Source organism: Leptospira yanagawae serovar Saopaulo str. Sao Paulo = ATCC 700523, from assembly GCF_000332475.2.
GTDB lineage: Bacteria > Spirochaetota > Leptospiria > Leptospirales > Leptospiraceae > Leptospira_A > Leptospira_A yanagawae.
Map to the genome: position 1 here is coordinate 860332 of NZ_AOGX02000015.1, position 57671 is coordinate 918002.

The 57671-nt window shown below is 37.8% G+C and carries 55 protein-coding genes, 3 tRNA genes and 1 pseudogene (2 of these 59 only partly in view); 35 read left to right on the forward strand and 24 right to left on the reverse strand.

The features are described from left to right. Nucleotides 1–1366 carry the 3' portion of a potassium/proton antiporter gene (locus LEP1GSC202_RS07775; RefSeq protein ID WP_015677311.1) on the forward strand. It extends 107 nt beyond the left edge of the window, so 1366 of the gene's 1473 nt are visible here — the last part of the coding sequence; the start codon falls outside the window, past its left edge; its stop codon occupies nucleotides 1364–1366. Here the strand turns inward: LEP1GSC202_RS07775 and LEP1GSC202_RS07780 are convergent. Both LEP1GSC202_RS07780 and LEP1GSC202_RS07785 read right to left on the reverse strand, forming a co-directional pair. Further along, entirely contained in the window at nucleotides 1350–2723 is a 1374-nt protein-coding gene (locus LEP1GSC202_RS07780; protein ID WP_015676605.1) for an APC family permease, read from the reverse strand. The genes LEP1GSC202_RS07775 and LEP1GSC202_RS07780 overlap by 17 nt on opposite strands. Next, nucleotides 2724–3239, reverse strand: coding sequence for an LIC10415 family protein (locus LEP1GSC202_RS07785; protein ID WP_015677620.1), 516 nt, complete (start codon nucleotides 3237–3239; stop codon nucleotides 2724–2726). Between the two features lie 174 nt (nucleotides 3240–3413). On the opposite strand from LEP1GSC202_RS07785, the gene sppA reads away from it, so the two are divergent. From sppA to LEP1GSC202_RS20375, 14 genes and pseudogenes are all read left to right on the forward strand, one after another. Then, nucleotides 3414–4379 (forward strand): signal peptide peptidase SppA, encoded by a 966-nt coding sequence (gene sppA, locus LEP1GSC202_RS07790; protein WP_015676880.1) that lies wholly within the window; start codon nucleotides 3414–3416, stop codon nucleotides 4377–4379. Then, nucleotides 4376–4984 carry a hypothetical protein gene (locus LEP1GSC202_RS07795; RefSeq protein WP_015676606.1) on the forward strand — a complete coding sequence of 203 codons (609 nt, stop codon included), beginning with the start codon at nucleotides 4376–4378 and terminating at the stop codon, nucleotides 4982–4984. Before sppA ends, LEP1GSC202_RS07795 begins: the two co-directional genes overlap by 4 nt. Beyond that, a complete protein-coding gene (surE, locus tag LEP1GSC202_RS07800; protein ID WP_015677453.1) occupies nucleotides 4985–5725 on the forward strand; it encodes a 5'/3'-nucleotidase SurE in 741 nt (246 codons plus the stop codon). A gap of 4 nt (nucleotides 5726–5729) precedes the next feature. Continuing rightward, nucleotides 5730–6401 (forward strand): tetratricopeptide repeat protein, encoded by a 672-nt coding sequence (locus tag LEP1GSC202_RS07805; RefSeq protein WP_015676494.1) that lies wholly within the window; start codon nucleotides 5730–5732, stop codon nucleotides 6399–6401. A gap of 59 nt (nucleotides 6402–6460) precedes the next feature. Beyond that, nucleotides 6461–6532: transfer RNA gene (locus tag LEP1GSC202_RS07810), tRNA-Pro, on the forward strand. 17 nt (nucleotides 6533–6549) lie between these two features. Next, a tRNA-Arg gene (locus LEP1GSC202_RS07815) sits at nucleotides 6550–6623 on the forward strand. Between the two features lie 18 nt (nucleotides 6624–6641). After that, nucleotides 6642–6713: transfer RNA gene (locus LEP1GSC202_RS07820), tRNA-His, on the forward strand. Between the two features lie 964 nt (nucleotides 6714–7677). Continuing rightward, nucleotides 7678–8346, forward strand: coding sequence for a DUF5018 domain-containing protein (locus LEP1GSC202_RS19450; protein ID WP_015676741.1), 669 nt, complete (start codon nucleotides 7678–7680; stop codon nucleotides 8344–8346). Between the two features lie 71 nt (nucleotides 8347–8417). Next, nucleotides 8418–8837, forward strand: coding sequence for a hypothetical protein (locus LEP1GSC202_RS19455; protein ID WP_051125299.1), 420 nt, complete (start codon nucleotides 8418–8420; stop codon nucleotides 8835–8837). A gap of 550 nt (nucleotides 8838–9387) precedes the next feature. Continuing rightward, nucleotides 9388–10731, forward strand: a complete 1344-nt coding sequence (locus LEP1GSC202_RS07835) for a HAMP domain-containing protein (RefSeq protein ID WP_015677478.1) — start codon at nucleotides 9388–9390, stop codon at nucleotides 10729–10731. A 56-nt stretch (nucleotides 10732–10787) separates the two neighbouring features. Beyond that, entirely contained in the window at nucleotides 10788–11429 is a 642-nt protein-coding gene (locus LEP1GSC202_RS20430; protein ID WP_015676948.1) for a methyl-accepting chemotaxis protein, read from the forward strand. 121 nt (nucleotides 11430–11550) lie between these two features. After that, nucleotides 11551–12180: a DUF2306 domain-containing protein gene (locus LEP1GSC202_RS07840; protein WP_039928366.1), complete on the forward strand. Its 630-nt coding sequence runs from the start codon at nucleotides 11551–11553 to the stop codon at nucleotides 12178–12180. Between the two features lie 120 nt (nucleotides 12181–12300). Further along, nucleotides 12301–13035: pseudogene (locus LEP1GSC202_RS20015) on the forward strand (ABC transporter substrate-binding protein); the annotation flags it as partial. 729 nt (nucleotides 13036–13764) lie between these two features. Further along, the gene (locus LEP1GSC202_RS20375; protein WP_279615303.1) at nucleotides 13765–14490 is read left to right on the forward strand and encodes a sensor histidine kinase; all 726 of its coding nucleotides are present in this window, start codon (nucleotides 13765–13767) and stop codon (nucleotides 14488–14490) included. A gap of 53 nt (nucleotides 14491–14543) precedes the next feature. Here LEP1GSC202_RS20375 and LEP1GSC202_RS07850 read toward each other — a convergent pair whose 3' ends face one another. Further along, on the reverse strand, nucleotides 14544–14981 hold the full coding sequence (locus tag LEP1GSC202_RS07850) for a DUF1801 domain-containing protein (protein WP_015677238.1): 438 nt from the start codon (nucleotides 14979–14981) through the stop codon (nucleotides 14544–14546). A gap of 234 nt (nucleotides 14982–15215) precedes the next feature. After that, nucleotides 15216–16322, reverse strand: a complete 1107-nt coding sequence (locus tag LEP1GSC202_RS07855) for a tyrosine-type recombinase/integrase (protein ID WP_015676784.1) — start codon at nucleotides 16320–16322, stop codon at nucleotides 15216–15218. A gap of 147 nt (nucleotides 16323–16469) precedes the next feature. On the opposite strand from LEP1GSC202_RS07855, the gene LEP1GSC202_RS07860 reads away from it, so the two are divergent. Continuing rightward, nucleotides 16470–16685, forward strand: a complete 216-nt coding sequence (locus LEP1GSC202_RS07860) for a hypothetical protein (protein WP_015677383.1) — start codon at nucleotides 16470–16472, stop codon at nucleotides 16683–16685. Nucleotides 16686–16829: 144 nt separating this feature from the next. On the opposite strand, the gene nadB is transcribed toward LEP1GSC202_RS07860, so the two are convergent. After that, nucleotides 16830–18431 (reverse strand): L-aspartate oxidase, encoded by a 1602-nt coding sequence (nadB, locus tag LEP1GSC202_RS07865; protein ID WP_015677000.1) that lies wholly within the window; start codon nucleotides 18429–18431, stop codon nucleotides 16830–16832. Between the two features lie 49 nt (nucleotides 18432–18480). Beyond that, nucleotides 18481–20322: a S41 family peptidase gene (locus LEP1GSC202_RS07870; protein WP_015676863.1), complete on the reverse strand. Its 1842-nt coding sequence runs from the start codon at nucleotides 20320–20322 to the stop codon at nucleotides 18481–18483. Nucleotides 20323–20524: 202 nt separating this feature from the next. Between LEP1GSC202_RS07870 and LEP1GSC202_RS07875 the strand changes: the two genes are divergently transcribed. Continuing rightward, complete coding sequence (locus LEP1GSC202_RS07875) at nucleotides 20525–21442, forward strand: hypothetical protein (RefSeq protein WP_244147665.1); 918 nt, start codon at nucleotides 20525–20527, stop codon at nucleotides 21440–21442. Here the strand turns inward: LEP1GSC202_RS07875 and LEP1GSC202_RS07880 are convergent. After that, nucleotides 21411–22190, reverse strand: a complete 780-nt coding sequence (locus LEP1GSC202_RS07880; protein WP_039928673.1) for a pyridoxine 5'-phosphate synthase — start codon at nucleotides 22188–22190, stop codon at nucleotides 21411–21413. The genes LEP1GSC202_RS07875 and LEP1GSC202_RS07880 overlap by 32 nt on opposite strands. A gap of 104 nt (nucleotides 22191–22294) precedes the next feature. Here LEP1GSC202_RS07880 and LEP1GSC202_RS07885 point away from each other — a divergent pair, with 104 nt between their 5' ends. The 8 genes from LEP1GSC202_RS07885 (at nucleotide 22295) to LEP1GSC202_RS07920 (ending at nucleotide 27698) form a co-directional block, all read left to right on the forward strand. Further along, nucleotides 22295–22798, forward strand: coding sequence for an FYDLN acid domain-containing protein (locus LEP1GSC202_RS07885; protein WP_015676691.1), 504 nt, complete (start codon nucleotides 22295–22297; stop codon nucleotides 22796–22798). Continuing rightward, the gene (miaA, locus tag LEP1GSC202_RS07890) at nucleotides 22795–23685 is read left to right on the forward strand and encodes a tRNA (adenosine(37)-N6)-dimethylallyltransferase MiaA (RefSeq protein WP_015677309.1); all 891 of its coding nucleotides are present in this window, start codon (nucleotides 22795–22797) and stop codon (nucleotides 23683–23685) included. The genes LEP1GSC202_RS07885 and miaA overlap by 4 nt, the downstream gene beginning before the upstream one ends. Before the next feature lie 21 nt (nucleotides 23686–23706). Further along, nucleotides 23707–23958, forward strand: coding sequence for an RNA chaperone Hfq (hfq, locus tag LEP1GSC202_RS07895; RefSeq protein ID WP_015676555.1), 252 nt, complete (start codon nucleotides 23707–23709; stop codon nucleotides 23956–23958). A gap of 52 nt (nucleotides 23959–24010) precedes the next feature. Then, nucleotides 24011–25081 carry a mannose-1-phosphate guanylyltransferase gene (locus LEP1GSC202_RS07900; RefSeq protein ID WP_015677144.1) on the forward strand — a complete coding sequence of 357 codons (1071 nt, stop codon included), beginning with the start codon at nucleotides 24011–24013 and terminating at the stop codon, nucleotides 25079–25081. A gap of 171 nt (nucleotides 25082–25252) precedes the next feature. Then, nucleotides 25253–25990, forward strand: a complete 738-nt coding sequence (locus LEP1GSC202_RS07905) for a hypothetical protein (protein WP_015677045.1) — start codon at nucleotides 25253–25255, stop codon at nucleotides 25988–25990. 21 nt (nucleotides 25991–26011) lie between these two features. Beyond that, complete coding sequence (locus tag LEP1GSC202_RS07910) at nucleotides 26012–26488, forward strand: chemotaxis protein CheW (RefSeq protein ID WP_015676414.1); 477 nt, start codon at nucleotides 26012–26014, stop codon at nucleotides 26486–26488. A gap of 116 nt (nucleotides 26489–26604) precedes the next feature. Further along, complete coding sequence (locus LEP1GSC202_RS07915; protein ID WP_039928676.1) at nucleotides 26605–27318, forward strand: phosphate signaling complex PhoU family protein; 714 nt, start codon at nucleotides 26605–26607, stop codon at nucleotides 27316–27318. 50 nt (nucleotides 27319–27368) lie between these two features. Beyond that, nucleotides 27369–27698: a hypothetical protein gene (locus LEP1GSC202_RS07920; RefSeq protein WP_015677584.1), complete on the forward strand. Its 330-nt coding sequence runs from the start codon at nucleotides 27369–27371 to the stop codon at nucleotides 27696–27698. A gap of 20 nt (nucleotides 27699–27718) precedes the next feature. On the opposite strand, the gene LEP1GSC202_RS20215 is transcribed toward LEP1GSC202_RS07920, so the two are convergent. From LEP1GSC202_RS20215 to LEP1GSC202_RS07930, 3 genes are all read right to left on the reverse strand, one after another. Next, the gene (locus tag LEP1GSC202_RS20215; RefSeq protein ID WP_244147666.1) at nucleotides 27719–28636 is read right to left on the reverse strand and encodes an ATP-binding protein; all 918 of its coding nucleotides are present in this window, start codon (nucleotides 28634–28636) and stop codon (nucleotides 27719–27721) included. Nucleotides 28637–28756: 120 nt separating this feature from the next. Further along, on the reverse strand, nucleotides 28757–29779 hold the full coding sequence (locus LEP1GSC202_RS20220; protein ID WP_015677435.1) for a histidine kinase dimerization/phospho-acceptor domain-containing protein: 1023 nt from the start codon (nucleotides 29777–29779) through the stop codon (nucleotides 28757–28759). Between the two features lie 225 nt (nucleotides 29780–30004). Continuing rightward, the gene (locus LEP1GSC202_RS07930; RefSeq protein ID WP_015677048.1) at nucleotides 30005–30673 is read right to left on the reverse strand and encodes a hypothetical protein; all 669 of its coding nucleotides are present in this window, start codon (nucleotides 30671–30673) and stop codon (nucleotides 30005–30007) included. 181 nt (nucleotides 30674–30854) lie between these two features. Here LEP1GSC202_RS07930 and LEP1GSC202_RS07935 point away from each other — a divergent pair, with 181 nt between their 5' ends. Next, a complete protein-coding gene (locus LEP1GSC202_RS07935) occupies nucleotides 30855–32831 on the forward strand; it encodes a tetratricopeptide repeat protein (protein WP_244147667.1) in 1977 nt (658 codons plus the stop codon). Here the strand turns inward: LEP1GSC202_RS07935 and LEP1GSC202_RS07940 are convergent. From LEP1GSC202_RS07940 to pgsB, 5 genes are read right to left on the reverse strand one after another with little or no spacing between them, the layout of a single operon-like run. After that, nucleotides 32815–33369, reverse strand: a complete 555-nt coding sequence (locus LEP1GSC202_RS07940; RefSeq protein ID WP_039928373.1) for an LIC_12238 family plasminogen-binding lipoprotein — start codon at nucleotides 33367–33369, stop codon at nucleotides 32815–32817. The genes LEP1GSC202_RS07935 and LEP1GSC202_RS07940 overlap by 17 nt on opposite strands. A 52-nt stretch (nucleotides 33370–33421) precedes the next feature. Further along, nucleotides 33422–33610, reverse strand: a complete 189-nt coding sequence (locus tag LEP1GSC202_RS07945; protein WP_015676368.1) for a hypothetical protein — start codon at nucleotides 33608–33610, stop codon at nucleotides 33422–33424. A gap of 6 nt (nucleotides 33611–33616) precedes the next feature. After that, on the reverse strand, nucleotides 33617–34747 hold the full coding sequence (pgsW, locus tag LEP1GSC202_RS07950; protein WP_015677627.1) for a poly-gamma-glutamate system protein: 1131 nt from the start codon (nucleotides 34745–34747) through the stop codon (nucleotides 33617–33619). Continuing rightward, on the reverse strand, nucleotides 34747–35211 hold the full coding sequence (gene pgsC, locus LEP1GSC202_RS07955; RefSeq protein ID WP_015676890.1) for a poly-gamma-glutamate biosynthesis protein PgsC: 465 nt from the start codon (nucleotides 35209–35211) through the stop codon (nucleotides 34747–34749). Before pgsC ends, pgsW begins: the two co-directional genes overlap by 1 nt. Next, on the reverse strand, nucleotides 35204–36400 hold the full coding sequence (gene pgsB / locus LEP1GSC202_RS07960; RefSeq protein ID WP_015677487.1) for a poly-gamma-glutamate synthase PgsB: 1197 nt from the start codon (nucleotides 36398–36400) through the stop codon (nucleotides 35204–35206). Before pgsB ends, pgsC begins: the two co-directional genes overlap by 8 nt. Before the next feature lie 84 nt (nucleotides 36401–36484). On the opposite strand from pgsB, the gene LEP1GSC202_RS07965 reads away from it, so the two are divergent. After that, nucleotides 36485–38881: a SpoIIE family protein phosphatase gene (locus LEP1GSC202_RS07965; RefSeq protein ID WP_039928374.1), complete on the forward strand. Its 2397-nt coding sequence runs from the start codon at nucleotides 36485–36487 to the stop codon at nucleotides 38879–38881. Between the two features lie 38 nt (nucleotides 38882–38919). On the opposite strand, the gene LEP1GSC202_RS07970 is transcribed toward LEP1GSC202_RS07965, so the two are convergent. Genes LEP1GSC202_RS07970 through LEP1GSC202_RS07990 form a run of 5 tightly spaced genes read right to left on the reverse strand, consistent with a single transcriptional unit; the run spans nucleotide 38920 to nucleotide 46367 of the window. Then, on the reverse strand, nucleotides 38920–39258 hold the full coding sequence (locus LEP1GSC202_RS07970; RefSeq protein WP_039928376.1) for an STAS domain-containing protein: 339 nt from the start codon (nucleotides 39256–39258) through the stop codon (nucleotides 38920–38922). A 44-nt stretch (nucleotides 39259–39302) separates the two neighbouring features. Continuing rightward, nucleotides 39303–41351 (reverse strand): serine hydrolase domain-containing protein, encoded by a 2049-nt coding sequence (locus LEP1GSC202_RS07975; protein WP_015676695.1) that lies wholly within the window; start codon nucleotides 41349–41351, stop codon nucleotides 39303–39305. Nucleotides 41352–41368: 17 nt separating this feature from the next. Beyond that, the gene (gpmI, locus tag LEP1GSC202_RS07980) at nucleotides 41369–43018 is read right to left on the reverse strand and encodes a 2,3-bisphosphoglycerate-independent phosphoglycerate mutase (RefSeq protein ID WP_015676453.1); all 1650 of its coding nucleotides are present in this window, start codon (nucleotides 43016–43018) and stop codon (nucleotides 41369–41371) included. Nucleotides 43019–43053: 35 nt separating this feature from the next. Continuing rightward, on the reverse strand, nucleotides 43054–44289 hold the full coding sequence (locus tag LEP1GSC202_RS07985; protein WP_015677210.1) for a hypothetical protein: 1236 nt from the start codon (nucleotides 44287–44289) through the stop codon (nucleotides 43054–43056). After that, nucleotides 44289–46367: a TonB-dependent receptor gene (locus tag LEP1GSC202_RS07990; protein ID WP_015676846.1), complete on the reverse strand. Its 2079-nt coding sequence runs from the start codon at nucleotides 46365–46367 to the stop codon at nucleotides 44289–44291. Before LEP1GSC202_RS07990 ends, LEP1GSC202_RS07985 begins: the two co-directional genes overlap by 1 nt. 84 nt (nucleotides 46368–46451) lie before the next feature. Between LEP1GSC202_RS07990 and LEP1GSC202_RS07995 the strand changes: the two genes are divergently transcribed. Next, nucleotides 46452–47453, forward strand: coding sequence for an adenosine kinase (locus LEP1GSC202_RS07995; protein WP_015677599.1), 1002 nt, complete (start codon nucleotides 46452–46454; stop codon nucleotides 47451–47453). 12 nt (nucleotides 47454–47465) lie between these two features. Here LEP1GSC202_RS07995 and LEP1GSC202_RS08000 read toward each other — a convergent pair whose 3' ends face one another. Both LEP1GSC202_RS08000 and LEP1GSC202_RS08005 read right to left on the reverse strand, forming a co-directional pair. Beyond that, entirely contained in the window at nucleotides 47466–47861 is a 396-nt protein-coding gene (locus LEP1GSC202_RS08000; RefSeq protein ID WP_015676680.1) for a response regulator, read from the reverse strand. Continuing rightward, nucleotides 47858–49372 (reverse strand): PAS domain-containing sensor histidine kinase, encoded by a 1515-nt coding sequence (locus LEP1GSC202_RS08005; RefSeq protein ID WP_015677479.1) that lies wholly within the window; start codon nucleotides 49370–49372, stop codon nucleotides 47858–47860. The genes LEP1GSC202_RS08000 and LEP1GSC202_RS08005 overlap by 4 nt, the downstream gene beginning before the upstream one ends. A gap of 32 nt (nucleotides 49373–49404) precedes the next feature. Here LEP1GSC202_RS08005 and LEP1GSC202_RS08010 point away from each other — a divergent pair, with 32 nt between their 5' ends. Genes LEP1GSC202_RS08010 through pheS form a run of 7 tightly spaced genes read left to right on the forward strand, consistent with a single transcriptional unit; the run spans nucleotide 49405 to nucleotide 57036 of the window. Beyond that, a complete protein-coding gene (locus LEP1GSC202_RS08010; RefSeq protein WP_015676709.1) occupies nucleotides 49405–50334 on the forward strand; it encodes an ABC transporter ATP-binding protein in 930 nt (309 codons plus the stop codon). Further along, complete coding sequence (locus LEP1GSC202_RS08015) at nucleotides 50331–51062, forward strand: ABC transporter permease (protein ID WP_015677212.1); 732 nt, start codon at nucleotides 50331–50333, stop codon at nucleotides 51060–51062. Before LEP1GSC202_RS08010 ends, LEP1GSC202_RS08015 begins: the two co-directional genes overlap by 4 nt. 3 nt (nucleotides 51063–51065) lie before the next feature. Then, complete coding sequence (locus tag LEP1GSC202_RS08020) at nucleotides 51066–52937, forward strand: motility-associated ABC transporter substrate-binding family protein (protein ID WP_015676811.1); 1872 nt, start codon at nucleotides 51066–51068, stop codon at nucleotides 52935–52937. Continuing rightward, a complete protein-coding gene (locus tag LEP1GSC202_RS08025; protein ID WP_015677592.1) occupies nucleotides 52934–54007 on the forward strand; it encodes a hypothetical protein in 1074 nt (357 codons plus the stop codon). The genes LEP1GSC202_RS08020 and LEP1GSC202_RS08025 overlap by 4 nt, the downstream gene beginning before the upstream one ends. A 1-nt stretch (nucleotide 54008) precedes the next feature. Continuing rightward, entirely contained in the window at nucleotides 54009–54623 is a 615-nt protein-coding gene (locus tag LEP1GSC202_RS08030) for a hypothetical protein (protein WP_015676903.1), read from the forward strand. Next, nucleotides 54620–56014: a UDP-N-acetylmuramate--L-alanine ligase gene (locus LEP1GSC202_RS08035; protein WP_015676496.1), complete on the forward strand. Its 1395-nt coding sequence runs from the start codon at nucleotides 54620–54622 to the stop codon at nucleotides 56012–56014. The genes LEP1GSC202_RS08030 and LEP1GSC202_RS08035 overlap by 4 nt, the downstream gene beginning before the upstream one ends. Next, complete coding sequence (gene pheS / locus LEP1GSC202_RS08040) at nucleotides 56011–57036, forward strand: phenylalanine--tRNA ligase subunit alpha (protein WP_015677073.1); 1026 nt, start codon at nucleotides 56011–56013, stop codon at nucleotides 57034–57036. Before LEP1GSC202_RS08035 ends, pheS begins: the two co-directional genes overlap by 4 nt. Before the next feature lie 98 nt (nucleotides 57037–57134). On the opposite strand, the gene LEP1GSC202_RS08045 is transcribed toward pheS, so the two are convergent. After that, nucleotides 57135–57551: a type II toxin-antitoxin system VapC family toxin gene (locus LEP1GSC202_RS08045; protein WP_015676630.1), complete on the reverse strand. Its 417-nt coding sequence runs from the start codon at nucleotides 57549–57551 to the stop codon at nucleotides 57135–57137. Beyond that, nucleotides 57548–57671, reverse strand: the 3' portion of a protein-coding gene (locus LEP1GSC202_RS08050) for a ribbon-helix-helix protein, CopG family (protein WP_015677462.1). The gene runs 122 nt beyond the window's last position; only the last 124 of its 246 coding nucleotides appear in the window; its start codon lies beyond the right edge, outside the window — the gene reads right to left on this strand; it ends in the stop codon at nucleotides 57548–57550. The genes LEP1GSC202_RS08045 and LEP1GSC202_RS08050 overlap by 4 nt, the downstream gene beginning before the upstream one ends.

The following is a 57671-nucleotide window of genomic DNA, read 5'->3' on the forward strand; positions in this document are numbered from 1 at the left end:
TTTTTTAACCTTTGGAATGTTAGCTGGTTCTGATGGACCTGGAGGGATTGATTTTAGCGACTACAGTTTAGCTCAGTCGATCGGTATTTTTGCCTTAATTTATATTTTGTTTCTCGGTGGACTCGAAAGTGAATGGGATAGTTTAAAAAACTTTTTATCTGTAGGGATTCGCCTTTCGATTGTCGGTACCGTACTCACCGCACTCATTTTAGGAGTCCTCATCCATCTTTTATTCCCTGTGCTTGGGTTTATGGAATCGTTTTTACTTGGATCCATCGTAAGTGCCACAGATGCCGCATCAGTCTTTAACATTTTTAAAACTGGTTCCTCTGACCTGCCTGTACACTTAAAAAAAATCATTGAGTTTGAATCTGGATCCAATGATGCAGTGGGAGTTCTTCTCACGACTATCTTTATGAATCTTCTCACTGCTGATGCTAGTTTTAGTGGGTTCCAATTCTTTCGGTTTTTTGTCATGCAAGTCCTTGTGGGGATGATGATGGGATACAGTATGGGAATTCTCATTTTGTATTTAATGAACTCCGTCAAACTTGGATATGACGGTCTTTATTTAGTATTCATTACGGCTTCTGTGCCTTTCATTTATGCAGTGACAACTGTTTTCCAAGGGAATGGATTTTTGGCAGTGTATATTGCAGGGATTATTGTTGGTCGAAACAAATTCATTCATAAAAAATCAATCTTCCGTTTTTTAAATGGATATGTTTGGATCTTACAAATCAGTATGTTCTTATGTTTTGGACTCCTTGTGTATCCAACTAGGATGGCAGATATTTGGGTACCTGGCCTTCTTATCGGGGTGTTACTCATATTGTTTGCAAGGCCACTTGCTGTTTTCATTTCTCTATTCAAAGTCAATTTACCAATCAAAGAAAAATTGTTTATTTCTTGGGTGGGATTAAGAGGTGCATCTCCCATCATCCTTGCCACTTTTCCCATTGCCCAGGGACTCGTTTGGGGTGATTTACTCTTTCATATTGTATTTTTTGTGGTGTTGGTATCCCTTCTCATCCAAGGTTCCCTCATTCCGAGAGTCGCAGAATGGTTAGGAATCTTAAAAAAAGACACAGACAGAAAGATTTACCGCCCAACAGACTTTGATAATATCGAATTTCCAGGAATGACCTTACAAGAGTTAATTGTTCCTTACAACTCAAGTGTTGTAGATAAAGCTTTGTTTGAAATCAAACTTCCAGAACAATCTCATATATTACTGATTGCTCGTGGAGAACAATTTTTAATTCCTTCTGGCAACACACAAGTAAAAGGAGGTGATGTGGTTTGGGTACTTGCGAAAGATGATGTGATGCCAATCATAGGCAAAACATTTATGTCGATTGCTTAGAAACCATCTTTTTATCCAATCGAAAGAGATAATAGACTGGCAATGCAATGAATGTGATCATGAGTCCCCAAGATGCAGTGATTGGTTTTTCCACAAATAAAATCACCATAACAGCAATGTTGGCAAAGATGTATAAAAATATTGGTAATGGATAGAGTGGGATTTTATAATCCGATTTCATTCCCATCTTTTCAAATCGAAACGGAGTTGCTGCCGTTAAGCATGACAATATGAGAATGGAACATGTGATCATGTAAAGTAAGGCTTCGATTTCTTTCACAAACAAAAAGAGAATCGCAACAAATGCCTGAAAAAAAATAGAAACATAGGGGCTATGCCATTTGGGATGGACTTTGGAAAAACTTGGTAAAAACACTCTATCTCTTGCCATCGCAAAATACACACGACTTCCACCGATCAGGATGGCAGACATTGATCCCAATATCACCCATGCAATAAAACTTGTGGTTAGTATGGAATAGTTGGTTCCGAATAACTTTTGAAAGGCGATCGCACCAATTCCATCTTGGCCAGCCAATTCGCCGATGGGAGCTGAGATCACAAAGAGCAAATTGATCGCAAAATAAAGCCCCGCGACAAGAAAACAAGCAGTGATCGCCGACCGAACAATTGTTTTTTCTGGTTGTTTTACTTCTTCTGCAATGTAGGTGATCATGTTCCAACCTAGGTAAGAAAAAGAAACCGGTACAATGCCAATGAGGACTTTCGAATAAAACGACAATTCTAATACATTCGGAAAAGGAGAATCGAATAAATAACCCCAGTGGGTGGAACCAATCGAAAAACCAAGGACCAAAAATAAAAGTAATCCAGTGATTTTTAAGACAGCAAAAACATTTTGGACACGCACAGCTGACTTGATTCCAAAATAATTCAAAACACTAAAAAATAGGATGGGTAAAATTCCAATGAGAGTTGTCGAGCTCACTTGTAAATCGAGACCAAGGAATGTGTATGTAGGTGATTCAAAGTAAGGAAGTTCAGGAAATAAAATTTGGACATACTTTCCAAAGGCTAAGGCAAGTACCGAAACACAGGCTGAAAAATTGGTGAGTAGTGAGGACCAACCACTCATAAACGCAATCGCTGGCGAATAAGCAACTTTGAGGTACACATAATCTCCTCCAGCAAACGGTAGGAGACGAGCTGCATACGCATAGGTGATGGAACCAGACAAAGCAAGAAAACCGCCGATGATCCAACAAAAGAGGACAATCCAGAGGTTACCGGTTTCTTTGATTAAATAACCAGAAGTGAAAAAAATCCCTGACCCCACCATGGAGGAAAAGAGAACGGAAATGGAATCAAAAGTATTGAGGCTACGTTTTAATTCCAATTAACTGCCGAGGAGACGTTTGACCATTGTTTCAGAAATAGGTTTCATCGAAGCAGTTGAGACCGATCCAATTTTTCCTTTAAATTCTTCCGGGCTTAGCATCATACCAAGAGAAAAAATATTTTCCCCTTCCACTTCTTTTTTCTTCAGTTCCGCAAGAAGGTTTGCAATGGTGCCTTTGCTTGTTTCTAAAATTTCTGGTTTGGAAACGTTTCCTTCACCTAACTCGGGAAAGAGAGGTTCTCCCTCAAACAAAAGTTCTTTGAGTTTGTTTTCTTCTTGAGTGGTATCTTCCAAAAGTCCAATCCGAGATTGTTCTTTGGAAAGTTGTTTTTGTAATTCTGTGAGCCGAGATTGGATATTGTGGTATTGAACAGGGAGGCTGACAACAAAGTCAGATTTTTCATCTACTTTTTGTACAGGCGTACCTGTTTTCCCAGAAACATCTTTGGTGTCCTTTTTGTCCTGGATTAATTTTTCGGCTGAGTTGAGGAGACGATTGAGACGAACATCCATGTCCTACCTTCCTTGGTAATGGCCTTATGTCTCGGCGGTGCCTGGACATAAATCCTGTGACTACCTGTCTAATTTTCGGCTAACCCGTACAATGAAAATAAACTTTTTCTAAAAAAAAGTAAAGAATTATTAAAGTTGACTGGGGTTTTTGTAAGGTTTTGCTAGTGGGAGTTTATGGAAAGAAACCAATTCCTTCTCTTTCTCTCCTTTTTGTTCTCCATTATTGCCACAATTCTTGGAATTGCCATCTTGGTATCTGGATCAAGCCTTGCCCGTTTCTCCAGTGGAACTGGTGGCAGCCTCTTCCAAGCCAGTGAAATTGGAGCTGTTGTGATACCCATTGTCGGGGAAATCCATTCGGGGGAATCTACGTTTGATTCCACTGGGGCCGACACCGTCTTACGCCAATTACGTGAACTTGATGAAGACACAAATGTCAAAGGGATCCTCATCGAGATCAATTCCCCAGGTGGCACTGTGGCTGCTTCCCAAGAGATCTTTAACGAACTACTCCATTTGCGAAAATCGAAAAAAATCGTGGTGAGTATGAAAGACGTCGCTGCATCCGGTGGGTATTACATTGCTGCTGCATCTGATTACATCTTTGCGGAAAATGGAACCATCACAGGGTCCATTGGGGTCATTTCCTTTGCACCAAATGTAAAGGGACTCCTTGATCGATATGGAGTGGGGGTTCGCACTTACAAAGCGGGCAAGTACAAAGATATGTATTCACCCTTTCGTGATTCAACAAACGAAGAAGACGATATGATTGGTAAACAACTCCAAGACACCTATCGCAAGTTTGTTGAAGATGTTGCCAAAGGAAGGAACAAAACTGTTAAATCCATTGAAGAGTTGGCTGAAGGAAAAATTTATTCTGGTGAAGATGCCTTTCGTAACAAACTAGTGGATGATATTGGTGGAAGGAGAGAAGCGCATAAAAAACTTTCTGAACTTTGCCAATACGAAGGCCTCATCCCCCTTTTCGAACAAGAATACTCTCCTTTTGAAAGGATGATTCGTTCCCTCGGAGTGAAGTTTTTAGGGGAAGGTTCCCAAACGGCAAAAATTCGTTCTCTATTACAAGCACAAGTCCTTGTGATTTTGCCAACTGCCCTAGGGAAATTGATGTTATGAGAGATTTTTTCTTCGATTTGGTAGATACTTTGGAGTTGGTGTTCCTTGACCCACTCCGTTATTCGGAAGAGGTAAAAGAGATTCCTTTTGCAATGAGTCCAATTTCGAGTTGGATGTTTTCGATACTTTCCGCCTTATCACTGTCAGTTGGGATGAGTATCTTATCTGCACCTTATACGATTTCTACTTTGTCCTTTTTGTTTTTTGGGTTTATTGCCAATTTGATTTTGTTTCGGTTTTTCCCTTTTTTTTATTCGTTAGTTGCTGACTATTATGTTCAAAAAAAAGGGAGATCACAAAAACTTTTGTTTCTTGTGATGTTTGCAAGGCATTCTACCATCCTCTTTTTAGTATTTGCTCCCGTATGCATTGTGTTTCATGCCATCGGATTATCGGGAGTGGGTTCAGGATTTTTTTTATTACTCACATTCATTGTGCTCTATGGCCTTATTATTGCTCGCGGACTCAAATCCATTTATGAACTACGAAATCGTGATTCCATTCGTTTTTCATTTTATGCATTGGGTCTTACGATTTTATTTCCCTTTTTAATGAACTTGTACACAGCGACAAGTGTCCTGCAATCGGTTTCAGGCGGTTTTTAATTGAATTTACTCATAACAAATGACGACGGGATTTCTTCCGCCGGAATCAAAGCTTTGGAACGTGTCCTTGGCAAATCGTACAATACCTATCTCATTGCTCCCTTAAAAGAACGTTCTGTCACATCCATGGCTCTCACTGTTTTCCAAGGCATGCGAGTGGAACGAATCAATGACAACCACTACATTGCGGATGGCTTTCCCGTTGATTGTGTGAATATAGGTTTGTATGCAGAAATATTCCCTAAAATTGACTTTGTAATCTCTGGAATCAACAGAGGTGTCAATATGGGGTATGATGTCCATTATTCGGGAACTGTAGGCGCCGCCAAACATGGTGCCTTACATGGAATCCCTTCACTTGCAGTGAGTTCTGGTCGCATTGATCCAGAGGATGGGTATGAAAAAGAAGCCAAACTCGTGTTAGCTTTTTTAGAGCAATACAAATCACAAATTAAGTCAGGTGAGATTTGGAACCTAAATGTTCCTCCTGAAGTCAGTGGAACAGGATCCATCAGTGAACTTGTTTTTACAAGACTTGGGCGTCGTCGTTACTCAGAAAAATATGAAAAAAAACAAATCATTGAAGGGGTCAGCGAATTCCAGTTAAACGGAAGTTTGCTCGGTCATGATGAAGAAACGGGAACCGACTTTGAAGCGTATTACCAAGGTAAAATCCCTGTGACACCAATCCAATTGGACCTCACAGAAAAAAATCGACTGAAGGAATTACAATCTAAATAAAACTATGGCTTCTGACAACGATTACCTTTCTTATATGAACAAAGGCAATTATGCCATGGCATTAAATCTTCTTGACCAGGCTTTGTTACAAAATCCTGAAGATCCTATCCTCTTATACAATTTTGCCCTTTGTTGTTTCCAAACGAAAAACTTCAAAAAAACAATCCAAGTTTTGGATCGGATCTTAAGTGAATACCCAGGTTTCATTGAACTTGACAATGTGTACCGTTTAAAAGTGTTCTCACTTGTCGAGTTGAAAGAATGGGAAGCTGCAGAAGGGATCATCAAGGAAAGATTACAAATTGCAATTGATGATGCAAAACTTCTCTCGTTTCTTGCTCACATTTATGAGTACACCCACCGTTTGGAGGATGCAATTTCCATCCATCGAAGGATCCTCAAAGCAAACCCGGATTATAAAAATAGTTTGAATTCGCTTGGGTATCTCCTCGCTCTCAAAAAAAAGTTAACCGCTGATGAAAGGGCCGAAGCCATTCGTTCTTTAAAAAAAGCATTGGAATTAGATCCCAATAATCCTGCCTATTTGGATAGCTTTGGTTATTTTTTGCAAACCAATGGAAAACCAGAGGAGGCCTGGAAGGCCTACCGCAAAGCCTTACAAAAGAATCCAAACCACCCAGTACTTCTCGAAAGGCTCAAGAACCTGAAGAAATAAATCTCCCTTTTGTTGACACAGTCCTTCTTCCAAAAACACTGGTGTTTCAAGGACTTTCTCGGGATGTAGCGCAGTGGTAGCGCATCTGTTTTGGGTACAGAGGGTCGCAGGTTCAAATCCTGTCATCCCGAATCAGTTGGTTCTATCTGACCCGGTAGCTCAGCTGGATAGAGCAACTGCCTTCTAAGCAGTTGGTCGGGGGTTCGAATCCCTCTCGGGTCGATGATTGTTCTAGAAACGGTGGATGTAGTTCAGCGGTAGAGCCCCGGTTTGTGGTACCGGTCGTCGCGGGTTCGAATCCCGTCATCCACCCACTAAAATCGCCTTCGGCGATTCAAAATTCCAAACAACTTAAATAGATAACCAAGAAATTGGGATTCGAACGATTTTGCGAAAGAGTTCGAGTAGCCAATTTGGCAAGACACCTTGCCTAATTGGCGTTAAACGAGAACGACCGAGCACATGGAAGTGCGAGGGCTCGCAAAAGACGGCCTGGAACGAGTTCGACCCGGAAGGGAGAACCGTGTAAGGCGAAATCCCGTCATCCACCCACTTGTTAAATTTCCCATTCAACGAATAAACTTTTTGAAAATTGGTTCAGGCGCCTTGCGTTCGCCTGGCCCTCCATGGCCAGAGCTCCCGCTCGCACCCGTCCGTGGTTGCTTTGCGGCGCCCGTACCAATTTTCAAAAAGAACTCGAATTCATTGGGAAATTTGGAACAAGTGTTAAAGTTACTTAAGAAAGAATTTTATTGGGATTCGAACTTCATTCGGGAAATTTGGAACAAGTGTTAAAGTTACTTAAGAAAGAATTTTATTGGGATTCGAACTTCATTCGGGAAATTGGGATAAGTGTTAAGGTTATTGAGGAATTAATTGTATTGGGATTCGAACTTCATTCGGGAAATTGGGATAAGTGTTAAGGTTATTGAGGAATTAATTGTATTGGGATTCGAACTTCATTCGGGAAATTGGGATAAGTGTTAAGGTTATTGAGGAATTAATTGTATTGGGATTCGAACGATTTTGCGAAAGAGTTCGAGTAGCCAATTTGGTTAGATACATTCCCTAATCGAAGTTAAAGGATGATTTGTCGGGATATACTTCAAATTCAGCAAAATTTTCTCAATTTTGGAAATTTTTTGCCAAAATAGATTCGCCTTCAATTCAGTCCACTTTCAATAATGGGATGTTCATCAAGTATTCCATGAAAACCTTCTTAGTTTAGTAGCGATAAACGTTCGAAAAATCAGAGGGAGATTGTCGGCGGTGTTAAATGATAAAGTTTCAAATTGTTTGGCATCGATCGATATTCTACTTTTTTTTTGCTTTCCAAACTCTATATTTTTTCACCCATTGCAAAGGGGAAAATTTTTCCAATGTTTGTGATCCTCAGAGCAAAGCATACTATCAGACTATTTTTTTAAAGTTTGCATTGAATGATAAAAGTATAACTTGTGGAATTGGTCCATTCGCCGGAAAAGAAATTACATCATACTCAATTCCTTCATTAGGAATATCTGGAATTATCTCAGATACGAATATCAGTCTTGTGTCTGATACACTCTCGTCTTTTACTCCGTTAGTTGCTAAATTTACAACCACTGGGGAAAGTGGTTCGATAGGTAACGTAACGCAGACGAGTGAGGTTACCTCAAATTCGTTTTCGTCAAATCTTATTTATACGGTGACTGCTACTGATGGTACTAGTAAGGATTATACTGTCACTCTTACTGCTCCAAGAATCTATGGAGGTTCATCTTTAGTAATTTGGTTCAAGGCAGACAGTCTTAATTTATCTGATGGTGCAAATGTTCAAACCTGGAATGATTTTAGTGGAAGAGGCAATCATCTCACGCAAATAACTTTCCCGACAAGACAACCAATTTATAGATTGAATCAGGTGAATGGTCTTCCAGCTCTCATTTTTCACAAGCATCTTTGACTTCGATGAGTTACACTGGTGGAACTGGATTTTCATCTGTTAACAGCGGATCTTTTTTCTTGGTATTTAAGATGCCACAAACTCATCCTGCCACAAATTTACTTTTAGTTGGTCCTGCAAATGGAAGAGAGATTAATATAGGTGCTTCACCTGGAAATGAGTTGTATCTTTGGCGAAATGGGTCTGGACTAACTCCTCCATCTGTCAATTCTATTCCCATTACCACTTTTATCGCAATTGCCAGTGTTCAGAATACTACTGTTAGTTGGCAAGAATATTGGAATGGTGACTTAAAAGGGAATGCAACCTCAAATATTGAAAGTTATGTGACAGGCACAGTTGGATCCCTTTCCAATGGCAACATGGATGGTGATGTAGCAGAGTTTTTCTTTTTCGATTCAGCATTATCGCAAAATGAAATCGATAAAGTATTTTGTTATTTGAGGGCTAAATACAAATTGATTGCTACTACGAAAAGCTGCGGAATATAAATCAATGACAAGGCCGACTCATATACTCAAAGTTTTAACCAAAAACTTGCCTTTAGATACCGACTCAGTTTTCACCCGCGGTCATTTTCCTTGCACACACCCATCCGTAGATATTGTGTATCGCCTGCAGTCCTTTTTGGAAAAATTTTGAATGTAGAAAACTACAAAGCACTATCGGTTCAAAAGATTGACGAGAGTGAAAAATACCTACTTAATTTATCCAAGTTGAGTATACAACCATAGAAATTTACCATCGCCCATCAATGTATCATTACCAAAATGTATTACAATTCACTCCTGAAGATGAGTAGAGTCATCCAAATCCCCAAAATATTGGAAATTTGATAAGGGAACTGAACCAAAATTGTAATATTTAGTTAGCATGTGTTAGGTGAAATTGGGCTAGTTTTAGTACAAGTCCTATTTAGCACCATGGTTTGCTAACTCAGTTTTCATTTGATTCGTAATTTTTCGGATTACGATATTATTTTATTTTCTAATTCACAACATTTAATAAACTAAAGCTAACATTAAGAGGAAAATCATACGTATGTATTCTTATTTTTCAAATATAACCATTCGATCCAGACTTATCCTTTTACCTCTTCCTGTTCTCCTATTTTTGTTGATAGCACTGGTTTTGTACATTCAATCACAGAATCAGGAAATTGATTTTTCGTTAAAAGAACAAAAGGGAATCGAAATTATCAAACCAGTTTATTTTGCCTACAAAGTAGCATTGCCAAAATTTAAAATTGGCAATGAGAATGTAGATGATCTGAAACCAATGATAGAAGAAGGAAATGTAACCATTCTCAAATCAGGAATCCTATCTGAAGACTCTAAACAAATTCAAAAATGGAATACGTATTTATCATACGATCGATTTGACCAACTCACAACACGCAACTTTTTGGAAGATACACAATCTTTAGCGGTCAAAATTGGAGATCATTCCAACTTAATTTTGGATCCAAAACTTGAATCTTATTACCAAATGGATATCATCTTGTTCCAAATTCTAGCATTGTGGAAACATGTCGGGCAACTGAAAGAATTAATTCGAGATGAGTACTTAGGAGAGAATCGAAAAAGAAAGAACTTCTCCAATATTAGTTATACAAAATCGATCATATCAATTAGTGCCATTGAAGATATTTGTATCAATATAACAAATTCATATCATAAAACAATGGAAAATGCTCCAATCTACCAAGAGAAGATTCAAAAAAACGTAAACCAGTCCAATGAAACTTGTAATGCTTATGTTGCTGAATTGAAAAAAGTACTCATCACTCAATTAACCAAACCAGATTCATCAGACGAATTATTTAATATCATCCATAAGGGAACATTTCTTAGATCTGAGATTCAAAATTTCTCAATATCGGTATTTGAAAAATTGATAGAGGAACGTTTAGCAGAACAAAGATTCCATCGGATGGTTAATATCATCATACTTGCATTGGCACTGAGTATTTCTATCCTTTTGATTTTTCTCATTTTTAAAAGTATCAATCTTCCTTTAAGAACCGTATTAATCAAAATTGAAGAATTATCGAGTGGTAATGCAGATCTAACAAAACAGTTACCTTCATTTGGCGAAAATGAAATAGGTGAAATTTCTGGTTCTATCAATCGGTTCTTAAGTCAATTACATGATATTATCATTCAACTCAAATATTCTGTTAACCAAGTTGAAAAAAGTTCAGAACAATTAAAACTAGATGCCTCTTCCGTATCGGATAATGCAACTGGACTCGCATCAACCACGGAAGAGTCTGCCGCTTCCTTGGAAGAACTATCGTCATCCTTTGAAGTGATGTTTGGTTCCATTACCGATGAAACAAAAAACATTTCAAAAATTGCAGAAGAGATTCGCAATATTCCATAGTCAATATTGAAAAGGAACTCTCTCAGTTATCTATTGAATCTGTTACATCAACTCAGTTGGCTGATAAAGGGAATGGTTCCATTCGTAGTACAGATCGTTCGATGGAAGATATACGATTGGCAACTAAAGAAATTTCAGGGATTGTCGGGTTGATTACCGATATTTCGGAACGAACCAATTTGCTCGCCCTCAACGCGAGCATAGAAGCTGCAAGAGCTGGCGATGCAGGTAGGGGATTTGCCGTTGTGGCTGAGGAAATATCCAAACTCGCAGACAAAACGAGAACATCTGTGAAAAACATTATGGTATTAATTACTAAAACAGATACTGCGGTAAATACTGGCATCGACCATGTAAACGAAACGGTAAATGTACTGAATGAAATTGTAGGCCAATCCAATCGAATTCAATTGGGTGTCACTAAGTTAAAAGGTGAAATTTCATCCCAATCCAATAGTTTAACAAATGTTTCAAATGAACTGAAAGAACTTCAATCATTGGCCGAATCGATCGAAACATCTTGCCAAGAACAAAAACGTACTTCCGAGGATATGGTTGTGAGTGTAAATTCGTTATCAGGAAATGCACAGGAACTTGCACAAAGTTCGGAAGATTTAAACCGAGTCAGTGTGACAATTAGTACTGTCGCAAAAACCATTTCTACGATTGCAAATTCTTTTGTAACTTCTAATCGATAAAAATGAATTGATCATCAAACGATTTTTGAATCATGCAATTGGAATGGAATTATTTGTTCTTTGAAATCAAATTCCTTCTTGCTCTTTCCGAAATATATTTCTGTAGTGAATTCAAATGGCAATGAATTCCACTACAAAGAAAGATAAATGGATTATAGGTTCTTTATTATTTCTTAGTTTTGTTCCAAGCATAGCGGGTCTCGTACGTATTTTCCAACTGACAACTGGATCTGGTTATACGGTAGAAAACCAAAGGTTTTTTGATGACCCTATTCCTGTTCTATTTCATATCGTTTCTGTCCTCATTTATAGTATTTTTGGTGCATTCCAATTTGCTCCTGGATTTCGAAACCAACATCTTACATGGCATCGTAGATCTGGTAGAGCACTTGTTTTCTTTGGATTAACCTCTGCTATCTCCGGAATTTGGCTCACACTTGCATATCCCAAAGTCCCAACTGACGGAGACTGGTTATTCGGTATCCGTTTGTTCGTTGGATTTTGGATGTTGTTCTGTTTGGTTTTGGGATTTGGATTTGCTTTTCGTCGCAAATTCCATCTACATAGCCATTGGATGATCCGAGGTTATGCGATAGGAATGGGTGCTGGCACACAAGTGTTTACTCATTTGCCATGGTTTGTGATTGTTGGTGGAGACCCTTCGGGTGTCCCAAGAGATTTGATGATGGGAGCCGGTTGGTTTCTCAACTTTTTATTTGCCGAATGGATCATCCGTAAAAAAGGAAAATAAGTTTTTTTTAAGAATTTTGAAATTCGAGAGATTTCTAATTTAGCAGTTGCCAGATTTTTTCCAATCGGTATGCCTAAGTAAGTTTCGACTAACGTAAGCGAAACTTAGTGGGATGTACGAGTGGAAATAGAGACAAAACAAATTCGTAAGATCCCCTCTTGGATTAAAATTCTTAACCCATTCCTCTTTTTCGGACAATCTAGTTTTGCTAATGAGTCAGTTGGCCTGTACTTAAAGTGGAAACACCAATTCCAATTTGCTGGTTATTACACTGCCTTAGAAAAAGGATATTATAAAGAAGTGGGACTTGATGTCACCATTCATGAAAGTAAAAATGGATTGGAGGGATTACACCAATTTGTTTCCGAAAAGGAAGCTCGTTATGGTGTTGGTACAAACGAAGTTTTGTTACAATGGCATGCAGGAAAACCAATTGTAGTCATTGCAGTTATCTTCCAACATTCTCCCACCGTATTATTTACCAAAAAAATCCAAACAAATCAAAGTATCCAAGATTTACTGGGAAAAAAGATTATGTTGTCTCCACATGTTTATGAAATTCTTGCTTATTTAAAAAAGGAAAAATTTAATTCAAATAATTTCAAAGAACTTCCTCATAGTTTTCGATTTTTGGATTTGGTAGAAGGAAAAGTTGCTGCCTTAGATGGATATTCAACAACACAAACTTACGAATTCCAAAAAATAGGATTTCCAGTCATGGTTTTTTCTCCAAGAACCTAAGGAATTGATTTTTATGGAGATAATCTTTTTACAAGCCAACTCGAAATCCAAACCAATCCCAATCGCGTAAAACGATTTAGAGAGGCTAGCCTTCGCGGTTGGAATTATGCAATGAAAAACAAATCCGAAATAGTGGATCTTATCTTTCAAAAGTATTCTAATGATATAACAAAGGAACAACTATTATTCGAAGCAGATGAAATGGAATCATTGATTCAACCTAACCTTGTAGAGATTGGTTACATGTACGAAGGAAGATGGAAACATATTTCGGATGTGTATGCTGACTTTGGAATGTTGCCAAAAAATCTAAATTTAAACGGATTTTTATACTATCCCAATCCAAAACCGGATTATGGTTTACTTGTTTCGATTTTTGTATCGGTATTTGGATTTTTGTTAATTGTATGGGTATTACAGAGGTATCGATGGAATGTGCAATACTCAGAGAATCTGAGAAGAGAGGTATTACATCGGACAGATGAATTAAAAGTATCAAATGATAACCTTCATTCAACAAATAAAATTTTAGAATTAAAATTGAGTGAGTTAAGAGAAGCACAAAGTAAATTGTTAACTTCAGAAAAATTGGCAACAATCGGAAATGTGACGGCAGGTATGGCCCATGAGTTAAATAATCCTCTAGGTGCGATTGTATCAACAAACAGTGGTATAACGGACTTTTTTCATAAAGAACTGAATTCCATCATCCACCAATTGGTTTTATTTTCCAAAGAAGATAGAGAACGTTTTTTCCTTCTCATCAAAAGGTATACCAATATTCAAATAGATCTTCTGATTGGGAAAAAAGAAAGGGAATTCAAAAAAGATTTAAAAATGAAAATGGTTTCAATTTTAAATAAACAGGAAGATTTGATAGAAGAAGATTTTTTAGATCTACTCATCGATTCACTTGCATATACTTTGGAAGAAAAGTTAAATTGGATTTTGGAGAGTTCAAATGCTGCTAAAATTTTGGAATTAGGATCAAAAATAGCAAATGTATATCGATCGAATTCTATTATTTCTCTTGCCTCAGAAAAATCGACCCAAGTCGTAAAAACATTAAAGAATTATCTACTGACAGATGATGCTTCCCATAAAGAAGAAAGAAATATCGACATCATCCAAGGAATAGAAACCATATTGTCTTTGTATGAGTACCAAACGAATAATCGTGTGAGATTCATAAAAGAGTTTCGTTCTCATAGAAAAGGAAAGGGCAATCAGGACCTTTTCCAATTGGTTTGGGTCAATTTACTGAATAACGCTTTGTATGCGATTCGCAATGAAGGTACAATTGAAATTGAATCGAAAGATGATGGTCCGTGGATGGTCGTCAGTTTTATTGATGGAGGAATGGGGATCCCAGATGAAATCAAAGATCGAATCTTTGATCCATTTTTCACTACGAAAAAGGAAGGGGAAGGATTGGGGTTAGGACTGGGTATTTGCCGTAAGGTTATGGAGAAAATAGGTGGTCACATTCAATGCGAAAGCCGGGCCGGACAAACTCGATTTGATGTGTATGTACCTGCTGATGAAGGCTCTCCATCAACTGGTTCTTAGCTTGCAAATTAGACTAACCCAACCCAAAGTCAAACTGACACAAAAAGTTACAATCAATTGGGAACACTTTTCTTATGCTTTTTTTCTTTATAAATTGTTTTATCAATTTCCAATGCATTTTTTAAAAGAGGAATGAGGATGGAGGATTTGATTTCATCAGGGGAATGAAATGTCAGGCAGTACACTTGTTTACGATTTTCTCTTTCTAAGATTTGCTTTGGATCTTCCAATAGATAGCCATTACAAAATCCAAATTGAACACCTGACTTGGGACCAGGTTTGATGGATGCTGGCCAAATAAAACAAACGCGACTGTTTTGGAAATAATACAAAACCGAATAGGAAATTCTTTCTTCCAAGTTAGGGAATGTATTTAAGATTTCCTTAAGTTTCATAACCATTTCCATCTCGGTTTTCGTAATGGAAGAATAAAAAGTATCAAATTTGTGTTTGTTTTTCAGATCTTCTTGTTTTAATTGATTTGTTTTCATGTTTTGTTTCTCAATTCATTCTAAAGAAAACTCCAACGATGAACCATTCCTCTTTTTGATAGAAAAACCATAGCTTCATTGTCCTTTTCTGCTCGTAAACTAAAATTAATTCTTCATGAATTTAATTAGAAAAGGAATATAGATTTCTGATTCCATTGATTGATACAAAATAGAAAATCGAAGTTACGGAAAGTTTGGTTGAGTTTTGTCTTTTGGTAGAAGAAATAATTTCAGTTAGGTGGTATGTTTTGGATCTTTATTTGGAATTTGATCAAGTGGGCTTTTGATATTTTCAAGTCGGCTTCTTGCTACTTTTGTATAAATTTGAGTGGTACGGACACTTGCGTGTCCGAGTAGAGTTTGGATCATTCTCAAATCAGTTCCCAGTTCTAATAGATGCGTAGCGAAAGCATGCCGCAAACTATGGAACGTAACTTTCTTTGTAATGTTGGCTTTAACGACTGCTTGGTTAAAAATAGTTTCTGCAGTGCGAATGTGTAAAGGTTTTCTGTCCATACCAGGGAATAACCATTCGATCGATCGCATTTCGTTATAACTGTACTTAAGCAATAAATTGTATTCTCGGATTTTTAAGTATTCTTTTAATTCGTTTATCAGTGAAGTGGCAAGAATTGTATACCGGTCTTTTTTACCTTTCCCTTGTGTGACTCGAATCATATTTCTTTCCAAATCAATGTCCTTCGTTTTTAAATGGATAACTTCTCCTACACGTAAACCTGCTGAGTAGCTTAACAAAAGTAACATTTTATGTTTTATATTTGGTAAAGCATCAAAGATGGATCTTGTTTCTTCAGCGGTTAAAACTTCAGGAAGTTTTTGTTCCCCACTCATTTTTGGAAATTTTAAATGCAGTATTTGCTTGCGCACAACTTTGAAATAAAAAGTGAAGGCTTGCCTTGCGCTCCTAATGGTTGCTGATTTCACTGATTTTTCTTTTACTTGGTAGTCTAAAAAATTTTCTATGTCTTTGGATTTGATATTGATTGGTAATTTTCCTGTAAAAGAAAGGAGAAGACTTAAGTGTGAGTAATAGGTTTTTGTGGTGCAAAGACTAAAATTTCGTTCCCTTGCTCCTTTAAAAAAATCTTCTAGTATTCCACATTGTTTTGGAATTTCTTTGAAAACAATGCGTATGTCTTCATTGGAAAATTCAGCTAATACTCGTTTTATGGTATTAGGTTCGTTTGGGAAAGACCAAGTTTTATTGTCTGGATGGTAAATCGATTTTGGTATGGATTTAACAATTTTTACAATTGATTCCGAATAAGGGAAATATAAATGGAATCGTTTGTCTTCTGCAGAAAGTTTGAATTTCATCATAAACCACCTAACCTTTACGTGTTATTGGCTATAGATGGTGGTATAAACGAAAGATTGTCTAAATTTTATGATAGAATTTGATTTATAAAATTTTTTTTTCTTGGAAAGTTCACCCTTCCTCTCAAATTGAAACGGTAAGGGAGAAATATGAATTTAGTTACAGTAGGATTGGGAATCTTTTTTATCATTTATGGGATCACAACATATGTATTACGACTCTACAAACCGAGTTTTTTTTGGAAATTGGAACCAATGAAACAAAAATGGGGAGAAAAAAGAGGATACTACATCCATGTTTTTAGTTATTCGATTTTACCTGTTTTCCTAGGTATCGTATATACAATATTAGGTGTTCGCGGTTAAACGTAAATTCGCATAGTTCGCGTTAGTGGGGCGCCTCCCAATCATTTAAAAATACATTTTATTTCGTAATGGACCGGGCCCTCCGCTACAATCTTTCTCATTCGAGAAAGGATTTCCGCTAGGGTCCCTGGCGCAAAATTAGAATTATAATTTATGAGAAAGGATCGTGTCTAGTCTGGATGGAGTTCTATCTTCAGGATAATCCGTACTATAATGCAATCCACGGCTCTCTTTGCGGAGTAATGCCGAACGAACGATGAGTTCTGCTACTTTCACTAAATTGCGAAGTTCCAATAAACCAAGAGATACCGTTGTTCTATTGTAATAGTCTTTCACTTCTTGTGAGATCAATTTTAAACGACGAAGGGCTCTTTCCAGTCGCATATCCGATCTTACAATCCCCACATAATTACTCATAATCGTTTTGATTTCGATTAAATCATGTGAAATGAGAACCCATTCTTCTGTATTGGTTGTTCCTTCTTTGTTCCAATCAGGTATCAAATCCGTTTCGCTTGAATACCCAAGTTTTCCTTGGGAACGTATGTCTTCTGCAATGCGATGTGAAAAAACCAAACATTCTAGTAAACTATTCGATGCCAATCGGTTTCCACCATGGACTCCCGTACAGGTGGTTTCACCACATGCATATAAGTCGGCAATATTCGTTCGACCTAAAAGATCAGTGGCAACTCCACCACACATATAATGGGCAGCTGGAACCACTGGGATCGGATCAGTTGTGATATCAATTCCTAGTTTTTTACACCTTTCATATATGGAAGGAAAATGGCTGATGATATCATTTGCAGGACGATGTGTGATATCGAGTAAAACATGTGGTTCTCCTCTCTTTTTCATCGTATCGTCGATTGCCCGCGCAACAATATCTCTCGGTGCAAGTTCACCTAACGTATGGTAGTCTTTCATAAAAGGCCTTCCGCCAATTTCGCGAAGGATCCCACCATGGCCACGGACGGCTTCTGAAATTAAAAAACTATTGCCTTGTTCATGGAAAAGTGATGTAGGGTGGAACTGGTAAAATTCCATGTTTTTCACAATGGCACCAGCGCGGTAGGCACTTGCGACTCCATCCCCAGTGGCAATGTTTGGATTGGTTGTATGGAGATACACTTGGCCAGCACCACCTGTTGCCAAAATTGTTTTTTTAGCAAGAACAGGGAATACCTCACCCGTTTCCGTATCTACAATATAGGCACCATAACATCGTAAAGGAAGATTGTCTTTATCCTTTAAATGGTGTTTGGTGATAAGATCAACACAGGCATGGTTTTCTAAGATCTGGATATTTTTATTTGCATGGACATGGTCGAGAAGAGATTGTTCAACCGCACTTCCCGTCCTATCGAGGGAATGGATGATGCGATTTTTACTATGGCCACCTTCGCGTGCTAAATCCAATTCACCAGTTTGATTTCGTGTAAATGGTACACCTAAATCTAAAAGTTCTTTTACCCGTGTTGGGCCTTCTTCTACAAGAACTCGTACTGCCTCTGGGTCACATAAACCTGCACCTGATTCTAAAGTATCTTTGATATGTTCTTCAAATTTATCTTTATCATCAAAAACAGAGGCAATCCCACCTTGTGCGTAATTGGTATTGGATTCATAGTCTGCCTTTTTGGTGACCACAACAACGGATCCGAGCGGCGCCAATTTCAAAGCCGTAAACAATCCACTTACACCGCTACCAATGATCAGAAAATCTGATTTAATTCGTGTCACATTGTTTCCAATCTATATAATTCAAAATACAAACTTCTAAGTTAAATCCTTATTTTGAATTTAACATCCCTTCAATGTAATCCAAACTACGAATCAACATATAGTCAGGTTTGATGGCATCATTCGAATGTTCTTTTAAATATTGATCAGCCTTACCATTTTTCTTCGCATATTCTTTGATTGCGTTTAAGTTAAACTTGGATTTGACAACACCTTCGTGTGGGATGAGTGGTAAATGATTCCACATATCCTCTTCACGGTAACGGAAAGGAAAGGATCCGTCAGCTTCTTCTGAAACTTCGATGTCTGGAGAAACCCCTACCACTTGGATGGTTTTTCCGGATGGAGAGTAATACCTTGCGTTTGTGATTTTTAGTAAGTAATTTGGGTTATTGTCCAAATGTTTTAAGGTTTGGACAGTTGCCTTCCCAAATGTACGTTCTCCGAGTAAAATCCCTCTTCCATGGTGTTGGATGGCACTCGCAACAATTTCCGAAGCCGAAGCAGATTTTGAATTCATTAAAATGGCTAACGGAAGTTTTGTGATGTCTTTGATTTTTGCATACTTTTCATCATCACTTCTACCTGGTGTTCTTGTAGAAACAATCACACCTTTTTCGATGAACATATCTGCAATATCCACTGCTAAATCCAAAAACCCACCAGAGTTTCCGCGAAGATCCAAAATAAGTGCTTTTAATGGTTTGCCATTTTCTTTTGCAGTGCGTTCCATTTCTGCAAATGCTTCCGCAATTTGTGTATCAATGGGTGGTTCCCCGTTGCCTGGTTTCACAAATCCTGTGAGTTTGATGTAAGCAACTTGAGGGTTTTCTTTTACGAGGTGGTAGGTAACGTTTTTAATTGTAATCTTATCTCGAATCACTTCGATATCAAATTTGCCAGTGTTTCCCTTTCTTGAAATGGTTAACACAACTTTGGTGGCCTTTGGCCCTTTGATTTTTTTTACCACTTTATCTAATGATAAATTTTTGATGAGTTTTCCATCTACAGCAACAATGTTGTCTCCACTGCGGATCCCTGCTTTCAGAGCGGGGCTACCTTCCAATGGATTTTCTACGATGACTTCTCTGCTTCCTCCACCAGAAAGGATGGCACCGATCCCTTCAAAGGAACCATCGCTGATTTTGGACATGGACTCTTCCCATACTTCTTCCAAAAATACATTGGAGTGTGGGTCTAAGGAATTCAAATAACCATTTGCCGCAGCAACAAATACTTGTTCCATGCGAAATTCTTTCTTTTCGTCTTCCTCTTCTTCTGGAAGTTCACCATCAAGTTCGACAAGCCCTTTGAGAACTGGAGTTTTGTATGTTTCTAAGTTGTCATTGATATAAGCGATGACTCGATCAAAATCTTTCCGTGAAAAGTTGATTTCTTCCCAACGAGCAGAGATCACCGATTTTTTTAATTTTTCTTTTTCGATGAGTTTTTTGAGTTCTGGATCAGAGAGTTTTCTGTTTTCATTTTTTTTACGTTTCTCTTTTTGGATTTTTTCCACCTGAACGTAATCGGGATCAAAAATCACAAATTTATCAGAAGGAGAAATCTTAAACGTAGTCCCTGGCCAAAGGTCTTCCTTATCATCATACTTTTCTCGTTCTTTAAAATAACTTTCTGGGTAAATATAAAGTGGGTGAGGTAAACTTAAGAAAGCAAAACTAGCAGCATCGGTATAAGCTCGATTTACATTGATGTGTTTGTCGATGTAGAGTTTGTCAACGGTCCGAATGACAGTTTCAAAGTCTTTGTAATCAAATTTCGTTTCGGTTTTTTGAGCTTTTTTTGCTTCTGGTTCACAGGAAATAAACCCTACTGGAAGGGCAAAACTGAGAATGGTGAAAAAGGATAGTAGATAAACAAATCGTTTCAAGGGATCTCTCGTAAAGTGGATAGATTATCCTAAGAATTTCCGAATTTCCAGTGTAGGCAACACAAAAAAAATTGGGACAAAACTAGGACACACGTATATCATAGACGGTGGCATGCGCGCATTGGTTGTCCTGATTTTCGCCCTTTCTTTCGGGTTTTGTTCCTCGGAACCTGGTAAGAATCCCAATCGTAATCCTTACAGCTTGGATACCTTACTTTTTTTGGAAGAGGTTTTGCTCGATGTATGGGAAAATCCATCGGCTAAAGAAGATGCCATGTCTCGTCTAAGGTATGTTTGTCGAACAAAAGATACTGATGATGGATATTTGTGTTATATGTGGGGTCTACTCGAATTCCAAAGAGGGAATTACAACGAAAGTTACACTGGTTTTCGAAAAGCCTTAGACAAAAGTCCAAATGACACACTTTACAAAAACATGATGCGAATCTCCGCAGAGAAATCCGGAAACCTTTCCGATCTCAAATCTCATTCGTATGATGGAGACGTACTTGCTACCCTTTCGGAATTGGAAATTGGCTGCCGTGAGGGCAAAACTGAAGTGTACCCTAAATTTCAATTTTTAATCACGCGGGGAGTGTTCACAAAGGAATCGTTAAAACGGGGATCTTTTGTGAATTGTTTTCAGTCATTAGAAACAAACGAACAAATTGCACTCTTAAAAGAAGTGAAAAACGCCAATGTATCTTACAGAGAACGACTGTTGGCTGACCAAATGAAAACGGATCCCTTTACCAAAATTTGGGACACTTCTGGATTTCACAGAGGTGACTCTGCAAAAGAAATGGTGGGTGCGACTGCCAGTGCTGTCACTGCCAATGTAGGTGAGGGTTCTGGAGTGAATGTTTCGGGGGGATTCGGTTCTACCCGTTCCCAAACACTGATCACTGATGCTTGGAAAAAGGTAAAATTGGCTTCGAGCTCCGGCAATGAAACATTAGCAAAAGAAGCTTTAAAACAATTTTTAACGGAAGTGCAAGGGAACAAACGAAAGGGAAAATCAGAAGCGATGATGGCAGAGGCCCTGCAACGAGCAGCAAAACTCCTCATCGAACAAGACCCTCAGTATGTTAAGATCCGCTCCCTTGCGAAAGAACTCTAAGATAGTCTTTTACCGTTTTTTCCAGTCCATCCACAAGGCTTTGTGAAATCAACCTGTGTCCAATGGATACTTCTTTCAAATAAGGCAGTTTTGCAAAAACTAACAAATTATTTGTATCCAAATCGTGGCCAGCATTCACAGCTAATCCCAGTTTGTTTGCTTCCATAGCCGCTTTCTGGTAAGAATCAAAAATTTTCATTCCTTCGCTTTTGGAAACATCATAGGCATGGGCAAAAGGTCCCGTGTAGAGTTCAATCCGTTCGGCTCCAAGAGCGACTACTTGATCATAAAATCGAAAATCCGTTTCCATAAACAAAGAAACTCGGATCCCTTCGACCCGTAAGGTTTTTACAATTGGTTGTAAGGATTTGAATGTTGTGGGATCTCCAAAATCAAAACCGTGGTCAGAAGTGATTTCCCCAGGTTTTACTGGAACCAGTGTGGCTTGGTCAGGTTTCGCTTTCAGCACAAGCTCCAAAAAGCGTTCACTTGGTTCGCCTTCGATATTGTATTCTTTTTTAGAAAATCCTAATTTAGTAATTTTTTCGTTGTAAGAATGTAAAAACTCCTGTAATTCGAATACATCTTGTTTGGTGATATGCCTTTCGTCTGTACGTGGGTGAACAGTGATCCCATGAGCACCTGAATCCAAGATGAGTTCTGATAATTGTAAGAGATGGGGGAGAGATCCCCCACGTGAATTGCGGAGAGTGGCGATCTTATTGACATTGACACTTAATTGGGTCATAGGAAAAAAAAAACTTTTCATTAATTTTCATCCAGGAGAAAACCGTCCAATTTCAAAAAGGTTGTCCCAGAGAGGGGATTCCCAAAACTGTCAAAAGTACGTTTATGGTCGCAAAAAAAGCAGCAAAGAAGCAGGCCCCACCCAAAAAGAAGGTGGTAGCCAAAGAAAAGTCAACTAAGGACACAAAGTCCTCTTCCCCGAAGGAAGATAACAAAAAGGCGGGAGCCGGGTCAAAAACCCCTGCAACCAAGGCGAAAGCTGTGCCAGCACAGAAAACAGCCCAAGCCACAAAGGAGAAACAAGCTCCAGGGGCAAAACCTCCTGCAGTGAAAATCGATCCGAACAACCCACTCGGAAAGAAATTCAGCTGTTACTCCTGTGGAACGAAGTTTTATGATTTGAACAAACCCGAAAAAAAATGCCCCAAATGTGGAGCTGACCAGTTGGCAAAACCAGCGATCAAATCCCGAATGGCTGCCATTCGCAGTTCGGAATACGAAGTGGAAGAAGAGGAAGAACCAGTCATTGAAGATGATGAACTCTTAGAAGAAACGGAAGAATTAGAAGAGGCCGAAGAAGAGGAGGTCGTTGCCGAGGAAGAGGAGTGATCCTTCCCATCCTTGGTGGACCTACCGGTTCTGGAAAAACCTCTCTTTCGCAAGCACTCGACCCAAAACGTTTTGAAATTGTTTCTTTTGACTCGCGCCAAGTCTACCGGGACCTTCCGGTAGGCACAACGGCACCCACTCCCCAAGAATCTTCCACCATACGACATTGGCTCGTCGGTTTTTTAAACGCTGATGAAAGTATCAATGCAAACCAATTTTCTCTTTTAGCCCGTGAGGCAATTGGAGACATCCAAAGTCGTGGAAAAATTCCTTTCCTCATAGGAGGAACTGGGTTTTACCTACGAGCATTTTTACTCGGTATGTATCCCGTACCAAATGTACCCATGGAAACAAAAGAGTATGTAGCCAAACTCTCTTTAGAGGAAGCAAGGGACCTCTTAGAGAAAAAAGATCCAAAAGCAATGGAATCCCTATTTGCCCAAGATGGATACCGGATCAAACGTGCTTTGGAGGTTGTACTCACAGGAGTTTTGTGGTCAGATGTTTCCAAAGAAACGGTGGGTGGGTATTTGGAAGACCATCCTCAAGTAAAACTCATTGGCCATTGGATGGATTGGCCTAGAGAAATTCTGTACAAACGAATCAACAGGCGTGTCGAAGAAATCGCAAGTGCAATGTTAGAGGAAACGAAAGTTGTGGTTTCTAAGTATGGACCAGGCTGTCCTGGCCTACGCACCTTAGGTTACAATTTTGCGCTTGCATTCCTAAATGGAATGATAGACAGTAATACATTCATTGAACAGCTGGCGCAAAGTCATAGAAATTATGCGAAGAGGCAAATTACTTGGTTCAAAAAAGAATCATTCCTTTCGCCCATTTCTTATGATGCCGCTGTCCAACTGTATACAAATATAGAACAAAGATAGAGAGAACACTCGGGATTTCCAATGTCGGCAAAAAACAACATCCAAGACCAACTTCTAAACACAGCAAGAAAGGAGAAAATAGATCTCACCATCTACCTGTTAAATGGAGTGCCATTAAAAGGAAAGGTTGTCAGTTTTGACAATTTCACCATCATTTTAGAAAACGAAAACAAACAGAATTTGGTCTACAAACACGCCATTTCTACCATCATTCCGGCAAAACCGATCAAACTCCACAGCGAGGAAACACCGAAAGAAGCAGGTGGGGCATAACTCTTTTCTAGTTTTCCTCTCTTTCCCTTTCTAAATTCTGGTTCCAAACCCTATGGCAAAATTACCAAAAGAATCCCCAGTGGTTCTGATTATGGCGGGAGGAAAGGGAGAGAGGTTTTGGCCTCGTTCCCGCACCAATTCCCCTAAACAGCTCCAAAAAGTATATTCTAACAAAACCCTCTTAAAGGAGACCATTGACAGGGCCCTTACCATCACCTCTCTTGATCGGATCTACATTGGAACCAATGCCAATCTCAAAGCGGAAATCTTAAAAAAAGATCCAAAATTCCCATCGGGCAATTTCATCATCGAACCAGAGGGGAAAAATACAGCCCCCATCATTGCCCTTTCGGCCCTTTACTTCCAAAAAAAATATGGAAACCCCAATCTCATCGTTTTATCTGCAGATGCCTTCATTGATCCCATCAGAGAATTCACAAAAACCATTGAAGAGGCTCTGTACGAAACGGCCAATGGAATGGTTTTACTGGGGGTCAAACCAAACCGACCCGAAGTGGGGTATGGTTATATCAGCACAGGTAAGCCAACTGATGTTGGTTATACGGTAAAAGCATTTTTTGAAAAACCTGATTTTAAAACCGCACTCAAATACATCAAAAAAAAGAATTTTTATTGGAATCCAGGGATTTTCCTTTTCCGAACGGAAACCATTCTTTCAGAACTCGAACGCCATGCCCCACATATCCTTGGTCCTTTGAAAAGTGGATTTCCATTTAAGAACTTTGGGGATTTGAAAACTGCATTCCAAATGTTGCCTTCGGAAGCAATCGATACTGCCATCATGGAAAAATCGAATCGTATTCGTATGGTAGAAGCAACCTTCAATTGGGATGATGTCGGATCTTGGATGTCACTCGAACGAATTTTACCTGGTGACAAAGAGAAAAACCACCACCAAGGAAAGGAAGTGCATTACCACAAAGCATCAGGGAATATTTCATCTGTTCAAAAAGAGCTCATTGCCTTTCTTGGTGTGAAAGATCTCATCGTTGTGGAAGAACCGGATGTACTCCTTGTGACCTCACGAGAAGGTGTGGGTGAGATCAAAGCGATGTTATCCAATATGCGGAAAAATAAAGTTTTACAAAAGTACCTCGACTAGAAATTTGACAGAACAGGCTTGATATAAGGAGGAAGGAATGCCTTCCGGAAAAAAGAGAAAGCGCAGAAAAATCGCAACCCACAAACGTAAGAAAAAACGCAGAGCCAACAGACACAAAAAGAAGAAATAATCTTTCTTCAGTGACTTAATGTTTCCTCCGATAGGTTTGTTATGAAACAAGTCTGGAGGAAACAGAAACCCCGCACACCCGGTTTCATCCGAGCATTTACCATGGAAACACCTCTCGGGGATGTCCTGGAGGCTGAGTTTAATTTTCACGAACGACTCGTTCGTTTATCTGTCGAAATCAAAGAAGAGAAAGGTCGTATGTACGGAGCCACCGTGAAAAACGGAACCGTGCAATCCGAGAAGGACATTACTTCTGGGCGTGCCTATCCGGTCTTTCGTAAGATTTGGCCATTTCGCGAATACTTTAGTTCTCTCCCTGACAAAGATATGTTGGCGACTCTGGGCGGAGCGTATGAAATTTACCCTCCCTTCCAACCAGAGGTTTCGGAAAAAAAACGAAACGCTCGCGGACCAATGGAGTCGGCACTATTCCCGTCTACCCGGTATGATTCCATCTTTGGGATTGTCCGTGAGACAAAGTTCCAACGTTGGAGAAGGGAACGAAGAGAGGCGAGAGAAGCGCGAGGATCGCTCTGGACACGTTTCAAACGAAGGGTCTGGGGAGATTTGCAAGATATCTGTCTGGGCGTTGGATTTGGCTGTTTGGTCTATTATGTATATTATGATTATGTCGTATTAGGTCTCTGTTTGGGAATCTTAGGGATGGTCGCAGGCCTACTGGATTTTCTTGTGAGAAAACGTTCTGTCCTGATGACAAAAGTGTTGTCATTTCTCAGTTTCGGTTCATATTTTTTCTACAACGGCTACGTCTATTTTTAGACGCAAGTAGTAGAAATTGATATGGCAAAAGAAACATCCCAAGCAAACCAATTCATCCATGAGCAGTACATCATATTCAATTTGGGCGATGAAGAGTATGCCATCCCCATCACAATTGTTGAAGAAATTGTAAAAATCACAAACCTAATCCGAGTTCCACAATCGAAAAGTTATTTTGCCGGGATCATGGACATCCGAGGCAAAGTTGTCCGGATGATTGATCTTGCCAAACGTTTGAATATCAAAAATGTTTCGGAGACTTCTGATCGTGCGATTGTCATCAATGTGTCAGGTAAATCGATTGGGGTCATCGTGGACAAAGTGTCACATGTGGTGCATTTTCCCGCCAACCAAGTGGACCCACCTCCTCCATCAGTCAAAGGGATTTCCTCACGTTACATCACAGGTGTAGGTAAAAAAGATAACCGGTTCATCATCCTCATCGATATCGAAAAAATCCTCACTGTCGAAGAGATGACGGAACTTGCTACCGTCTAACATCGGTAAGCCTGATGGGAGTGGATTCAAATTGATTCAATTGATTGAGGTTCCGCTGATGCAAATCAGTGAGATTTCCATTGTTTACGTTTTAGTCCAAAGTTAAAAAAACAATGATCATCTCTAAATTTTATTACTTACGGAAAAACTTATACTCCATGGCGGAACTTGTTTTGGAACAAGTGATCCTTCTCAGTGAAGCATTGGAGGCTGATGATTATGAACAAGCACTCAAAATTGTCGAACGAGATGATCTCATCGATGATTTAGAAAAGGAAAATGATAACCTTTCCCAAAATGCCATCTTAGAAGCGGTGAGTAACCGAAACATTCTTGGGATGGGAGATGTGGACAATGATATCGTTTTAAAAAAAGACCCATTACGGTTTGCCCTTTCAGCGATCCGGATCACAAGGAACATGGAACGAATGGGAGACCAAGTGGTGAACTGTGCGGATGTGTTCCGTCATAAAACCATTCGCAAAGGTCTTTTTAAAAATGAAGAACCGATGACCTTAATATTGTCTCGGGTCACCACACTTGCGGGAATGGCGATTGAATCCCTTGTGGAAGAAAAAGAAAGGTTTATGGGAAGTGTGAATTCTCTAGAAGATGAGTTGAACGATCTTTGTGACCAAGCCTTCCAAAAGTATAGAGCCGTTCCAGATATGGAAAAACAAGAATTTGCCGATGTGTATCGGATCATTCTCGCATTGGAGCGGTTAGGTGACTATGCGGTGAACGTAGCAGAGGAACTTGTTCGTCTCAATACAGGAAAAGACATACGACATTTGGAAAATGTAAAATCGAAACCGGCTCAATATCCGTAAGCAAAATTTCTCATTGTCGAATTGAACAAAGAATTATCTTTGTTTAAATTATGATTTCTGCTACCTTTATCTTCAAACAAAAATCTACTGATATTGAATTTGAAACCTTAGATCATTCCATAGAAAAATTTGTAACAAACCATCCTGAATATTTAGGAAGAGACCAATGGTCAAACCAGGAAAAAGGAATTTTAGCAGTTGTGTATTACTTTCAATCCGAAAAAGGACTGGCTGCATTAAAAACATTTTCCGAACATAAAGAAGCGAAATCCAAATATGACAAATGGTATGAAGGATACAAAGTGATCATCTCACAAGTATTACATACGTATGGTGACGGTAATTTGGATCATTCGATTCTAGATAGATCAGAAATTTAAGTTCGCTCAAAAATAGTAGATCAATCGGATGATCCCTCAATCGCACTTTTGCTCTTTACAATATTTTTGTATGTCTGCAACAAATCTTCGATATAAAAAGGTTTACTGATGAAGCCATCCATACCCACTTCAGAGCACTTTTCTTTGTGTTCGTCTAAGACGTGAGCAGTGACTGCGATGATGATGGATTTTTTTTCTTTAGAAGTTTCCATTTCTCTTATCTTTAACGTGGCTTCGAACCCATCCATGACGGGCATTTCACAATCCATCAAAATCAAATCATAATGTTTTTGTTTGGCCAATTCAACTGCAACTTTACCATTTTCTGCTAAATCAAATTTGATGTGTTGTTTTTTCAGTAACCCACCAATCACTTTTTGGTTTAAAACATTATCTTCTACAACAAGGAAAGTTTGGTTCAAAAAGAGTTCATTTTGGTGATCTTCCTCTAAAGGATACTTTTCCTTCTTTTCTAAATGATTTGGTTTATCTTTTTGATCGGCCACTAAAAGAGGTAAGAGGCACCAAAAGGTGCTGCCAACATTTTGCACACTTTCGACACCTATGTTTCCACCAAGTAGTTTTACCAAACGTTCCGAAATCGCTAATCCAAGTCCAGTTCCACCATACTTACGTGAGGTGGACGTATCAACTTGGGAAAATTTTTGGAATAGGGAAGGAAGTTTGTCTGGGGAGATTCCAATGCCAGAATCCTTGATTTCAAACAAAAGGGAGTTCCCTTTTTTGCTAATGATCAAACTGACAAAACCAGTTTCTGTAAATTTAATCGCATTTCCAATCAGATTGAACAAAATTTGGCGGATACGTCCTGGATCAGAGAGTATTTCCTCTGGCACATCCGAATGTATGGTATACGTAAATTCTAAATTTTTAGTACTCGCTTCAATGTGAAAAAGATCAAAGATTTCTTTGACCAAGTTTTGCAATTGGAAAGGGATAGTTTCAATTGCCAGTTTTCCCGCATCAATTTTAGAAAAATCTAATATATCATTTAAAATATTTAAGAGGGCTTTGCCGGCATCTGCGATTGTTTTAATTTAAGACTTTTGTTCTTCATCTAATTCGGTTTTAAAAAGAATTTGAGTGATTCCGATCTCTCCATTTAAAGGTGTCCTGATTTCATGGCTCATGGATGCCAAAAATTCCGATTTGGCACGACTTGCCATTTCTTTCTCTTCGTATAACTCCTGTAATCTTTTTTGCGTAGTGTTCAAACTACTCAAAATTGATTTTGTATTCTTTGTTGGATAAATTTCTCCTGTGAATTTACCTTCTCCTAATAAAGAAATCCTACGAAATACTTCATCCACACTTCCTCCCATAATCGAAACAAGAGATCTATGTGTTAAATACAAACTAAATCCAAATATGATTCCTGAAAAAATAAGTATGCTTCGAAGGAAAAAAACTTTTTCTTTGGCATCTAAGATAGCCTTGGTTGTTCTATCGTCCAATTGATGGTACAAATCATTGATCGGCTTCATAATCTCTGCTTTGCATTTTAGATATTGGTCATCAAATAAAATTTGTACAGCTTTAGGATTGGGTTTGCCTGTTTTTAATTCCAAATCAATTAGTGCCATCGATTCGAATTCAATTTTAGTCAGTTCATCAGACTTTTCTTTTGACAAAGATAATAAAGCATAATCGGATTCTAAAAATTCGGCCTGTTTCATGGCGTCATAAATGCTAATTTTATCTCCATCTTCAGAAGGAGGAAGGAGCTCATCTGCTATGACCAAATCCCAATAGGCGTAATCATAATCTTTTGGACGTGCGATCTTTCCATTTCGAATTTCTAAAATTCTTTTGAAGTAAAGTTTGTACTTAGTTTCCTTTTGGATCGAATACAATCTTACCAAATTTGTGAGTTGGTCAGACGACTGTCGGAGTTCATTTGCAATTTGAAGTGATCGGTGCCTGTTCTCTTCCGCAGCATTAATTTTACGTTCGCTTGCTGTATAAAAAGTGAAGGCGATGCTTACAAAAATGAATAAAATAAAGTTGGTCAGAAGGTAAGGAAACAAACTTCCTTTTGGCGACGAAACTGTATCCAACATGGCGATAGTTTACATAGATTAGAAAAGTAGTAAAGGAGAATATTCGTTGTGGAAAGGGAATTCCGAAAACGAAGGGAAGAATTAATCCTAAAGCAAAGAGTAATTTTTACCTAAGGATCAAAATACAGAAATCATCGCTTAGGCTGTTCCAATCAAACTAGGGGAAAAAAATTGCCAATTTTTTAAGCAGTGAAATTTGTTATTTCTACTAGGATTCTTTCTGTTTTACGACTTCCCTTCCATATAAGCTTGTAATTCTTGTTGGAGTCCCTCTGGTAAACTTAAACCCCTTGCCCTAATCCTTTCATTGTATTTGTTAAAAGACATTCTATGTTGGTTGGTGTTTAAATACCCTTCCAAAGCTTCCGATGCCCAAGGAATGATCTCTTTTACAAAATCATGATTTTCTTCTAATTGGTCACAAAAAGGAATGAAAAGGGGACGATTGACAGGCCTTCCTATGTTTCGATAAAATAATAAACAATAAAGTGTTTCGTCTCCCAAAACTGATTCGGTTCGAATTTTTTCTTCTACATATTTGAGATTGATTGCATCTAAATAATCAATATTAAATGATTCAGGTGCCAATCGTTTTGTGACATACTTAGAGATTTCTGTTTTAACAAAAGTTAGATTGTTGCAGTGAGAAGGACAAGTGCCTTGGTCTTTGTGAAGGTCACATTCTAACAATAAAATGCAATCTACATCTGAAGTAGGATCCACAATTCCAAAATTGATGGATCCTAGAAGTTCGAGGGCTACTTCATAACCTTTTCTGGATAGTTCTTGTGTTGCCAAACGAAAGGCTTGCATACGTTTGAGGGCATACTTGGTATCATAATTTCTGTATTTATTTTTGAGAACAAGATACCTTTCGACTATATTTTTGGACATGGTGATTTGCCGAATGAGTTTGGGATTGAATTTTAGTGAACGCCATTTGTCTTAAGAATACAACACCTTTTGTATTGGGAATTTTGAAATTTCGCCGATAATTCAGAACAGGAAGGAATGGAATTTGTTGTCACAGAACTTGGTCAATCTGGTCTCTAGAAAAAATAAATCCAAGTTCACCATGGTTTTCTTATTTGCTTTGGTCCAAATGGCTCTCTTTGCAGGTGAGGAAGACCGAAGAAATCCACTTTCGGGTTTGTACCTTTCTCCTTTGCAGGTCATTTCCTTGGAGGAAGTCAAATCCCTCGACACAGAAAAACGCATCACCATTGATGAAGATTCTGGAATTGCCCTTCGTGATGAACCAAAACCTGTTGATCCGAATGCTCCCGATGTGCCAGTAGTGCCTGGAGCTGATCTTCCAGTCGATCCTGGACAAGAAACAGGTCCTAAAAATTTAGAAACTAAGATCCGTGAGGCGGAGGGATTACTCAAACGGTATTACAGCCAGTTCATTGAAGAAAAAAGGATTTGGGAAGACCGAGAAAAAGGAAATGTTTATAATTCTCGAACGGAGATGAATGACATTCGTTTATTACTTTGGCAAAGCACTCACAAACATACAGAAACATTTATTGTCCGTGATTCTCCACTTCTTTATTACCTTCACACAAAACTTGCGAAGCTTTATGTAGAGTCGGAAAAGTTTGCCCCAGCACTTAGGCATTACCTAGCGGCATTTCGTTACCATCCGTTAGAGATGACAGAAGAGGGATATCGAACAGGAGAATGGCAAAAAGAAGACTTACTTGGATATGATGAAAGTGCAGCCAAAGAACATGAGAGATTGTATAAAGAGTGGATCCAAGCTGAACAAAATTTCAAAAAAGCAAAAGATGCCATTCATATCAAAGAAAGTAATTGGATTCGAGAAGGAAAAAAACTATCGGATTTGAAACTACAATCAAACCAATGGAACGAAGAAGTACTTAGGTTAGATGGTGTTAGAAAAAAAGCAAAATCGGATTATGAAGATTCTTATAATAAAAGGTATTTGGTTTATTTAAACAAAAGAAAACAAATTGAATCAAATGATTTATATGCATTTGCCAATGTTGTTAAAAAACTAGAAGATGATAACAAAGAAAGATTAAAAATTGTAAACAAATTGGGTACAGCGGGAAAGGGAATTTATGTACTCTTTGACTACAAACGAAATACTGATTTTTTTGCGTATGAACTGATTTTAGAGCGAGCTTATCGAATTTGGAATGAAAATCCAAATGTTTTGAATGATATCGCTGAACAATACAGACAAGATGGGAAAAAAGAGAAGGCAGCCGATTTTTACGAAAAAACTTTGAATGAGTATTTAAAAAATCCTAATCCAACGGCTGAAGAAAAAGAAAAAATCATCAAAGCAAACTTACGTTTAGCAACGATTAATGCCGATTTAAAACGAAATATTTTGGCGGGAAATTATTATGAAACATTTTTTCGTTTGAGTGCAGACAATCCTGAAAAAACAAGAGTTTCCTATGAAATTGGAGTGTTTTTCAACCAAAAGATAGGTGATCCAGAAAGAGGATCAAACTTCCTTGAGTATTGGTTGGATAAAAATAGTAAAGATTGGAATCCATCCCTTTTGGATGAGACTGGTGTTCCCGAAATGGAAGCCATTGCTTATTTTTATCTCAGTAAAAAAGATAAAAAACAAAAAAAATATGAATTAGAACAAAACAAGTTAAACATCGCACTCATGCAATGGAAAAAAATTGATGAGAAACTTATTTTAGCTGAAAAAGAAAGAATGGAGTTGATTGAGAAAAAACAAACTCTCAAAAAAGACCTAATGGTTACAACTCTCGATGATGTATTGTCTCAATACCGTTTGATGGATTTAAAAATTGAAGACCAGGAAGCAGTGATTCGAGTTTTAGAAACCAAACGAAACAAAATCCCGTTAATTAAAATCTTATTTCGATTAGGTGTCCTTTCCGAAGAAAACAGGGATTTTAAAAGAGCACAAGAATACTATGAATTTGTGATTAAAGAAGGTGGTGAAACAGAGGTGCGTGTAGCATTAAAAGAATTGGAAAGGATTAAACGTATTTTAGAAACGGGTAACATCCAACCTCCCATCAACGAGAGTATTTGATGATTTCATCAGTTTGATCACCAGCTAATTCTTGTTCTAAATTTTCTTGTGTATAACCTTCGTCCGGTAAAACACGAAACTTCACTTCATCTACCGTGTCCCCCTCGTATACTATTTTAATCAAATATTCTCCCGTACGTAGAAGAGAAAATTCATCTCGTATAGCAAGAGTGTCTGGTTCTACTCGTTTCTTTTTGATATCAATTTCCACAAAATCCAATTCATAACGATTGAGTGAGATATGGAAATCAGTTTCGAGGCCAGGATTTCTTGAAAATTGGTAAACATAATGAATGGTATCAGTTGGTGAAAAGATAAGGTCATCACGCATCATTTTATAATCGGTGATGGTTTGGATGTGTTTTTCTAAGATATCCATTTCTTCCATTTTCGTTGTGGTCCAACCGAATTCTCCTTTGGGTACACCACATTGAATGAAAAATAACAATAGTAATACGAAGAGAATTGGTTTTAAAGAATTCTGTAAAAAGATAGGAAAGGATAATAATAGAAACTTCTTGGACGAATTCTGTCTCATCTTACTTAAAGTTTCGTCCAAACTTTCGAAATTCCTCTTTCGAAATTAAGGTTTATTCGATAATTTTTCCGCGGTCTGAGATGTCTTTTTCTTTGGATTTGGGTCTGTAGGGATTGTTTCGTAAATCTTCTCTTGGGTTTTTGCCAAATTCTTCCGCTATTTTTGCGGGTAGGATTAAAATGCGACTCACCCAGCGGAGTAATAAAAACAGTAAAATCGATAAAACGATGATTTTTGCCATTTGGAATTACCTGGAACGTAAGGTTTTAGGTAGGTAGCGGTCATCTTCATTTTCACCCCAACCAAGCCTCGTAACACCATACAATCCGATGAGTAAAAAAAGGAAAACAGAAACATAAAGGATTGGGTTGTATTCTTCGGAATAAAATACCTTACCCTCCCCTGGTTTCGGAATTTTTTTCGGAGATAAAGGTAGGCCATAACGTTTTGCAAGGGACTCAATTTGGATGAAATTGATCACAGGTGTTTCTCGTTCTAAAAAGGATTTGATGACCGAATTTGGTATCAAAACTTCTTCGGGAAGATCGGTGATCAGTCCATTTTTGAAAACTTGTTTGCCAAGGCTTGTACCAAGGATCGTAGTCCCTCCACCTACATTAATGAAAAGTTTGATGGGTTTACCTTGCGATAATTCATCATAGTACTTCATTCGTTTTTCAATTGAGTCTTCAAAGTGAATTGGATCTAAAAGTTTCACATTGTTTCGCTTCAATGCGCGTATTAACAGGTCTTTGCCTTCTTTTGATGTTCCAGCTGCTTTGTCTTGGATCCCACCGAGAGAGGCGTAACTGGAACGAAAGGAAAAAATTCCAGACGATTCCAATTCTTTTTCCATATCCAACCATAACATCTGTGGATGATTGGCACCAAATTGAGAGGCAGAAGCACTGGAGATAATAATTGGTTTTAATTTTAATGTATCGATTGCGGCAAACAAACAAATGTTTAATGCAGGAAAGGAACCTGAGATGGCTACAGCGACTGTATCACCTTCTTCAACTTTTGCTTTTTTTAAAAATTGTACCATTACGGCCGCAAAATTTGGATTAATCGATGTTTGTTTGGCTGGTAAAGAGCCGCTATTACTTGTGACTGGAGTCAGAAACTCTCCGATGAGTCCTGAATTGGAAGGATCAAATTCTTTATAATCAGGTTTTTTATGTTTTAATAATTCGGGTTTTAAAATTTGAAATCCACGTTCCGCAAGTTTTGCAGCATGTAATTTTTTTTTGAAGTATGATTGTTCTTTTTTTACCTTACATGATTCAATGAGGAGTAAACCCAATACACCAAGGATGGCGAGTAAAAATAATGCAATTCGCGAATGTTTCCAAGGTGACCAATAAATTTTTGTCATCATAAGGTTTCTAACTCATTTCCCAATAAGAAAATCAAAAGGATTTTGACAAAAACGGCCGCAAGGATTAGGACAGATGTTGTTTCTAAAACACCTTGCCTTTCATACCATATCGCGATTAAACCTGGTATGATAAATCCAATACCTCTTACCTCTGCAAGATATGTTAATTCTATATCTGGTAAAATTTGATAATTGAGTAAATATCCAAAAAAATAACCAAGTAACAAGATAAAGACGATTTTTCTTTTCCCGAAAATCATTAGGAAATGTGAAAGTATTTCCACACAGATAAAGGATAAAAAAGCAATAAAAAAAGTAAGTGCTATATTTTTGGGATGATTGAGTGACAAAGCCAAATAACCGGGTACAACAAGCCCTGTCCCTAAGATACCAAAAAGTTCGGAGAATACCAAGCTGATTACCAAACTAAGTCCGATTGACAAAGGAAGAATTTCATTCATAAATTTGTTCCGACCTATTTTTTAGATATAAAGACAAATCCATTCCCAGTCCTACAATATTTCCAATACCAAAAACTAACGCTTGTTTTGGTAAAATTGCGAGAAGTGATTCAAAGATAACATCCAAATTCATATGTTCCCAAACATAAATTGGGACATCCACTTGTGAATACGTTTTTAAGTATTGGAACGCTAAAGAAGTTGATGAACCGATAAGAATGACTGCATCATAACCTTCCCAGTTGGCAAACTCTTTTGTCAGTTGTTTTGTGCGTTCCGGTCGATCATCCCTTGTATGAAACAAAATAAAACGTTTTTGGAATGAAACATATCGTTTGGTAATGGAATTCCAAATGAGTTTTGTGCTATTCGGATCGTTTGCTGCCATTGCATTCACATAAATGAATTCCTTCCCAAAAAAATGAATGGGTAAAACCGTAAGTGCTCCTGGATCAGGTGTGACTTTCCACATAGCTTCTAACGCATTTTTACGATCCACACCTAATAGTTCACAAACTTTCAGAGCCATACATACATTTTCTTTGTGTTCCCAATAGGGAAACTTTAGAATTTCTTCGTCGGTGATTGTGTTAATTTCTTTTTCTTCAATGAAAATTGGATTTGTATTTCTGTCCTTACAGGCATGTAAAATTTCATTGGGGAATTCATTTGGTCCAACAACAAGTGTACCAGAAATAGGAGTCGCAGATAACAATGTTTTGGCGACATCAATGAGCTCAGGTCCCATAACTTCCAAATGGTCCTCACGTATATTTGTGATCACTCCAATATCAGAATGTAAAATTTGCCCTTCGCTTGCCCATTGGTATCTTGGTTCCAAAGCCATACATTCTAAAACAACAATATCTGCTTTTGCGTCTCTCGCTTTCCTTAAGATTTTGATTTGTTCGAGAATGGATGGTTTTCCAAAACGCGAAATCGATGTTTCCGAACCATCGGGAAAAATCATTCGTGCTAAAGTACCTGTTGTTTTTGCAAATACTGAATATCCTTTGGAAGATAATCCAGCTCTGATCAATCTGGTGACACTGGATTTCCCCCTCGTTCCATTGACATGGATTCGATGTTTGAATTTCTTTAACGTTCGTTTGTGTAGAATCACCTCGATGGTATAATAGAAAACCAAAACCAAAAGGATCAGAAAAAATAAAGTGGCGTTTGGTTTCATTTGAAAAATTCCAGATGATACATTTCCTTCAAAGGAATGTCATTTGATTGTAACGTAAATTTGCGAAGATGCACGTAGTTTTCTATGAGCATACGTTACAAATTCTTATTAATATTGAGTGTGAGTCAAATTCTTCTTGTGATTGCACTCACAACCAGTTTTGCCTATCTTTTACAGTCGGTTAAAAACATCCCACAAACCCAACGTGCAGAAGACTTATCGCGGAATTTCCAAAGGGAATTAGAGTTCAAAGAGGAAAAATTAAGATTATTATTAGAAGAAATTACGTTTAACGCAAGAACCAGGGAAATTTTAGACAGGGGTCTTCGTGATCGTCAAGTTTTACAAAAAGAACTACCTTATTTGCAAGAAATTCTAAAACGGTATGGGCTTTCTATTTTTGAATTGGGTGATAACCAAGGAAAGGTGGTGTTTCGAGTCCATAGGCCAAAGGATTTTGGTGATGATAAAAAAAACCAACCTATCATCCAAAATGCCTTAAATGGACAAGCGACAGCTGCATTAGAAGATGGGCATAGTGGCCTTGGGTTTCGATTGGCTGCTCCTCTTTTTGGAAGAGGGACTCTGCTCATTGGCCAAGTTGTTGATGATAATTTTACCAAAACAATTTCCAAAGACAATCGAATCCATTTGGCCATTTTCCAAGAAGGAAAAGTGAAAACCATTGGCTCTGACATGGTTCGAATGGTGATGAATGAAAATCCAAATTTACTCCTAGAAGAACAACGATTCCATTTTCAGGACAAACCTTATTATTTAGTGAAAATTCCATATCTTGGCACCTCGCAATCCATCAAACAATTGGTATTCCATGTGATGATTGATGAAAACGAAGTGGAATCAAAAACTTGGAAAATTTGGTCGTTTTTTGTAGTCGCATCTTTAGTGTTATGTGGTGTTATCTTTTTGATTTCCTTTTTATTTTCTCGAGATATGGTGGAAGCAATCAAACTATTAACTTCGGCCATGGTGGATTTAGACCAATGGAAACCAGAAACTCTTCCTACACATCGCAGTGATGAAATTGGACAAATGGGAAGAGTATTTGTCGAAATGAAAGAAGAGCTCGCCGAACACCAAAACCATTTGGAAGAGATGGTGAACCAACGAACTAGGGAATTAAATGAAACACTCTCTGAAATGCAGAAAATGCAAGAAAAACAAGATGGTGATTATTTTTTAACATCCCTTTTGATCAAACCTCTCAAAGGATCATTTGCGAAATCCGAAACTGTTTCCATTAAAATTTTTGAAAGGCAAATGAAACAATTTAAGTTTCGTAACAAACAATCAGAGATCGGTGGAGACTTATCTGTATCCGATTCGATTTATTTGATGGGGAAAAAATATACAGTTTTTTTAAACGCAGATGCTATGGGGAAATCCATCCAAGGGGCAGGGGGAGCATTGGTTATGGGAACGGTGTTTAAATCCATCATCACCCGTACTCAAAAACTAAGATACATGCAAGACCGTCACCCCGAACGCTGGTTAAAGGAATGTTTCCAAGAAGTTCATAATGTGTTTATCAGTTTTGATGGGCATATGTTGTTATCAGCTATTTTAGGTTTGGTGGATGAGGAAACAGGAACTCTGTATTATATCAATGCTGAACACCCTTGGATTGTATTGTATCGAGATGGAGTTGCGAGTTTTCTAGAAAACGAACACTCATTGCGCAAGATTGGATTTACAGAAATGAGTGGGGATGAAGTGGTCATTCAAATTTATCCATTAAGACCAGGAGATGTTTTAATTTTAGGATCTGATGGCCGTGATGATTTGTTTGTGGGTCATTCGGGTGGAAATCGAAAAATAAATGATGATGAAACGGTTTTCCTTCGCCATGTAACGGAAGGTGGTGGTGATTTGGCAGAGATCTGTCGTGTGCTTATGTTATTTGGTGAATTGACTGACGATTTAAGTTTGATGCGGATTTCATTTTTAGAAGAAGTTGCGTACGCTGCCAAAGAATCTACAAAAAATAATGTTTATTATAAAATGTTGGGTGAAGGAATTCAGTCTTACCGCGATGGAGAATGGAACAACGCCATTTACGCTTTGGAACTTGCTTTGGAATCGGAACCTGATGATCTGTATTGTTTGAGAGAATTGTCAAAACTATACATGAAATCAAAAGACTATGAGAAAGCAATCGTACTTGCGAATCGGTATTTACAATTAAATCCAGGGGATACTGACTTTTTATTTTATATAGCCTATGCTCACAAACAGAAACGTGATTTTGTTTTGGCTACTGATTATGCAGAAAGATTAAGATACAGAGATCCCAAAAATTTTAACAATCTACTTTTGCTTGCTGAGATTTTAATGCACCGTCGTGATATTGAACGTTCTAAAGAGGTATTACTTGCCTTACAAGAAATGGCACCAGAAAATCCGAAACTTTTAAAACTCAAAAACTTTTGGAAAAAAATGGTCACAACTTCAGTCACCTAATTTAGGTAAAATGGATTGGATCTGGTTTATCTTTAAAATTAGGAATGGAAGGATTGGATTGCATCTTCTGTTGATTCAAAGATTTGAATGACGGAAGATATTTTTGAAATACGAAAGATTTGACGAATGGTTTTGGAAACGTTTACAATTCGTAATCCACCACCTAATTCTGTTAGTTTGTCGTTTAAAGACATGATGAGTCCAAATCCAGAAGAGTCGATAAAACTAACACCTTCCAAGTCGAAAATAAATCTGTGTTCGGATTGGGACGCAGATTCTTTGATCCTTTCCTTTAAGATACCGGCATTTAACATGTCTAAGTTGCCGAAAAGTTTCAGGACTACAATTCCGTTCGTTTTAGATTCCGTATATTCCATCGAATCGCTTAGAGAATAGCTAGTTTTCCGAATTGGTCAATAGTTTAATTCACAAACTTATCCCATTTTTCATCAACGGAAATGTTTCGTAAAATCCGCCAAATGAGTTTGGATCCATTTTCCGAATTGGTCATGATGACCACCCCATATCCTTTTTCAGCATTGAATATGGCGAGCGATTTATGTCCCTTTGTGTGCCCCCCATGGAAAAAATACTCCGTTTTCCCAGTGCGGTTCAAAAAGAAACCATGAGCAACAAGTGCATGGACGGTTAAACTGGCTGCACTCATCTTTGGTGAAAGTAAGTATTCCGCTGATTCCTTACTTAAAAATTCAGATCGTCCTTGTTTTGCTTTGGCCACCTCATTGAATACGATCCCCACCTCTTCGGGAGTTGTCCAAAGCCCTCCGGAAGAAAGTTCAGGTGTTACGAATATTTTTTCAGGTAAAAGATTTCCTAACTCATCATAACCATCACAACGATCATTTGCTTCTTTTAAATTCTGCCGAAAGGTACTACGTTTCATTTGTAAAGGTTGGAAAACAATTTCTTCCATAAGAGTGGGGAAAGGTTTTCCCGTACGTTCTGTAAGGATTTCTTGGACGATACTATACCCTCCACCGGAATATCTCGATTTCGTTCCTGGTTTGTAGTATAATTTTAATCCATTTCCTTTGGAAGTATTTGTGTCTTTTAAATCTTTCAGATGTTTTTTTCCAGAGTTGATAGGATCATCCCAATTCCCTTTTTCTGTGAGCCCACTTGTGTGAGACAATAACAAGTCTAAATTTACCAAACTTCTTTTTTTACCCTTAGGTACGGACACTTTGAACTGTTTTAGTTTTCCGATCCAATTGGAATATAAGTCAAGTTGCCCAGTTTCCACTAATCGTAAGGTAGCAGTTGCTGTCATTGTTTTGGATAAAGAACCTGCTCGAAACAAAGTTTGTTGTGATTTGGTTCCATACATTTTTTTCCAACTTAAGGAATAGTTTTTAAAAACAGCGATACCAAGAGATGGAACTTTTTCTTCCTTCATAAGGTCTTCAATGTATATTTCGTTTGGGGAACCAGTTTTCTTTTTTAGATTTAGTTTTTTTGCATTGAAGATGATTTCAGTAAGTGTAGACTTAATGGAAGAAAGATCACCTTTACTCACTCCATAGGGACTCACAATCGATATAAAAATTCTACTTTTTAAATCATGGTAGAGAAAATTAGAAATTCCCTTTTTTTTTCCGTAAGTCCAATAAAAATAATCACCGACATAAACCCCTTCTCCAAAAGAAATTGGATCTTCTGCAATCGCATCTGTTAACACAGTTTTTTTGAGAATGGAATTTTTGGATTCCTTTGAAATGAGTTTTGTTTTTCGAATGGTTTCGACAAAGAGTAATAAGTCTTCTGGTGTACTTAAAATTCCACTGTTTCCAAGAAGAGTTTCATTTCCATCAACAGAAGAGTGTTTCATCCCTAGTGGTTGGAATATTTCTTCGTTTACGACTGCGGAATAGGGTTGAGATGTTACTGCTTCGATGACATAAGCCAAAAACAAATAATCCAATCGGCTATACTTCCAATATTCTCCTGGTGAGAAGTTAGGTTTCAAATTGGATTCAATGAAAGATTTTTTAATATCCTCTCGTTTAAAATTGGATTTTTCGGAATCAAAATTTGGTAAAAATTCTATGATTTTGGGTAATCCAGATGTATGTCGTAACAAATGTTCAATGGTTGTTTTGGAATGAGGAAACCACTTGATATGATTTTTGACAGGATCCGTAAGAGAAATTTTCTTTTTTTCCACAAGTTTATGGATCAGAAATGTAGTGAAAAGTTTGGATGATTCTCCCAAGGGGAAACTATGTTTTTTGTAAAGTTGGGAGCGTTTTTTTTGTTTCCCAGAGTAAATGGTTTCTCTGAATAAAACGGTATCATCTTGAGAAATGAGAACAACACCTTGGAACCCATCTTGTTTGATTTTTTTTCGGATTTTTTCTTTTGTTTCTTCAGAAAAGGAACCGATCTCATCTTCTGAACAGTTTATCAATGCTAAACTGAACAGAAGGCAAATGAAGATCCGAAACATCATATAGGTGGTAACAACTACTATCTTTTGATTAGACTTGGATGGTATCCTTCTGGAGCTTCAAATCCTAATAAATCCATCATCGTTGCGGCTACGTTTGCAAGTCCAATGCCTTCTAAATTTGAATTCAGTTGGATGTTTCCTTTTGGGTCATAGAGTACAAATTGTACGGGGTTCAGAGTATGACTTGTTTTGGGAACCGGTTTTCCATCTTTTGCTGTTTGTGCATTTCCCTTTTTATCCAATTGGTACATTTCGTCGGCATTACCATGATCCGCAGTGATACACAGAACGGTATTTGTTTCGTCGCAAATTTTTTTGATCCGATCCAAACAAAGATCCAAGTATTCCAATCCTTTTACAGTGGCATCCATATTTCCCGTATGCCCCACCATATCTCCGTTAGCATAATTCACACGAAGGAAGGGGTATTTATGTGAAGTAAGAGCTAATACTAAGTTGTCTGTGATTTCTTTGGCTTTCATTTCTGGTTTTTGATCAAAGGGGATGATATCTGATTTTACTTCTTCATAGGTTTCGATCGTTTGATTGAAATAACCAGACCTGTTTCCGTTCCAAAAAAAGGTTACATGCCCAAACTTTTGTGTTTCGGAAAGCGCATATTGGGCAATCCCTTCATTGGCAAAGTATTCACCCATCGTTCTATCGATGGCGGGAGGTGCAACTAAGTATTGTTTGGGGATAAAAAGATCTCCATCATATTGCATCATACCCGCAAATTCAATTTTCGGAAATCGTTTGCGATTGAATGTTGTTAAGTTTTCTTCTGTGAATGCTCTAGAGATTTCAATGGCACGATCCCCTCGGAAGTTAAAAAACACAACAGAGTCATTGTCTAAAACTTTGCCGACTGGATTTCCGCTTTGGTCTCCGATCACAAACCCTGGTAAGTATTGGTCAATGACGGACGGATTTTCAACTCGGAAAGTTTCGATTGCTTCATTTGCGGAATGAAACATTCTACCTTCCCCTTCCACATGGTGGTTCCAACCTCTTTCTACCATGGACCAATCGGCATCATAACGATCCATGGTTAATTCCATACGACCACCACCAGATGCGATTAAGATATCTGTGCCTGCCTTTCTAAGAGTATCTAAGTATGTTTCAAATGGAATTAGATAGTCTAACGCTGATTTTTCGGGAACATCCCTTCCATCAAGTAAGATATGTAATCTGATTTTTTTAATATTTTCTTTGATTGCATTATCGATGAGGGCCTTTAAGTGATCGATATGACTATGTACGTTTCCATCAGAAAAAAGACCAAGTAAGTGAAAGGTGGATTGATTGGATAAACAATTGGAAATCAACTTTTTCCAAATAGGTCCTTGGAATAAAGATCCATTTTCGATGGATTGTGATACTAGTTTTGCTCCTTGGTCAAAGATTCGACCAGAACCCAAAACATTGTGACCCACTTCAGAGTTTCCCATATCTTCGTCACTTGGCATTCCTACTGCAGTTCCATGTGCTTTTAATAAAACTGTGGGATGGTTTTTCCATAAACCTTTGAGAACAGGCATATTGGCTTTTGCAACTGCATTGCCGTTTTCAAATCCTTTTTCTGTGTAACCAACACCATCTAATACGAGAAGTAAAACTTGTTTGGCAAGTGGTCCTTGCGGATGTTTTTTAAGAGTTAACATAAATTAGATTCCCCTGTCTTTTTCCATTTTGAAAATTAGGGAAGATTTTGCAACTGGAAGATATCAAAAGGTGTTAGTTCTACAGAACTAGGAATTGGATTTAACAAAACGTTTCCAATACTTGTATCAAAGACATAAATTCCTGGTCTCGAAAAATCAGTGGAACCAACTAATAATTTTCCTTCGTTTGTAAGTAATAGTCCCGATAAACTGATCCCTATATTTCCTGGAATTTGTAATAAGGTACCTAATTTTTCTCCCGTGCGAGGGCGGAAAACTTGGATGGTTTTGTTAAATCCTGCATCGAGAACTGATGCATATCCAAATTCCTCATTTTTAATCTGAAAGGATAAGATGTCTCCACCTGCTACTTGTTCTGCATACAATCTTTCAGGATGAAACTGCCTTGTGCTCAAACGGAATGCAATGATTCCAGCATCGATTTGGGATATGAATCCAACTCGCCCTACACAAGAAAAGACCAGATGTGGTTCTCCAAATAAAAATACTTTTTGGATTTTGGAACTTGGGTTGCGATAAGGTAAAGTATATACCGCTCGGATTTGGTTTAAATCCATATCCACTTCAACCAAAAGTGAATCAGAGTTAGGTGGTAAATATCCGGAAACATCATTTCGATCAAGCCTTTGTAATAAAACAAACAAACTCGATCCATCTTGTACCATGTAGGATGCTTCTACAGAAGAGTCGGGAATTCCTGAAGTGGAAAAGGTTTCTTTTAGGGATGAAAAAGACACAGCTCCAATTTTAACACCAGAACTCCGACTGTGAATGACAAGTTCGTCTGCGTTGTACAAACTGATAAAGTATTTATCATTCCAAACCGCAATGTCTTGTGGATTTTTCCCTTGTCCGACACTAAACTCTTGTTCGGTGAAAAAGCCCAGTTGTGGATTTAAAACTTGGATGGAATCCCGATTGAGACGATTGACAATAAAAACTCGGTCATTGGAATAACGACCAACAGCATCAGAATGGATTGGTATGGATGTCGGAAATGTTGTGAATGAATTGGGTTCAAAGGTTTTAAACCTTCCTCCGCTGGCAAAGTCTGAAGTGACTACCCCAACAGAAGTAGGAGAAGCTGATAAAAATAAAAATTGGAATAAACTAGGTTTTTCAATTTCCAATTGGTTACATTGGAAAACAAATAGTATTAAAAATAAAATCTTCCGATGAGCAGTTTTATATTTGGTCTTTCCATTTTCTAATACGAGATAAAGGAGTCTGATTGATAATTTTTTTTTCATTAGAATCGATAACTCCCTGTCATATAATAACTTCGACCTGGCAAAGGATAACCCACCAAATCTTCCACTCGTTTGTCTGTTAGATTACGCAGTTCAAAACCTATAATCAATTCATTTCCTGTTTCTTTATTTTTGTAAGCAGAGTATTGGAGATAGAGATTCCAAAATTGGCGAGCAGGCAAATAACCTAAATATTCATTGGTTCGATCACGGAAATTGGCTCCAATGTATTGGTATTCAATGCCAATTTCAGAAGATTCATTAAAATAGGCAAGTAAGGCACTGCCTTGGCTTTTGGAACGTAAAGGAAGGAATTTTCCATTTAACGCTGGTGATTCGGAGTAATTTCTTGCATCTTGGTAGGTATAATTGAAGTTAAATTTTATTCCTTTATTCCAAATAATGTTTTGGTTTGTTTCCACACCTCGAATGAATGCTTGGCCAACATTTTCGGGCCTTAAAGTGAACTGCGAATTTGGTAAAAACAATATCATATCATAAATACGTTTTTGAAAATAAGAGATGTCGGATTGGATTTTCCAATTTGAATTTGGTTTTGCATTTAAATAAAAACCAATGTCTCCATTCCTACTTTGTTCCGGCCTTAATTTTGTATTCCCAACAATACTTCCTCGTTCTCCAAATAACTCTAAAAAACTTGGTATTCGAAAATCCTTACTGAGATTGGCCAATGATCCAAATTCTAAATTTTCATTTTTAATCCATACAATCTTTAATCCCAAACTTGGATTGGTGAAATTTTGCCTTACATAAAAAACATCTGTTAGTGGATCAAGTAATTGGTTTCGAATACTTGTTTCATCTTTTCCGAAGCGATCTGTATATCGTTCAAATCGTACTTGAGGGACAAAAAACAAACGATTCGAAAGTAAACGTATCTCATCTTGGAATGTAAAACTTTGAGAGTCCCTTCTTTTTTTTGGTTCCTTTCTCTCGGTTTCATGATTGGCTCGTTTTTCGTAGCGCGTAAAAAATTCTTGTTCTGTTTGGAAGGAAACACGAAGGACTTGGTAATACTCTAATAAGTACAATGTGGGAGATAATTGAAATCCATATTGATTTGTTTTTGTATAGGCATTCGGTGTTCCAAAACTAAATTCAGATTTAGGATCAAACAAATCATCTTTTGCAAAATTCCCATAGGTTTTGGTTTCTAAGGTTAAGTTGGTGAATAAAAACTCATTGGTTTCTGTAGTGATGGCTGATGATAATTTACTAAATACTCTTCCTACAGATGTGGTTTGCCTGTTGCCAGGACCAGGTAATCCTTGTTTTCTGTGGATATAATCATTTAAAAAATTGATTTTGGTTTTGTCTAAAACAAAGGAAAGATTCCCAGTTAATCCAGTTTTTCGAAATTGGGCATTCCTTCTTTCATCAAGGGTATCATCGTATGTATTAAATAAAACAGTTCCTTTGTTATTGAGGTATGTAAAATTTTGATCGGATGTTTCTTGGAGAGCTTGGAGGAAATAAGAACCATTCGTAAATTGGTCCATGTGGGTAACAGTGGCTTTTGCCGTTTTAAAACTACCTCCCATTAAATTCACTCGAGTGATTGGTTTATCAATTTTTGATTTAGAGACAAGATTGATACTCCCACCAATTGCTGATCCGGAAAATCCTGCTGGTGTCCCTGATTTATAAATTTCAATTTTTTCTAAATTATCAAAAGGTAAATCAGCTAAGTTGATCTCACCACCTAACGAATTATTTATGGGAACTCCATTCCAATAAATTTTAGATTGATTGGGATTTGTTCCTCGTAACGAAAGTGTAGAATAGGAACCAAGTCCTCCGAATTGGCGGACCCTTACACCAGCTTCTCGGCTGAGTACATCGGGAAGGCTCATGTAACGAGTGTTTGATTGTTCTAAGTTGATTTCTTTTTGAAATCCGGTTGGATTTTTGCTGAAATTTGTATTTTTAGAATTGGAATCGACATTCGCTTTGATTTCAACGGCCTCAGGTTCTTTTTTTGGAGGCTCTTGTGAGAAAAGGAGATTTGGTCCGAGGAACAAACAAATGAGGAAAATGAATTTGAATTGGGAAAGCATGAAGTCGTTTTTTTCTCGGTACCTTGTCAAACTGAAATAGGAAAATTGAGTGTCAATTCCCTAAAGGAAAAAAGCATTGGTATCATGAGACATTACGACGTATTTGGCGTAGGGAACGCCCTGGTAGATATCATTGCCTTCATTGATCCCAAATTTTTAGAAAAACAAAATATAACCAAAGGTGTGATGACCTTAGTTGACGAATCGAGACAAGGTCAAATTCTTGCCGACCTTCATGATGAGAAAAAGGAACTTAGGTCTGGTGGAAGTGCCGCCAACACGATGATAGCCATTGCCAATTCTGGTGGAACCTGTTGTTATACGGGAAAAGTCACTCATGATACGTATGGTGAGTTTTATAAAAAAGATATGGAAGATGCTGGGGTTTTGTTTGAAACCACACCTGATAAAGCAGGCCATACTGGTACTTGTGTTGTGCTCACCACACCCGATGCAGAACGCACAATGCTTACGAATCTTGCGATCTCCACATCTCTCGGTCCAAATGATATCGATAAAGAAAACTTAAAAAAAAGTAAGTTTGTTTATGTAGAAGGATATTTATGGGATGGAGATTCCACTAAAAAAGCAAGTGAACTTACGATGAAACTTGCAAAAGAAAACAATATCAAAGTTTCCTTTACTTATAGTGATCCATTTTGTGTGAATCGTTCCAGAGATGAATTCATTCATCTAACAAAGGAATACGTAGATGTTGTTTTTTGTAATACGGAAGAGGGCCTTGCCATCAGTGGAGGGAAAAAACCAGAAGAAGCAATACAATTTGTATCCAAACTTTGTCCCATGGTATTTATGACGGCTGGAAAAGACGGAGCTTATGTTGCCGAAAATGGTAAAATCACATTAGTTCCTGGATTTCCCGTAAAACCGATTGATACAACGGGAGCCGGAGATGCATTTGCGGCTGGTGTTTTATATGGACTCACCCAAGGGTATTCCGCACAAAAATCGGCACGATGGGGGAATTATGTTGCCTCGCGTATCGTTTGTGAGGTGGGGCCAAGGTTATCCGTAAAACTAATGGGCCGCCAAGAAGAAATTTTAGCTGGGTTCCAAGATAAATAAAACACAAGATTTTTATTTTTTGTAAAAATCTTCCCATAGGGTTTGGATTTTTTCAGAAATTTCAAGAGGGGCAAACGGTTTTTCAATTACACCGATGCCCCCTCTTTTTTGGTATTCTAAGATTTCATTCTTTAACACACGTGATGTGATAAACGCCACAGGAATTTCTTTGGTTTCTGGGAAAATTTTTAACTCTTCAATGAGTTCCATCCCATTCATACCTGGCATCAGAACATCCAAAAGGATCAAATCGGGTTGCAGGATGATCGCTTTTTGTAAACCTTCTGGACCAGTTTTGGCAAAACTCACTTCATAACTGGAATTAAATGCAAGAGCAATCCTAAGGATTTCAACGATGTCTTCTTCATCTTCAACAATTAACACATGTTTTAATGTAGGTATCGTCATTGGTTCATCCCAATGGGAATTTGCCCAGGTTTGTTTAAGGGTAATTCAATCGTAAAAACTGTACCTGAATCGTCAGAAAAAAAATAAATTTTGCCATTCATGGCTTCGACAAATCCTTTCGTTATGGAAAGCCCAAGCCCTGATCCCCCTACAAGTTTGTCTTTGGGAGGTGCACCTTGTGCAAACCTATGGAACAATCTCGGTGCAAAATTAGGATCAATTCCTGGACCATTGTCTCTAATGAGAATTTTTGTTTTGGTTTCATCGGTTTGAACGGAGATAGTTACTTCTGAGAATTTTGGAGTGTACTTCACAGCATTGGAAATTAAATTCGTGATACAGTGGTTCAAACGATCTTCATCCACATAAACACTTGTTTGTGGGAAATTGGAATCAAAATTTAATAACACATGGTATTGTTCTGCAAAGGTACGCATCCCATCCACGGAAGTTTGTAAAATTTCTCCTAATTGGTAGGTTCTAAATTTAAAATTAATATTCCCAGAATCTAATGCTTCAATATCAAGTAGGTCAGTCACAAACCGAACTAACCTTTGCGTATTCTTTCGACAAATATTGAGTAATGACTTTGTTTGGTTGGAAACTTCACCGGCAACTCCAGCAAGCAATAAATCAATTGATCCTTTAATCGATGTGAGTGGTGTTCGGAGCTCATGGCTTACTAAACTGATGAATTCATTTTTTAAAGCTTCTGCTTTTTTTCGTTCCGTAATATTCCGAATGATAGCAAGAGCATCCACATCACCAGTTTTTGTAAATCGTGCTTCGAAATACTTTTCCCCATCTGAATCATGGATGGAATATTCGACAGTTTTACTCACTCCCAAATCAATCACTTGTTTGAGAATTGTATGAATTTCTTCTAATTTATTTTCAGGGAAAATATCCTTTATATCTGAATAACGAAGATTAGTGTCTTTGTTTTTGCAGTCCCAACCTGTGAAATGTGGGAACTCTTTATGGTTGATGGTTTGTCCATTTCGATGGATGCCATACAAAGAATCTGGAAGAGCATTCAAAATGGTTTTGTTTTTGGTTATGATTTGGCTAAATTCATCTTTCGCGTTTTTTTCGTTTGTGACTTCCGTTGCGATGATGATGGTAAAGTTTTCTTGTGGGAAAACTTGCATATCATACCAACCTAAAGTTTCGAAGTAGGTTTCTTCTGAGCGAAAGGTTTTTTTTTCTTGGATGGCCTCAGATAATTGAGTTCCAAATTCGATGGATTTTAATACGGGAAATAAATTCCAAATGTTTTGCCCTAACATTTCTTCTGCGGATTTCCCTGCCATTTCCACAGCTTTTGCATTGACATAGGTGTAATTTCCGTCCTTGTCTAATACATATACCGCATTCGTACGCGTTTCTAGGATTTTGTCAAAGTATTGGGGGACAAAATTGTGCCAATTTTGGCCGAGAAGTTGCTTTGCATCAAAAAAGCTCTCTTCATCCTTGAAAAAGCTTTTGATTTTTTCCAGAAATTCATTCATAGGTGCAGGTATACGAAAACTAAACCAAAGTTATGATACAAGTCAGCAATTTATCCAAATTTTACGGCGAAAAACGAGCCATCTCAGGGCTCAATTTTAAATTAGAGAAAGGTGAAATCGTAGGCCTACTTGGTCTAAATGGTGCAGGAAAAACCACGACCATTCGGATCCTCACCGGGTATTTGATCCCAAGTGCAGGGGATGCTTCCATCGATGGGAAGTCCATCTTTGATTTTCCTTTAGAAGCAAAACAAAAGATCGGATACTTACCAGAAACACCACCCCTCTATGAGGATATGACAATATCCGAATACCTTCAGTTTGTGGGTCGTATCAAAAAAATTGAGGACTCAAAACTAAATTCGGAAATGGATAAGGTCATTGAAAAAACAAATCTCATCCATGTAAAAGACAAACTCATTGGAACCTTATCCCTTGGGTATCGTAAACGTGTAGGGATCGCACAAGCTATCCTCGGAGATCCTGAAATTGTGATCATGGATGAACCCATCTCTGGTCTTGATCCAAAACAAATTGTAGAAATCAGAAGCCTAATCCGAAGTTTGGCGGGAAATCATACCGTTCTCATCTCAAGTCATATCCTCACAGAGATTTATAAAACTTGTGATAAATTCTTATTCATACACAAAGGAAGTTTGAAACAAGAACTTACGTTGGCTAGATTAGAAGAGGAGATGAACCGCCTTGCAGGTTGGGAAGTAGGTCTTTCTGGTAAAGCGAAAGAGGACTTAAGTCAATTTATGAAAACGGTTCTTTCTGGAAATGACACCGTTTCTGAATTGGGAACAAATAAAGAAGAAGAAATGTTTTTAATAAGAACTACGAATCCAAAACAATTCAAAGAATCCTTATTTTCAAAGGCTTTGTCATCTGGGATTCAAATTGAATCATTAAAAAAACAAGAAGTGTCACTCGAACAGATTTTTATGGAGAAAATATGAACTGGCAAACGGCTGTTTGGATCTATAAAAAAGAAATACGTTTATTTTTTGGAACTTATATGGGACCACTTGTCCTAGGTGGAACTGCATTTTTAAATGCATTGTTTGTGATGATCCTCAATTTTAATGGCACTGCAAATTATGAAATTGCAACCTACATCACATTTATTTCTTTTATGACAACCATACTCATTGCAATGGTGATCATTTCCATGGGTTCCATTGTAGAAGAAAAAAATAAAGGAACATTAGAACTTTTGTTCACTTCTCCCATTACCGATTTGGAAATTGTGTTCGGTAAATTTATGTTTGGTGTGACAGTGTGTGGTATTATCACAGTTTTCATCAATGGACTTTTTCCACTTCTACTATATACATTTTGGAAAGCTCCATTTTATATGGTGGCTTCTGGGAGTATTGGAGTCTTTTTGTTAGGGATTTTTACCTTCACCATAGGCATGTTTGGTTCCAGTCTTGGGAAAAACCAAATGATCTCACTCCTCATTTCTGTGCTAATCATTTTGACACTTTGGGTGGTTGGTTATTTTTCTCATCTCTTTCAGGCTACTACGAGAAAGGTTTTGTTCCACTTACATATTTTTTCGCACTTTGCTGCATTTGCCAAAGGAGTGTTACCTTTAACAGGAATTGTTTTTTTCTTAAGTGGAACGTTTCTATTTTTGTACTTAACCGTAAAGGTCTTGGAATCCAGGAGATGGAGAGGTTAGATCATGTTATTATCTGCTGATAGAGTATTACCATTTGTTAGTTTAATTTCCCTTTTCGCCTATTTCTTGTTTGATGGAATGGTTGTGGACCCAAAAAGAAAAATTTTATTTTTGGGTGTTGTGTTTTTGTTTTTGGCTTCGGATACCATTGTCCGTGCCTTTTCTAAAGGGATCCGAAAAGAAGACCAGAACCGTTACATTGCTGCTATTTTTGGGATCACTGCATTTTTACTTTCAGTCCTTCGTGACTTTTTGGATTTAAAACCAGTTGCAGGTTTTAATGAGGAAGTGAGTGCCATTCCTAAAATCAGAGAATTTCTCCTTTTATGTGTGGTTCTCTTTTCTTTGGTATTTTTATTACAAATCATTTTACTTGAGATTGGTAAGTCTTCCTTGGAAGCACAAAGTAATTTGGCAAAGTCAAAAAGTTCTTTGTTACAAAATGCAGTACTTGGGTTTTTATTTGTATTACCAATCCTTGTGGCGGTGAATTATTTTGCGATCAAACGAAACTATAACTTTGATTTGAGTAGCCAGGGGAAATTTTCTTTATCACAAATTTCAAGAAATTTAATCAAACCAATTTCTCAAGATGTTACCATTACTGCTTTTTACCCAAGGCCTCTCGAAGCAGATGGGCCTGCCAATGGAGACAAACTAGCAGCTTTCGCCTTAACACGCGTAAGACCTGATATTGAAATTTTACTCGACCAAATCAAATCAGAAAATTCACACATTACGGTTCAGTTCATCAATGCGGATGTAGAGGTAGATTTGTTAAAAGAGTTTGGACAAGTTTCGAATGGGACTATTTTTGTTCGTTCCAAAAAACAGTCCCTTTTGACTTCCACTACGCCATTTGCAGAAGAAAGAGTGATCGCCAAAGAACCGAAGGATTTGGAGGACTTGGAACGTAAGTTAGTTGCAGCTTTACTCAATGTAACCACTGATCAGAAAAAAGTATATTTCACTGTTGCCAATGGGGAACGATATGGAATGGCATTCCGGGCACTTCCCAATGAGCAGGTAAATCGCTTTGTTTCTTCGTTGCAGTTTTTAAATTTTAAAGTAGCTGAACTTGGATTTGCGCAAGGTTGGCCTTCTAAACTTCCAGAAGATGCTGATATGCTTGTGATTCTTGGACCAACAGTTCCCTTTTCCAAAGAAGCAAGAGAAGAATTAAACAAATATGTTTTAGAAAAAAATGGGAAAATTCTCATTACGATGGAACCAAAAGGCAGCGAGGACTTTAGTTGGTTATTACAATCAGCTGGTTTAAAATTTAATGCTTCTCCATTGATTGAAAGAGATGAAAAACCTGGGTTCATCGTAGCAAAACGATTTCCTGATAACCGACTGACTGACCTCTTACAAAAAAAGGACATGGGAATATTATTTCCTTACAGCGGTTATTTGGAGACTGAACCAAATGCTCCTACGCCTTACGTTTGGAAATCGGAATCCTTACTCGAATCAGGTTTTGATGCCTACCAAGACCTAAACAAAAATGGAAAGTTGGATGCAAACGAAAAAAAGGAAAGTAAAATCCTTTCCACTGTATTGTCACCAATGTCTCTTACTGGAGAAAAATCTGGAAAAATCATTTTACACACAGGCACCAGTTGGATTACCGATCAGTTCATTCCGTACGTAATGAACGCTCAATTTTCAACTGTATCCATCACTGGACTTTTCCAAGATAGTATCGTGGCTGAAATTCCATTAAAAAAAGACGAAGTGGATACAATTACATTGTCCGACAACCAAAAGTTAGTTGCATGGGCAATTGGTGTCTTTTTGTTCCCTGGATTTATTTTAGCTGTTGGTTCTTACTTTGTGTATACCAGACGAAAACATTCACTAATAGAAGTATGAAACAGAAGTTAACTTTAGTCCTCATTGCATTTTTCGGATTGTTTTTGCTATTTTATCTAATGGAAGACCATCCAGAAAATATATCGGAAACTAATTATTGGAAAGAAGATTGGAAATCGATTCGTTACAACCCACCTAAACCAGAGTGGTGTGGGAATTTGGTCCCAAGTTTTGCAGATTCAACCATGGTGTTTCGAAAACTTTCCAGAAGTTGGAATGCTCCAGCTTTGTTCACTGTCACAACGGAAAAAAATGGAAACGTTTTGGTGTATGAAGGAAACTATAATGTCAAAAATAGTTTTTCTGAGATCAGTGTACTCAAAACAAAACTCATTGAATCCTCAACTGACGAGATCAAAAAAACATATTGTTTAAGTGAATTTTCTCCCTCCCTAACTGTCTCAGAAGATAACGGGAAAGAAATTCAATTTGATGGCAAAAAACAATTGTTATTTGGAAAAAAAATTGGTGCGGATGAAGGTCGAGTTGCGGTCGCAATTCAAAATGAGATCATCGCTCCCTACCAATACATCATTGAAAAATTTAGAACACCCGTTACCAATTTTCGAGAGAAGGCATACATTTCTGTAACGGATGGATACATTGAGGAACTCAAATTTTCTGGACAAGGAAACCTCGTGCAGGTGGAAAACCGAGCAAAAAAAAACCAATACAATGTGTATGTAAATCATTGGAGTCGGACCACTGGGGAACGCATTGTTTTACCTCCAGATGTTGGAAACCAATGGGAGAACGTGGCCAAAGGTCTGAAGGTTGAATTTTATCCGGACGAAGTGGGTGCACCCCAGTTTCCATCGCTTCCTGAAAACGTGAGTCCCGAAGCAACCCTTGCTGTAAACCTTTCAAATGGTACAAAAATCATATTGTCTTTTTTTCCCATTTGGGAATCGGCTGAGGGAAAATGGCGCCCTGTTGTACGCCAGTTCCCTTCCTATTTTGATGAATCAATCACTTGGATGAAAGAGGATTCCTTCCAAAATTTAGTGAATGCGGTCATGAAAGTGAAAAGTGCTTCCCGATACGAGCGCCCCAACCAGAAAATCCAATAAGGTGCAAAAAGTTTCAACCATCACACAACGGATGCAACTCATCCGTGATTTATTTTATTCTCCTATGTCTGCCTTTGAATCCTATTTTCAAAAATCAGACTTGGGTGGGCGGGATTTATGGTTATGCCATTTACAATTGGCATTATTGGCACCACTTACCAAATTTCTCGGTAACTGCATCCAAATTTTGATCTTTAAAGCCTCCTTTGTTGAAGAAGAAACAAAACTCACTTACACCCAAGGAGTTGGCACCGTATTCTTTTTTTATTTTGGATTCTATTTTGTTGTTAGGATTGTCGATAGTTTTCGGATGTACCACCAAATGCGAGACCGAACAAAAGATTGGGAGGGACCAGAACCACATGTTTTTATCATTTCCTTTTTGGCTTTTTCGGCCACATCCATCTTTTGGATTTTTCCAGCACCGATCCCCTTATTCATGTTAGCTGTTGGTTTTTTATATTCATTACATTTATCTTATTTTTATTTATCCATTCGCAGAGCTTGGAGTTCCTTTGATTTTTTATTTTTTCTATTGAAAGTGGTATTATTCTTTTTGGTTCTACTTTCAATTCCTTTGTTTTTTTATAACCTAGTTAGGACGGTACTCTTTTGAAGATATTTTTGGTAGGAATTGGCGGAATTGCCATGGGCAATTTAGCGTATATGCTCAAACAACAAGGTCATGACGTGTCTGGTTCAGATCAAAATTTATACCCTCCAATGTCTGATAAATTGGTAGAGTGGGGACTGTCACCTAAATCTGGTTATCGCAAAGAGAATGTCAAAGGAGCAGATCTTGTTATTATCGGTAATGCGATCTCACGAGGAAACCCAGAAGTAGAAGAAGTATTAAACACAGGCATTGAATATATGAGTATGGCAGAAGCCATTGGTCATTTTTTCCTAAAAGGGAAAAAACCAATTGTGATTTCTGGAACTCATGGCAAAACCACTACCACATTTCTAACCCATTGGATATTAGAATCAATTGGTTTAAAACCTGGACTTTTTGTTGGAGGGATCCGTAAAGATGGATACCCTGGCTTTGCTCTTGGAGACGGAGATTATTTTGTTATCGAAGGGGATGAATATGATTCTGCTTTCTTTGATAAAAGTTCGAAGTTTTTACATTACAGACCTTATTATCTTGTGATGAATGCACTTGATTTTGATCATGCGGATATATTTGCCAATTTGGATGCGATCAAAGTTATGTTCAAACGGCTGTTAAACTTAGTTCCTAGTCGCGGAAAGGTGTTTTACTGGAAAGGTTCCAAAAATTTAAGTGATATCACAAAAGACTACCAACATGCACCTGTGGAATCATTTGAATTGGGTGATAAAAATTCCATTTTTAAATACGAAAAAGGAATTTTAACAGAGATTCGAACAAAAGCAAAAATCAAACCATCTCTTATTGGTTCCCATAATTATCGTAATGTGGAAGTTGCAGTGCGAGTGTGTCTGGAAATTGCTCCCCAAAAACGAAAAGAAATTTTGGAAGCTGTGGAATCTTTCCCTGGTGTGAAACGTAGACAGGAAAACCTTTATGTTTCCGAAACTAGTTTACTTGTAGAAGACTTCGCCCACCACCCAGTTGCCATCCAAGAAACCATTAAAGCACACAAGGAAGCATATCCTGGTTACAAAATCATTTCTCTTTTTGAACCAAGGAGTGCCACCTCACATAGAAATGTATTCCAAGATGATTTTGCAAAAAGTTTTAAAGGCAGTGATGTGAGTGTAGTCACAGAAGTTTACCAAGTTGACAAAGTGAGTAAAACACTACGCCTCAATGTAAAAAAATTGGTGAAGGACATCAAAACCTATACGAAAAAAGAATCATTTTATGTGGTCTCTCCTAAAGACATTCCTTCTCTATTAAAAAAGATATTACCTCAATACAAAAAAGATAAACTCATCATACTTGCCATGTCCAATGGAGCATTTGGTGGGATTTATTCTGAATTAAAATCCTTAATGGAAACAAGAGAATCACTATGAGCCTATCCCAAGAAATTGAATCCTTAGTCAAAGAGGCTGAGTCTGTCTTAAATGTTGTCACTACTGAACAAGAGTTAGATGCTCTAAAAAACCAGTTCCTCGGAAAAAAAGGGAAACTCACTTCTGTTCTTAAGGGTCTAGCATCTCTATCTGTTGAAGAAAAAAAGACAGTTGGGAAACAAGCAAATGAAGCTCAAACAAAACTCGAAAGTATTGTAGAGTCCAAACGAGTATCCCTCAAAGAAAGTTTTTATGAAAACCAATTGGGAAAGGAATTTTTTGATACACTTCGTCCTCTCCCTAAAAAAGAAAGAGGGAGTTTGCATCCCATATCCCAAATCCAATATGAGATTGAAGATATTTTTACTTCCATGGGTTTCTCCGTAATGGATGGCCCTGAAGTGGAAACGGATGAAAACAATTTTGGTGCTTTAAATTTTACGGAAGACCATCCGGCTCGGGATATGCAAGATACGTTTTATACGGTTGATGGCAATCTACTTAGAACCCACACTTCTGCCATCCAAGTACGGGCTCTCCGAAAATTAAAACCACCCTTTCGTATCATTGCACCAGGTCGTGTGTTCCGGTATGAAGAAGTGGACGCCTCCCATGAAAATACCTTTTACCAAGTAGAAGGGATGGTCGTTGGTGAAAACATTTCGGTTGCCCACTTGATATACACAATGGAAACGCTTTTATCGCGTGTGTTCCGAAAGGAAATCAAAACAAGACTCCGCCCAGGATACTTTCCCTTTGTAGAACCTGGCTTTGAATTGGATATCAATTGCCTTGTTTGCAGTGGAGACGGTTGTAGCGTTTGCAAACAATCGGGATGGCTCGAACTCCTTCCTTGTGGACTCGTCCATCCAAATGTCTTAGAAGCCGCTGGCCTTGATTCCAAAAAATGGACAGGTTTTGCCTTTGGACTTGGCCTTGATCGATTGGTGATGATGCGTTACGGGATCCACGACATCCGTTATTTCCAATCCGGGAATTTACGTTTTCTAAAACAGTTTTAGGTGGTGGCTTTTCCATTGTGGATTTAGGCTAAACTGATAAAACAAAAACTAATTTAAGAATTTGATTTTGTCATCAGATGAAATCAAATTGAATCGATTCAAATGTTCTCGTTGATAATTTTTAAAGATTTCCCTTTTTTTGATTTATAAAAACGAAAATCACTATCGAGAGTGAAGATATTTGGAATTTCATACATATCGGAAATGGTCATAAGTGTTGCATCTGCAAAATCCATTGGTCGATCTGAATACTTGTCCATATAAAACAAAATGGATCTGAATTGTTCATTACCTTGGTGTAAGATTGAAATTGCACCTTGCTCTATCCATTCAATAAAGGCTTTTTGAATTCTTTTGTTGTCTGACAATAAATAAGATACTTCCGTAACAACAGCAAGTGAGGTGAATAATTTACCTTTAAATTGTTTTAGAAAAGTCCTACATGGAACACAGTAATGATCAGATTCATCAAAAAATGCAACGATTGGACCTGTATCAATGATTGCTTTGATCATTTCCGTTTATGAATCAAAGCATCTTTGATGTACTTTTGATGGTTTATCGATTTGTCAGAAATACCACTTTTATATAATCCGAAGTATTTTTCTCCTAACTCATAGGCCGAAGGTTGTTTC

Bases quoted from the DNA above. Each gene is read 5' to 3' on its own strand.
- LEP1GSC202_RS07940 (WP_039928373.1), bottom strand. From the start codon at position 33,369: ATGAGACAGAATTCGTCCAAGAAGTTTCTATTATTATCCTTTCCTATC.
- LEP1GSC202_RS07880 (WP_039928673.1), bottom strand. From the start codon at position 22,190: ATGACCCAATTAAGTGTCAATGTCAATAAGATCGCCACTCTCCGCAAT.
- pgsB (WP_015677487.1), bottom strand. From the start codon at position 36,400: ATGAAACCAAACGCCACTTTATTTTTTCTGATCCTTTTGGTTTTGGTT.
- pgsC (WP_015676890.1), bottom strand. From the start codon at position 35,211: ATGAATGAAATTCTTCCTTTGTCAATCGGACTTAGTTTGGTAATCAGC.
- LEP1GSC202_RS20375 (WP_279615303.1), top strand. From the start codon at position 13,765: ATGGTTTCAATTTTAAATAAACAGGAAGATTTGATAGAAGAAGATTTT.
- LEP1GSC202_RS07860 (WP_015677383.1), top strand. From the start codon at position 16,470: ATGAATTTAGTTACAGTAGGATTGGGAATCTTTTTTATCATTTATGGG.
- LEP1GSC202_RS07970 (WP_039928376.1), bottom strand. From the start codon at position 39,258: ATGGAATATACGGAATCTAAAACGAACGGAATTGTAGTCCTGAAACTT.
- LEP1GSC202_RS07930 (WP_015677048.1), bottom strand. From the start codon at position 30,673: ATGTCCAAAAATATAGTCGAAAGGTATCTTGTTCTCAAAAATAAATAC.
- LEP1GSC202_RS07965 (WP_039928374.1), top strand. From the start codon at position 36,485: ATGAGCATACGTTACAAATTCTTATTAATATTGAGTGTGAGTCAAATT.
- LEP1GSC202_RS07805 (WP_015676494.1), top strand. From the start codon at position 5,730: ATGGCTTCTGACAACGATTACCTTTCTTATATGAACAAAGGCAATTAT.
- gpmI (WP_015676453.1), bottom strand. From the start codon at position 43,018: ATGTTAACTCTTAAAAAACATCCGCAAGGACCACTTGCCAAACAAGTT.
- pheS (WP_015677073.1), top strand. From the start codon at position 56,011: ATGAGCCTATCCCAAGAAATTGAATCCTTAGTCAAAGAGGCTGAGTCT.
- LEP1GSC202_RS07785 (WP_015677620.1), bottom strand. From the start codon at position 3,239: ATGGATGTTCGTCTCAATCGTCTCCTCAACTCAGCCGAAAAATTAATC.
- LEP1GSC202_RS07795 (WP_015676606.1), top strand. From the start codon at position 4,376: ATGAGAGATTTTTTCTTCGATTTGGTAGATACTTTGGAGTTGGTGTTC.
- LEP1GSC202_RS07885 (WP_015676691.1), top strand. From the start codon at position 22,295: ATGGTCGCAAAAAAAGCAGCAAAGAAGCAGGCCCCACCCAAAAAGAAG.
- LEP1GSC202_RS08015 (WP_015677212.1), top strand. From the start codon at position 50,331: ATGAACTGGCAAACGGCTGTTTGGATCTATAAAAAAGAAATACGTTTA.
- LEP1GSC202_RS07840 (WP_039928366.1), top strand. From the start codon at position 11,551: ATGAATTCCACTACAAAGAAAGATAAATGGATTATAGGTTCTTTATTA.
- LEP1GSC202_RS07995 (WP_015677599.1), top strand. From the start codon at position 46,452: ATGAGACATTACGACGTATTTGGCGTAGGGAACGCCCTGGTAGATATC.
- LEP1GSC202_RS08010 (WP_015676709.1), top strand. From the start codon at position 49,405: ATGATACAAGTCAGCAATTTATCCAAATTTTACGGCGAAAAACGAGCC.
- LEP1GSC202_RS07855 (WP_015676784.1), bottom strand. From the start codon at position 16,322: ATGATGAAATTCAAACTTTCTGCAGAAGACAAACGATTCCATTTATAT.
- LEP1GSC202_RS08020 (WP_015676811.1), top strand. From the start codon at position 51,066: ATGTTATTATCTGCTGATAGAGTATTACCATTTGTTAGTTTAATTTCC.
- sppA (WP_015676880.1), top strand. From the start codon at position 3,414: ATGGAAAGAAACCAATTCCTTCTCTTTCTCTCCTTTTTGTTCTCCATT.
- hfq (WP_015676555.1), top strand. From the start codon at position 23,707: ATGTCGGCAAAAAACAACATCCAAGACCAACTTCTAAACACAGCAAGA.
- LEP1GSC202_RS07920 (WP_015677584.1), top strand. From the start codon at position 27,369: ATGATTTCTGCTACCTTTATCTTCAAACAAAAATCTACTGATATTGAA.
- LEP1GSC202_RS08025 (WP_015677592.1), top strand. From the start codon at position 52,934: ATGAAACAGAAGTTAACTTTAGTCCTCATTGCATTTTTCGGATTGTTT.
- LEP1GSC202_RS07975 (WP_015676695.1), bottom strand. From the start codon at position 41,351: ATGATGTTTCGGATCTTCATTTGCCTTCTGTTCAGTTTAGCATTGATA.
- LEP1GSC202_RS07835 (WP_015677478.1), top strand. From the start codon at position 9,388: ATGTATTCTTATTTTTCAAATATAACCATTCGATCCAGACTTATCCTT.
- LEP1GSC202_RS07945 (WP_015676368.1), bottom strand. From the start codon at position 33,610: ATGGCAAAAATCATCGTTTTATCGATTTTACTGTTTTTATTACTCCGC.
- LEP1GSC202_RS07990 (WP_015676846.1), bottom strand. From the start codon at position 46,367: ATGCTTTCCCAATTCAAATTCATTTTCCTCATTTGTTTGTTCCTCGGA.
- LEP1GSC202_RS20220 (WP_015677435.1), bottom strand. From the start codon at position 29,779: ATGTTGGATACAGTTTCGTCGCCAAAAGGAAGTTTGTTTCCTTACCTT.
- LEP1GSC202_RS19450 (WP_015676741.1), top strand. From the start codon at position 7,678: ATGATAAAGTTTCAAATTGTTTGGCATCGATCGATATTCTACTTTTTT.
- LEP1GSC202_RS08045 (WP_015676630.1), bottom strand. From the start codon at position 57,551: ATGATCAAAGCAATCATTGATACAGGTCCAATCGTTGCATTTTTTGAT.
- LEP1GSC202_RS08000 (WP_015676680.1), bottom strand. From the start codon at position 47,861: ATGACGATACCTACATTAAAACATGTGTTAATTGTTGAAGATGAAGAA.
- LEP1GSC202_RS07985 (WP_015677210.1), bottom strand. From the start codon at position 44,289: ATGAAAAAAAAATTATCAATCAGACTCCTTTATCTCGTATTAGAAAAT.
- LEP1GSC202_RS19455 (WP_051125299.1), top strand. From the start codon at position 8,418: ATGCCACAAACTCATCCTGCCACAAATTTACTTTTAGTTGGTCCTGCA.
- LEP1GSC202_RS08005 (WP_015677479.1), bottom strand. From the start codon at position 49,372: ATGAATGAATTTCTGGAAAAAATCAAAAGCTTTTTCAAGGATGAAGAG.
- LEP1GSC202_RS07910 (WP_015676414.1), top strand. From the start codon at position 26,012: ATGGCAAAAGAAACATCCCAAGCAAACCAATTCATCCATGAGCAGTAC.
- pgsW (WP_015677627.1), bottom strand. From the start codon at position 34,747: ATGACAAAAATTTATTGGTCACCTTGGAAACATTCGCGAATTGCATTA.
- LEP1GSC202_RS07900 (WP_015677144.1), top strand. From the start codon at position 24,011: ATGGCAAAATTACCAAAAGAATCCCCAGTGGTTCTGATTATGGCGGGA.
- LEP1GSC202_RS07935 (WP_244147667.1), top strand. From the start codon at position 30,855: ATGGTTTTCTTATTTGCTTTGGTCCAAATGGCTCTCTTTGCAGGTGAG.
- LEP1GSC202_RS07905 (WP_015677045.1), top strand. From the start codon at position 25,253: ATGAAACAAGTCTGGAGGAAACAGAAACCCCGCACACCCGGTTTCATC.
- LEP1GSC202_RS07850 (WP_015677238.1), bottom strand. From the start codon at position 14,981: ATGAAAACAAATCAATTAAAACAAGAAGATCTGAAAAACAAACACAAA.